Consider the following 55,786-nt stretch of genomic DNA (forward strand, 5'->3'; position numbering starts at 1 on the left):
CGGTCGAGGCGCACCCCCTGTAATCCCCCCGGGACGGCCCCCCGAACGCCCCCGCCCCGTGACCACCGTGGCGCCCCCCCCCGCCGGGGGGGGGCGCGGGGGCGCTTCGGTGTCGGCGGGCAGCGACGGCCCCGCGGGCCGTCCCGGCGCGCCGGGACGACGGGCTTCGGCCGTGGCCCGGAGCGACGGGCTTCGGCGGTGGCCCGGGGCGACGGGCTCGGCCGCGGCCCGGCGCGACGGGCTCGGCCGCGGCCCGGGGCGCGCCACCCAACCGGGCCGCGCACGGCACGGCCCCCAGCACGAGCGGGAGCACGAGCACGGCGCACCCCGCAGGCTCCCGACAGCACCGCCCGGCACCCGGGCAGCGCGAAGGCGCGCACCGGGCAGGTGCGCGCCTTCGAGGTGGAACCCGGTCGGGCGCGGCCCTCATGAGGCTCCCCGCCGCGCCCGACCGGGGGTCGGTGGGAGGGCCCGCGGACGGGCCCCCGGGCCGGAGCCGTACCGCCCTGCGTGGGGGAGACGGGGCGGTACGGCGGTCAAAGTGGCTAAGGCGTGTCGTCCCGGTGCTCCGGGAAGTGGCAGGCCGCCTCCCGGGCGCCCGGCCCGGCGATCCGCAGCAGCGGCCGCTCGGTCCGGCAGACGTCCTGGGCCTTCGGGCAGCGCGGGTGGAAGCTGCACCCGGACGGCGGGTTGGCCGGGCTCGGCGGGTCGCCGAGCAGCACGATCCGCTCGCGCGCCCGCTCGGCCGCCGGGTCCGGCAGCGGCACGGCGGAGAGCAGCGCCCGGGTGTACGGGTGGGCCGGGTTGCCGTACACCTCCTCCTTGGCGCCGATCTCGACGATCCGGCCGAGGTACATCACCGCGACCCGGTCGCAGACCCGCTTGACCACCGAGAGGTCGTGCGCGATGAAGATGTACGCCAGCCCCAGCTCGTCCTGGAGCCGCTCCATCAGGTTGACCACCTGGGCCTGGATCGAGACGTCCAGCGCCGAGACCGGTTCGTCGGCGACGACCAGCCGGGGCGAGGTGGCCAGCGAGCGGGCGATGCCGATCCGCTGCGCCTGGCCGCCCGAGAACTCGTGCGGGTAGCGGTCCAGGTGCTCGGGGATCAACCCGACCAGCTCCATCAGCTCGGCGGCCCGCTTCCGGGCCTCGGCCGCGCCGGTGCCCTGGACCAGCAGCGGTTCGGAGATGATCCGGGCCACCGTCTGGCGGGGGTTGAGCGAGGAGTACGGGTCCTGGAAGACCATCTGCAAGTGCCGTCGGTGCGGCCGCAGTTCGGCCTGGGAGAGGCCGCCGATCCCGGTGCCGTCGAAGGTGATGGTGCCCGAGGTCGGGTCGAGCAGGCGGACGATCATCCGCCCGGTGGTGGACTTGCCGCAGCCCGACTCGCCGACCAGCCCGAGCGTCTCGCCCCTGCCGACGTCGAAGCTCACCCCGTCCACCGCCCGGACCGGGGCGCCGGCCCGGCCGGTGCGGCCGCGCTTGCCGGGGAAGGTCTTCACCAGGTCCCGGACGGACAACAGCGGTTCGGACCGCTGCGGTCCGGCCGGCGAAGGTCCGGACGGCGACGGTTCGGACGGCGAAGGTTCGGACGGCGACGGTTCGGCGGCGGGCGGACGGGCGGTCATGAACGGGCTCCTTGCGGCACCAGCGGCAGGTGGCAGGCGGCCTGGTGGCCGGGGGCGAGCGGGCCGAACGCGGGGCGCTCGGCCAGGCAGCGGGCGTGCTCCTCGGCGGTTGCCGCGGTGGTGCGGGCGCAGCGCGGGGCGAAGGAGCAGCCGGGCGCCGGGGCGATCAGCGACGGCGGGCTGCCGGGGATGGCCCGCAGCGGCGTGTCGTCGGTGTCGTCCAGGCGGGGCAGCGAGTCGAGCAGCCCGCGGGTGTACGGGTGCGCGGGGGCACCGAACAGCCGGTCGACCGGGGCCTGTTCGGCGGCCCGGCCGCCGTACATCACCAGCACCTCGTGGGCGACCCGGGCGACCACGCCCAGGTCATGGGTGATCATGACGACGCCGAGGCCGCGGTCCTGCTGGATCCGGGCGATCAGGTCGAGGATCTGGGCCTGCACGGTGACGTCGAGCGCGGTGGTGGGCTCGTCGGCGATCAACAGGTCCGGTTCGCAGGCGAGCGCCATGGCGATCATCACGCGCTGGCGCATGCCGCCGGAGAACTGGTGCGGGTACTCGTCGACCCGGCGGGCCGGTTCGGGGATGCCGACCTCGCCGAGCATCTCGACCGCGCGTTGGCGGCCGGTCCTGCGGGAGGCCTTGAAGTGGACGCGGTAGTGCTCGGCGATCTGCTCGCCGACGGTGTAGAAGGGGTGCAGGCTGGAGAGCGGGTCCTGGAAGATCATGGCGATCCGCCGGCCCCGGACGGTGCCGAGTTCGCGTTCGCCGAGCCCGACCAGTTCCTGCCCGGCCAGCCGGATCGAGCCGGTGACGGCGGCGCCGCGGTGCAGGCCCATCACCGCCAGCGAGGTGACGGACTTGCCGCTGCCGGACTCGCCGACCAGCCCCAGCGTCTGCCCGGCCGCGACGGTGAAGGAGATGCCGTCGACGGCCCGGACGGTGCCGCGCGGGGTGTCGAAGGAGACCCTGAGGTCCTCGACCTCCAACAGAGCAGCCATCAGTACCTCACTCTCGGGTCGACGACCGCGTAGAGCAGGTCGACCAGCAGGTTCGCCGCGACGATGAAGAAGGCCGCGAGCAGGGTGACGCCGAGGATGACGGGCTGGTCGGAACGGCCCAGACCGTCGTAGAACAGCCGGCCGACGCCGGGCAGGCCGAAGATCGACTCGGTGATGACGGCGCCCGCGAGCAGGCCGCCGAGGTCCATGCCGAAGATGGTGAGGATGGGCGTCATCCCCGAGCGCAGCCCGTGCTTGACCGTGACGGTGCGGGCCGGCAGGCCCTTGGCGCGGGCGGTGCGGATGTACGGCTCGGCCATGGTCTCGATCATCGAGTTGCGGCTCTGCCGGGCGTACATGGCCGCGTACAGCAGGGCCAGCGCGGTCCAGGGCAGCAGCAGGTTGGACGCCCAGTCGAAGGGGCCGTCGGTGAACTTGTGGTACGCCGGGTAGGGCAGCAGGCCGGCGGTCCTGACGACCCCCCAGATCAGCATGATCGAGGTGAAGTAGACCGGCAGCGAGGCGGTGCCGACCGAGAGCACCATCAGCGTCCGGTCGGTGATGCCGCCCTTGCGCAGGGCGGAGGTGACGCCGGCGCCGAGGCCGAGGACCAGCCAGAGCGCCGCCGCGCCGAGGGCGAGGGAGACCGAGACCGGGAGCCGGTCCACCAGGAGGTCCCAGACCGGCAGCCCGTACTCGTAGGAGTAGCCGAGGCAGGGGAAGCCGCAGTGGGTGGCGGTCGGGCCGGTGCCGTAGTCGCGGCCGGCGAAGATGCCGGCCACGTAGCTGCCGAACTGCTCCCAGACCGGCTTGTCCAGGCCCATCGCCGCCTTGACGTCGGCGAGCCGCTCGGGGCTGCAGGTCTTGCCGCAGGCCGCCGCGGCCGGGTCGTTGGGCAGCAGGTAGAAGATGGTGAAGGTGATGGCGCAGATGGCGAGCAGGATGCCCGCCACGCCGGCCAGCCGGCGGCCGATGTAGAGGATCACGACCGGCCTCCCCGGGGGTCGAGGATGTCGCGCAGCGCGTCGCCGAGCAGGGTGAAGGCGAGCACGGCGAGGAACAGGAAGACCGTCGGGATCAGGAAGTACGTCGGGTCGGTCTCGTAGTGGACGATGCTCTCGGCGATCATCTGGCCCCAGGACGGGGTCGGCGGGCGGACGCCCACGCCGAGGTAGCTGAGCGCGGCCTCGGTGGCGATCATGCCGGGGATCAGCAGCGTGGTGTAGGCGATGACCGGGCCGGAGACGTTCGGCAGGATCTCCCGGGTGAGGATCCGCCAGGAACGGGCCCCGCCGACCTTGGCGGCCTCGACGTATTCGCGGTGTTTGAGTGAGAGGGTCTGGCCGCGGACCACGCGGGCGATGCCGGGCCAGGTGAACAGGCCGATGACCAGGGTGATCAGCAGGATCCGGTTGACGTCCTTGGCCACCGACATCATCGCGATCATGAAGATCAGCGAGGGGAAGGACATGGTGAGGTCCATCAGCCGGGACAGCAGGGTGTCGACCCGGCCGCCGAAGTAGCCGGCCGCGATCCCGGCCAGGGTGCCGGTGACGACGACCACCGCGGTGGCGGTGAACGCGATCAGCAGCGAGACCTGGCCGCCGTGCAGGACCCGGGCGAACAGGTCGCGGCCGGTGATCGGTTCGACGCCCAGCCAGTGGCGGGTGCTGATGCCGCCGAAGTCGCCCCTGGGCAGGCCGCCCAGGTACGGGTCGATGGCCCGCTTGTCGAACTCCTCGGGGGACCAGCCGCCGAGCGAGCTCAGCGGGTCGGCCAGGGCGGCCGCCAGGACCAGCACGGCGACCGTGACCAGCCCGAACCGGGCCGCGCCCCTGGACCAGAGCTGGTCCCAGACCAGCCGCCACGGACCGCGTCCGGCGGCCTTCGCGGGGCCCGCCGCCGTGGTGTCCACGGCGGCGGGTTCGGTGACTCCTCGCTCGCGTCCGGCGGCTCCCGATCCGGCGCCGACGCTCCTCGCTCCGGCACTCGCCGCGCTCTCTCGTCGCTCGTCGCTCTCGACACCGGCGCGGCCTTCGGCGCCCGAGGGCATGGTGCTACTCATCGCCGGTGATCCCTCAGCCCTGGCTCTTCGAGGGGTCCTTGAGGCCCACCACGGCGAGGTCGATCATGCCGGCGTAGCCGGAGTTGCCGAACGCGCCGGCCACGTTGGTGCCGGTCAGCAGCGGGCGGCGCTGCCACATCAGCGGGACGGCCGGGGCCTTCTTCATCAGGTCCTCGTCCAGCTGCTGCCAGGCCTTGTTGGCCGCGGCGACGTCCGTCATGGCCGCGATCTGGTCCATCCGGTCCATCGTGGCCTGGTCCTTGAACTGGCTGTAGTTGCCCTGGTTGCCCTTCTCCTTGATGGTCCGGCCGTCGAACAGGAACGGGAAGAAGGTCGCGGCGGACGGGTAGTCCGGGCACCAGCCCTGGATGGTCAGCTCGGGGGCGTTCTTGATGTCGCCGATGGTGTCGGCGAAGGCGGACGCGTCCACGGTGTTGACGGTGACCTGGACGCCGGCCTTGGCCAGCGACTGCTGGATCGCCTCGCCGCGGGTCTTGTCGCCGAGGGAGACGGTGAGCCCGACCTTGAGGTCGGTCTTGCCGGCCGCCTTCAGCAGCTCCTTGGCCTTCGCGGCGTCGCCGGCGGCCGGGATCTTCAGCGGGTCGGCCTTGGCTCCGGCGGTCAGCGACGGCGGCAGGTAGGAAATGGCGACGTCGGCCATCGCCGGACCGCCGAACGCGGTGACCTGGGCCTCGCGGTCGACGGCCCACATCATCGCCTCGCGGACCTTCGGGTCGTCGAAGGGCGCCTTGGCGGTGTTCAGGAAGAGCATGTCGGTACAGCCGGTCCGCTCGGCCGCCATCCGGGACTTGACGTCCGGCTTGGGCAGCACCTTGGAAACGGACTCGTGCTGCATCCAGGGCATCTCGATGGCGTTGGCGTCGGCGCCGTCGCTGGCGATGATCCGGTCGTCGGCCTGGCCGCCCTTGAGGCCCTGGGTGACCACGATCTTGTCCGGGTAGGCCTTGCGGACCGGGTCGGTGGCGGCGTCCCAGTTGGTGTTGCGGACCAGCACCAGTTGCTTGCCGCGGTCGTAGGTCTCGATCTTGTACGGGCCGGAGGCGAACGGCCGCGAGTCGTACTGGGTCCCCTTCTCCTGGGACTGCGGCACCGGGGAGAAGGTCGGCAGGGTGGTGGTGTAGGAGAACTCGGCGACCGGGCGCTTCAGGTGGAAGACGATGGTCCGGTCGTCCGGCGTCTCGATGCTGGGCAGGTGCTCGCCGGTGAGCGGGCCCTTGTACTTCTCGCCGCCCTCCAGGTACTGGATCGCGTAGTCGGGGCCGCCGGTGAGGTCCGGGGAGAAGGAGCGCTCGACGTTGTACTTGATGTCGGCCGCCTTGATCGGGGTGCCGTCCTCGTACTTGACGCCGTCCTTCAGGGTGAAGGTCCACACCTTGCCGCCGTCCGTGGACTTGCCGAGGTCGGTGGCGAGGTCCGGGACGATCTCGCTGCCCGCCGCGCCCGGCTCGGCCTTGAAGGTGACCAGCGTGCGGTAGAGCAGCCGGGTGCCGAAGTCCATGTGCGGCAGCACCCAGTTGCGCGCGGGGTCGAGGTGGGCGAAGTCCTGGTTGGTCAGCACGGTGAGGGTGCCGCCCTTGGCCGGCGTGCCGCCGATGATCGTGCCGGTCTCCGCGCCCGGGCCCTTGGTGGACGCGGCCGTGCTGTCGCCGCCGTTGTCGCCGTTGTCGCTCTTGTCGTTCTTGCAGGCCCCGAGGCCGAGGGTGAGGGTCGCCGCGAGGGCCGCCGCGAGGGCGGCGTGGGTGCGCCTGGTCATGTGCAACTCCGCAGTGGGGGGCCCGCCGTGAGGCCCGTGGTCCGGCCCCGGGGCTGATCCGGGGCCCGGCCGGGAGGGCGACCTCAGGGGGTCTAGCCGCTCCGCGGTGTGACCCGTAACATAGTAATGTGAAATTGCACTGCACAAGAGGTGACGCCGCCCGTTACCGAGCTGTGTCCGTGCAACCCCCCAGCCCCGCTTAGGAGTAGACCCGGTGACCCTCCGCCAGACCGGTCTCAACACCGGCAGCCACGACCTGCCCGTCTCCCCCGCCCTGGACGCCTTCATGGGCACCGACTGGGCCCCCACCCCGCTCCCCGCCGACCAGCGCGTGCCCGGGCACGCCGTGCTGCCCGGCCGTCACACGCGCCTCTCCGCCGCCTTCCCCGGCGAGCGGCTGATCGTCCCGGCCGGCCGGCTCAAGGTCCGCAGCAACGACGTCGACCACCGCTTCCGCCCGCACAGCGCCTACGCCTGGCTCACCGGCCTCACCGGCGAGGACCAGGTCGGCCACGTCCTCGTCCTCGAACCGGCCGGCCCCGACGGCCACGAGCCCGTCCTCTACCTGCGCCCCCGTTCCCCGCGCGGCGGCGACCCGGTCCGCGGCGCCGAGTTCTACCGCGACCGCCGCTACGGCGAGTTCTGGGTCGGCCGCCGCCCCGACCTCGCCGAGGCCGCCCGGCTCACCGGCATCCGCGCCGAGCACCTCGACGACCTGGAGAAGCTGCTCACCGGCCCGCAGCCGGCCACCCGGGTGCTCACCGGCGTCGACCCCGAACTCGACGCCGCCACCGGCCGCCCCGGCTCCGCCGCGCTCACCGGGGCCGACGGCCTGCTCGCCGCCGTCCTCTCCGAACTGCGCCTGGTCAAGGACGCCTGGGAGGTCGAGCAGCTCCAACTCTCCGTCGACCACACCGTGCTGGGCTTCCAGGACGTCGTCCGCGCCCTGCCGGCCGCGCTCCGCCACCACCGCGGCGAACGCTGGATCGAGGGCGTCTTCAACCTGCGCGCCCGCGCCGAGGGCAACGGCATCGGCTACGAGACCATCGCCGCCTCCGGCGCGCACGCCTGCGTCCTGCACTGGATCCGCAACGACGGCCCGCTCGACGCCTCGCAGCTGCTGCTGCTCGACGCCGGCGTCGAGACCGACACCCTCTACACCGCGGACATCACCCGCACCCTCCCGCTCTCCGGCACCTTCAGCCCCGTCCAGCGCCAGGCCTACGAACTGGTCCTCGCCGCCCAGCAGGCCGGCATCGACGCACTGCGCCCCGGCGCCCGGTTCCGCGACTTCCACCACGCCGCCGCGCGCGTCATCGCCGAGGGCCTCGCCGACTGGGGCGTCCTGCCGGTCTCCGCCGAGGAGGCCCTCGCCGAGGACTCCGGCCTCTACCGCCGCTACACCCTCTGCGGCACCGGCCACATGCTCGGCCTCGACGTCCACGACTGCGCCAGGGCCCGCGCCGAGACGTACCTCGACGGCGTCCTGGAGGAGGGCCACGTCCTCACCGTCGAGCCCGGCCTCTACCTCCAGCCCGACGACGAGACCCTCCCCCTCGAACTCCGCGGCCTCGGCATCCGGATCGAGGACGACCTCGTCATCACCTCCGACGGCGCCCGCCTCATGTCCGGCGCCCTGCCCCGCACCGTCCCCGCCCTCGAATCCTGGATGGCCGACCTGCTCTCCTGAACCGCCGGCCTCTCCCGAACCGCGCCCCCTCCCCAACCGCGCCCCCTTCCCAACCGCGCCCCTCTCCCGAACCGCCACCCGCGCGCCGACGGGCCCGGACGGCCCTGACCGTCCGGGCCCCCGCCGCAACACCCCGCGGGTGAACCGGAGGGGGGTGGGATGATCACCGTCATGAGTGCATCCGGCAGTGAGTTGCTGACGCCCGCGGAGGCGGTCGAGCGGTCCGGGTTCAGCCTGGACACGTTGCGGTACTACGAGAAGATCGGACTCCTGGACGCGGTGCAGCGCGACGGGTCCGGACGGCGGCGGTTCAGCGAGCACGACCTGGCCTGGCTCGGCATGCTGCGCGCCCTGCGGGACACCGGGATGCCGATCGCCGGCATGCTCCGCTTCACCGAGCTGGCGCGCGGCGGGAACGCCACCGTCGCCGACCGGCTCGCCGTGCTGGAGGAGCACGACGCGCGGGTGGAACAGCAGATCGCCCATCTGCGCCGCCAGCAGCGCCTGATGCGCGCGAAGATCGACTACTACCGGTCCGTGCTCAGCGACGCGCCTGCTCCCACAGCTCCTTGACGATCTCCGCGGCCGGTCCGGAGCGGGCCGCCCGGTGGCCGGTGCCGGCCCACAGGTGCATCGCCGAGGTGTCCGCGCGCGCCGTCGCCGCCGCCCGCAGCGGCTGGGTGAGGTGGTGCACCTCGGGATAGGCGGCCGGCGCGTGGGGCCCGTACCGGTCGATGAAGGCGTTGCGCAGCCCGCGCGCCGGGCGGCCGGTGAACGCCCGGGTCACCACCGTCTCCGGCAGTGCGGCCAGCGCCGCCCGGTGCGGCGCCGACGCGCCGGACTCGTCCGCCCGCAGCAGCGCCGTCCCCAGCTGGACGGCCACCGCACCGGCCCGCAGCGCCGCCGTGATCCCCGCCCCGTCGGCCAAGCCGCCCGCCGCGATCAGCGGCAGCCGCGTCACCTCCCGGACGGCGGCGAGCAGTTCGAGCAGCGGGACGTCCCCCGGACGGTCCGCCACCCGGTGGGTGGCCCGGTGCCCGCCCGCCTCCGGGCCCTGCACGCAGAGCGCGTCCATCCCGGCCGCCTCGGCGCGCCGTGCCTCCTCCGGCGTGGTGACGGTGCCGACCTGGTACGTGCCGGCCGCCCGCAGCGCCCGCACCTCCTCGGGCCCGGGCAGGCCGAAGGTGTACGACACCACCGGGACGGGCTCCGGCCCGGCCAGCAGCGCGGCGATCTTGGCGTCCCAGTCGTCGCTGTCCGGCGCGATCGTCTCCGGCAGCCGGACGCCGTGGCGTTCGGCCTCCGGCAGCAGGTGCGCCCGGTAGGCGGCGACGGCCCGCGGGTCGCCGGGCGCGGCGGGCACGAAGAGGTTCACGCCGAACGGGCGGTCCGTCAACTCCCGGACCCGCTCGATCTGTTCGACCATCGCGGTGGCACTGCGGTACCCCGCGGCGAGGAAGCCCAGCCCGCCGGTCCCGTTCACCGCGGCCACCAGCTCCGGCGTGGACGCCCCGCCCGCCATGGGCGCGGCGATGACGGGAACGGCGAGCCCGTCGAGGTGGACGGCGGCCATGCGGGTTCCTCCACTCCACGGAACGGCCCGGCCCCACCCACCCTACGCCCGCCCCTCCGCCACGAACCCCCGGACGCCGCCACCCCGTACGGCCCCGTACGACCCGCGAACGCCCCGCCCCCGTCACCCCGCCCCCGTCACCACCAACTCGCCAACACCCCGCCCCGCCGCCCGCAGGGCCCCCAGCCCCGCACGCCGCCGCCCGCAGGGCCCCCTCACACCCCCCGGCGGATCAACCCCCGCCCACGCGCCTCCCGCACCGCCGCCGTCCGCGAATCCACGCCCAGCTTCGTGTAGATGTGCACCAGGTGCGACTTCACCGTGGCCTGGCTCAGGTGCAGCCGCTGGCTGATCTGCTGGTTGGTGAGCCCGTCGGCCACCAGCCCCAGCACCTCCGTCTCCCGCGCGCTGAGCGCCGCCGCCGGCGTCCGCATCCGCTCCAGCAGCCGGTCCGCGACCGTGGCCGCCAGCGCCGTGCGCCCGGCCGCCGCCGAGCGGACGGCCCGGGCCAGCTCCTCCGGCGGCGCGTCCTTGAGCAGGTACCCGGTGGCCCCGGCCTCCAGCGCCGGGAGGGTGTCGGCGTCGGTGTCGTAGGTGGTGACGACGAGCACCCGCGGCGCCCCCGGCCGGGCGGTGATCGCCGCGGTGGCCTGGGCGCCGTTCATCACCGAGCCCGGCCCGAACTGGAGGTCCATCAGCACCACGTCGACCCCCACCTCCTCCGCCAGTTGCACCGCCCGTTCCGCGGTCGCGGCCTCGGCCACGATGGCGAAGTCCGGCTCGCTCTCCAGCACGGCCCGCAGCCCGGCCCGGACCACCGGGTGGTCGTCGGCCAGCAGCAGCCGGATCACTCCGTCGGTCACGAGGGCTCCTCATTCGCCGCGGCAACGGGCACCGGCAGCAGGACGGCCAGCGCCGTCCCCTCCCCCGGTGCGGACTCAACCGTGAAGGTACCGCCCAGCGCCCGCGCCCTGGCCCGCATGGACGGCAGCCCGAACCCGCCCTCCCCGGCGGTCGTGCCCGCGCCCGCGGCCACCGCCGCCGGGTCGAACCCGGTCCCGTCGTCGAAGACGTCCAGCGCCACCTCGCCCTCCATGTAGCTGAGCGTGACCTCGGCGTGCGAGGCCTCGGCGTGGCGCACCGCGTTGCCGAGCGCGGACTGCGCGATCCGCAGCAGCGCGACCTCCTGCGGCACCGGCAGCCGCACCGGGTCGCCGGAGACGTGCAGCCGGACGGGCAGGCCGCTGTGCGCCGTGGTGGTGGCGCACAGGCGTTCCAGGGCGACCGGCAGCGACGCCCCCTCCAGGTCCGCCGGGGCGAGCGCGCGGACGAAGCGCCGGGCCTCGGCCAGGTTGTCCTGGGCGGCCTGGCGCGCCTGTTCGACGTAGTCGGCGGCGGCCTCGGTCCGCTCGGGCAGGGCCCGTTGGGCGGCGCGCAGCAGCAGCTGGATGCTGGAGAGGCTCTGGGCGAGGGTGTCGTGGATCTCCCGGGCGAGCCGTTCGCGCTCGGCCAGCACACCGGCCGTGTGGTGGGCGGCGGCGAGGTCGGCGCGGGCGGCGGTCAGCTCGTCGATGAGCCGGCGCCGTTCCTCGCTCTCCCGGTAGAGCGCCTGGTAGCCGAGCACGGTGGCGGTGGCGACGGCCGCGCCGAGCGCGGGCCCGATGGCGGCGGCGAGGCTGACGGTGTGCTGGTGCCAGGACCAGCCGGCGATGGCCGCGGCGGCGGTGAGCCCGACGGCCACCGGCCCGCCCCGCCGGCCGAGCAGGTGCAGCTCCAGGAAGTACAGCGGGAAGGCCAGCCAGACCCCGTCCTGGGTGGCGACCAGCACGCCGGCCCAGGTGACGCCGAGCAGCGCCAGCCAGAGCCCCGCCGCCCGCCGGGACCGCCGGACGGCACCGACCAGCGGCCCGACGGCGTAGACGGCGGCCATCGCGGTGGCGGCGGCGGTCACGGCGGCCACCTCGCCGCCCCGCCCGACGGCGGCCCGGACGACGGCGAGCGCGAGCAGGCCCGCCACGAGCAGGTGCAGGCAGACCTGGAGTACGCGGGCGACGGGGGTGGTGCGGGATCGTTCGGTCGCCATCCGTCCAGCCTAGGGTCCGTCGCGCCCGCCAGGCATCAATCAAAAGGTTGAACTCCGCATCTGCCCTTTGATGCCGCGGATGCAATCCCCGGTGCGATGCGCCGACGGCCCCGTCTCCACGACCGTGGTGACCGTTGCCGCCGAGGAGCAGAAGGAGAGGCCGGTCGTGTTCGTCGCCTGGAGGGACCTGGGGTTCGCCAAGGGGCGGTTCGCCCTGATGGGAACCGTCATCGTGCTGATCACCGTGCTGGTCGGCCTGCTCTCCGGCCTGACCGCGGGGCTGGGCCGGCAGAACGTCTCGGCGATCACCGGGCTGCCCGCCGACCACCTGGTCTTCTCCGAGCCCGCCGACGGTCAGAAGCTCTCCTTCACCGACTCCCAGGTCACGCCCGAGCAGTGGCAGGGCTGGGCGCGGCAGCCGGGGGTCACGGCCGCGCAGCCGCTCGGCATCACCACCACCAAGGCGGCCGCCGGGCAGCGCACCGCCGCGCTCTCCGCGTTCGGCGTCCCGGACGACTCCGGGCTGGCCCCGCAGGGCTCGGCGGTCGCGCCCGGTCGGGCGGTGCTCTCGGAGACCGCCGCCGAGGACCTGGGCGGGCTGCGCCCCGGGGCGGCCTTCACCCTGGCGGGTCACCCGCTGCAGGTCGCCGCGGTGTCCGGCGACGCCTCGTACAGCCACACCCCGGTCGTCTGGACCAGCCTCGCCGACTGGCAGCGGATCGCCCCGGGCGGCGCCGGGCACGCCACCGTGATCGCCCTGACCACGGGCTCCGGCGCGGACCTCGCCGCCGGGGACGCCCGCTTCGGCACGGAGACCCGCGGTCGCGAGGACGCGCTCGCCGCGATCGGCTCCTACACCTCGGAGAACGGCTCGCTGCAGCTGATGCGCGGCTTCCTGTTCGCCATCTCGGCGCTGGTGATCGGCGCCTTCTTCACCGTCTGGACGATCCAGCGCAGCGGCGACATCGCCGTGCTGAAGGCGCTCGGCGCCTCCACCCGCTACCTGCTGCGGGACGCCCTCGGCCAGGCCGTGCTGCTGCTGGTCCTCGGCACCGCCGTGGGCACCGCGATCGCGGTCGGCGCCGGGGCGCTGATCGGCTCCGCGGTGCCGTTCGTCCTGGACGCGCCGACCGTCCTGCTGCCGGCCGCCGTGATGATCGCGCTCGGCGCGGTCGGCGCCGCCCTGTCCATCCGGCGGATCACCTCCGTCGACCCGCTGACCGCCCTGGGGAGCGCCCGATGAGCCTGCACCTGGACCGCATCACCCTCACCTACCCGGACGGCGACGGCCGGCTGACCGCGCTGGACGAGGTCTCGCTCACCGTCCCCAAGGGCTCGATCACGGCCGTGGTCGGCCCGTCCGGCTCCGGCAAGTCCAGCCTGCTGGCGGTCGCCGCGACGCTGATCGCCCCGGACTCCGGCCGGGTCGTGGTGGACGGCGTCGAGACCGGCGGCCTGAACCGCGCGGAGCTGACCGCGCTGCGCCGGGACCGGATCGGCATCGTCTTCCAGCAGGCCAACCTGCTGCCCTCGCTCACCGCCGTCGAACAGCTCCAGGTGATGGCCCACCTCGGCGGCGGTTCCCCGCGCGCCGCCCGCCCCCGGGCCCTGGAACTCCTGGACGCCGTCGGCCTGCGCGACCAGGCCGCCCGCCGCCCGCACCAGCTCTCCGGCGGTCAGCGCCAGCGCGTCAACATCGCCCGCGCCCTGATGAACGACCCCACGGTGCTGCTGGTCGACGAGCCCACCAGTGCCCTCGACCACGAACGCGGCGCCGCCGTCCTCGACCTCATCACCGACCTCACCCACCGCCGCGCCACCGCCACCGTCCTGGTCACCCACGACCGCACCCACCTCACCGCGGTCGACCAGGTGGCCGAGGTCCACGACGGAAGGCTGACGGTGCCGGCGGCAGCCTGACCTACTTCTTGGTCGCCAGCACGTCGTCCACCTTCAGCGTCACCGACGCCCCGATCGAGTCCGGAAGGGTGAAGGTCTGCCCGGGGTGGTGGACGGCGTGCACGCGGTACTCGCCGTCCTGCGGCTCGGTCAGCACCATCACCCGCTCGTTCGTCCGGTCCACGATGACGTAGACGGGCACGCCGGCGGAGGCGTAGGCGGCGGGCTTCTTCTTGAGGTCGTCGCTGTGATTGGAGGAGGTCACCTCCACCACGAGACGGAAAACAGCCGGGTCATAGCAGTTGTACTCGATCAGGTGGTCATCGCTGTTCGCGTCGAGGACTGCCAGGTCAGGGATGGCGTAGTCCGACGGCCCCTCCGGCAGCCAGATACCGACGTTCTGAATGACCTCGGTCTCATCATCGTCGAGACCTGCCTCGAACAACACACGCATGAGCTTGGTCAGCGACCGACCGTGTCGGACGTTCGGCGGCGGCGTCACGGTGATCTGGCTCCCGATGATCTCGACCCGGTGGCCGGGGAGCTGGTTGGAGATCAGCTCGGCGGCTTCGAGCAGCGTCGGCTGCTCCATGGGTTCTTCCACCGCTGCGGCGGACATGGATTTCCTCCTGGCTGCCGATGTCGAGAGCATCATCGTAGAACCCGGCCCCATTCTGGCGCCCGATCTTCAGTCTTCACCCGAACGAGTGGTTTGACCCTCTACCGGGCCCGCAGCTTCAGGGCCGGGCGGGGCTCCTCCGCCTCGCCCTGGCCCTCCGCCCACAGCGAGCGGACGTGGCCGAGGTGGCGGGCCATGCAGGCCTCGGCCGCGTCGGCGTCGCCGGAGAGCATCAGGTCGAGCAGCTCCAGGTGCTCCTCGGCGGAGGTGACGAGTTCGCCGGCCTGGTCGAGCCGGGTGAGGCCGTAGAGCCGGGAGCGCTTGCGCAGGTCGCCGACGACCTCGACCAGGTGGGCGTTGCCGGCCAGGCCGAGCAGGTCGAGGTGGAACTGGCGGTCGGCCTCCAGGTAGCCGATCAGGTCGTGCTTGCGGGCGGCGGCGACGATCGCCTCGGCCTGCGGGCGCAGCCGCTCCAGCTGTTCGGCGGTGGCGGTGCGGGTGACCCGGCCGACGGTGGGGATCTCGATCAGGGCGCGGATCTCGGTGTACTCGTCGAGGTCGCGCTCGGTCAGCTCGGTGACCCGGAAGCCCTTGTTGCGGACGGCCTCGACCAGGCCCTCGCGCGCGAGGTCGAGCATGGCCTCGCGGACGGGGGTGGCGGAGACGCCGAAGTCGGCGGCGAGGGCGGGCGCGGAGTAGACCACGCCGGGGCGCAGTTCACCGGAGATCAGGGCGGCGCGGAGCGCGTGGGCGACCTGGTCGCGCAGCCGCTCCTGGACGGAGATCAGGGTGCGGGGTTTCAGGTCGGACATGGTGTTCCTCCGGGTGGTTGCAGAACACCAGCGTACAATGTCACGTTACGTTGAGCATGCAACAGTCCGTGATTCGGATGATCCGTCAGCGGCTCCCGCCGATGTCGGAGCCCATCGTGGCAGCGGCCGCCGGCCGTGACAACGGCCGGCGGCCCACTTCCTGCGGGAGATCCCGTCACACCTGCCGGAACAGTCCGACCAGGCTGGTCACGCTGGCGTCGCCGTACCCCGCGGCCACCCCGCGCCGGAAGTGGTCGGCCAGCAGTCCGGGCAGCCCGCCGTCCACGCCGGAGGCCTCCGCGGTGTGCCGGACGTGCTCGACGCTGGCGAGGCCCATGGCGAGCCGGTCCACGTCCCCCTCGTGCCGCCCGGCCGCGATCCGGGGCGCGTAGAACTCCAGGAACCCGGGCATCGAGGCGGCCGTCGAGGAGGCGTACGGCAGGAACTCGTCGGCCGGGATGCCGTTCGCCTCGGCCACGGCGGTGGCGTGCAGGTAGCCGGCCAGCGAGGTCCAGAACAGGTCCATCTGGATCTGGTAGTACAGCTGGGCCAGGCCCGGGTCGTCGCCCCGGTAGTCGGCGCCGGTTAGCACCTCCAGGGTGACCCGGTGCCGCTGGAACAGCTCGACCGGGCCGCTGTAGAAGGTGGACGACTCGGGCTTGCCGATGCCCGAGGGTGGCGTCTGCACCCCGCCGGTGAGATGGCCCGCGCCCAGCGCGGCGAGCCGGCGGGCGGCCTCGCGGGCCCGTTCCGGGGTGTCCGAGCTGAGGTTGACGACGACCTTCCCGGCCAGTGCGCCCGCGGCCGCGTCGAGCACCGCGAACACCGCGTCGTAGTCGGTGAGGCTGAGCACCACCAGCTCGTTGGCGGCGACGGCGGCCTCGGCGCTCGGCGCCAGGACGGCGCCGCGGGCGACCAGCTCGTCGGCCCGGGCGGCGGTCCGGTTCCAGACCGTGACGGCGTGGCCGGCGTCCAGGTACGCGCCGGCCATCGCCCGCCCCATCGGCCCGAGGCCGATCACGGTGACGGGCGCCTTGTCGGAGTGCTGCTGCGCGACGGACATGGGGATCCCCCTCCACTAGAACGAACGCTCTATCCAGGAAGAAGCTAGCACGACTCTGGAACGAACGCTCTATTCAGTCCGTCGGCTAGACTCACCGCGTGAAGACGACGACCACCGGCACCCGCGAGCGGATCGTCCGGGCCACCTCGCGGCTGCTGCAGCGCCAGGGGTACGAGGGCACCGGAATCAAGCAGATCTCGCGCGAGGCGGAGGCCACCCTCGGCTCCGTCTACCACTTCTTCCCGGGCGGCAAGCAGGAGTTGGCCGCCGAGGCGATCCGGCACGGCGACCAGGAGTTCGCCGAACTGCTCCGCGAAGGGCTGGGCGCCTCCCCGGACCCGGCCGAGGCGATCACCGCCTGCACCCGGCTGCTCGCCGAGGCCCTGCGCGCCTCCGACTGGCAGGACGGCTGCCCGATCACCAGCACCGCGCTGGAGACGGTCGGCCGCGCCCCGGTGATCGAGCAGGCCGTCGTGGCGGCGTTCGCCAACTGGCGCGCCATCGTCGAGGAGAAGCTGCGCACGGCCGGCCTCGGGGCGGACGACGCCCGCGAACTCGCCGCCACCGTCATCAACACCCTCGAAGGCGCCGAACTGGCCGCCCAGGTCACCCGCAGCGAGGACCCGCTGCACCTCACCGGCAAGCACCTGGCCCGCCTGATCGACACCTACCGCTAGGCCAGCCCCGGGAACGCGGAAAGCGGCCGGTGCGGCGGGGGATCCCTTCCCGCCACACCGGCCGCGGCTTCCGGCCCGGCCCTGCGACACCACGCCCGACAGCAGCCGGAGGAGCCGCACGTGGGAATCGAACTCGCCCTCTACGACCGCCGCCCGCCCGGCAGCCGGAAGAAGCCGGCCACCCTGCTGCACCTGTCGACCGGCCACGGCGACGCGCTGGCCGCCGCGCTGGCCGCCCACGCCACCGACCACCGGCTCGGCCGGGTCGACCCGTACGGCGACACGCTCTTCAACGAGCAGGACGCCGGCGCCGCCCTCGCCGAGACGGCCGCCCTGCTCCCCCGGTGCGCCACCGAGCCGCCGCGGGCGGCCGTCCGCGACCTCGCCGAGCTGCTCGCCAAGTGCGCCCACACGCCCGGCAGTTGGCTGATGTTCCTCGGCGACTGAACCCTTCCGGAGCCCTCCTCAGAGCCCGCGCCGGTGCGCCTCGGCCGCGACGGCGAGGTCCTCCCAGGCCATCCCGACGCTCTTGAAGAACCGCGGCCGGCCGCTCGGCACCGGGACCTCGCCGCGCACCAACTCGGCGAGGTTCCACAGCACCTCGGCCCCCGTGACGCCCGCCATCAGCAGGTCCCCGGCCTCCCTCAGCGCGGCCGCCCGCGCCTCGACGTACAGCTCGGCCCGGCCGACCAGCACCCCGTCCACCTCGCGCGCGTCCGGCTCGTGCGAGCCGACCGCCGCCACGGCGGCGTGGTCGGGCACCAGCGCGCCGTCGAACAGCGGGGTGCGCGCGGTGGTGCAGCAGACCACCAGGTCGGCCTCCGCCACCGCGGCGGGCGTCCCCACCGCCGCCGCGAGGCCCAGCGCCCGCGCGTACCGGACGAGCGCCTCGGCGGGCGCCTCGCTGCGGGCCACCACGGTGACCCGGGTCAGCGGCCGGACGGCGAGCAGCGCGTCCAGGTGTCCGTACGCCTGCGGGCCGGTACCGAAGAGCACCAGGTGCGCGGCGTCCGGGGCCGCCAGCCGGGAGAGCGCGACGGCGGTGACCGCGGGCGTGCGCAGCGCCGTGAGCGCCGCGCCGTCGAGCAGCGCGACCGGCTGCAGCGTCGGACCGTCCATCAGCAGGTAGCTGCCGGTGATCCGGGGCAGTCCGGCGGCGGGGTTGGCCGGGGCCACCCCGGCGATCTTCACCCCGGCGTACGCGGCGGAGGCGGCCGGCATCAGCAGCAGCTCCCCCGCCGGCACCCGCACCGCCGACCGGGCGGGCGCCGCCTCCGGGTCCAGCCCCTCCAGCAGCACCCGCTCGATCGCCTCGGCCGCCTGCCCGGGCGTCAGCCCGAGGGCGCCCGGTGGGCGTACACCCGGCGCGGCGCACTGGAGCGGCTCAGCGGCCGCGCCGGGCAGTGTGGGTGCGGCACCGACGGCCGCGTCACCGGCGACCGCGTCACCCACGACCGCGTCACCGCCGGGTGCGCCCAAGGCAGGTACGCCCAGGGCAGGTGCGTCGAGGGCAGGTGCGCCCAGGGCAGGTGCGTCGAGGGCAGGCGGTTCAAAGGCGGGCGCGTCGAGGGCGGCACCCTCGCTCCGGCCGGTCACAGCAGGAACCCCGTGCCCAGCGCGTCGTCCGGCTCCAGCACGAAACCGTGCTCGCCGGTGCGGTGGGCGGTGCCGGTGACCTCGGTGACCACGCCGGCGCCGAGCGGGTCGCCGCCCTCGCGGATCCGGCCGGTGAAGACCGTGCCGATCACCGACTCGTGCCGCAGCTCCTCGCCGGGCCCGAGCCGGCCCTCGGCGGCCAGGACGGCGAGCCGGGCCGAGGTGCCGGAGCCGCACGGCGAACGGTCGATCTGGCCGTCGGCGAAGACGGTGACGTTGCGCTGGTTCACCCACCCGCCGGCGGACTCCAGTTCGTCGTACAGGATGACGCCGTAGACGCCGGAGAGCAGCGGGTCGGTCGGGTGCCGCACGGCCGGCGAGTCGGCCAGCGCGGCCCGGATCTCCCGCCCGGCGGCGGTGAGTTCGGGCAGCAGGCCGGGCTCGACCGCCAGGCCCAGCGCGGCGGCCGGCACCGAGACGTAGCAGGCGCCGGCGTGCGCGACGGCGACCTCCGCCACGCCCCGCGAGGTCTCCACCACCAGCTTGAGCGCGCTGACGACGGCCGGCACGTTGCGGAAGGTGACGCCGGTGGTCCGGCCGCCCGAGCGGTGGACCAGGGCGGTGACCCGCCCGGACGGGACGTCGATCCGCACCCGCGCCACCCCGTCGTCGGGGGCCGCGACCAGTCCGGAGTCCACGGCCCAGGCGCCGAGCGCGATGGTGCCGTGGCCGCAGGCGGTCGAGTAGCCGTCCTTGTGCCAGAACAGCACGCCGAGGTGCGCCTCGTCGTCGTCCGGCGGCACCAGGAACCCGCCGTACATCCCGGCGTGGCCGCGCGGCTCCCGGGTGAGCAGCTGCCGCACCCGGTCGAGCGCGCTCGGGCGGGGCGCGGTGGCCGTGCCGCCCGCGCCGAGGGCGATGGCCCGGCGCTCGGCGACGCCGTCCCCGGGGATGACCGGCACGCCGTCCAGGACGATCCGGAACGGTTCGCCGGCCGTGTGGTAGTCCACCGTCCGTACCAGCATCACGCGCCCCCGGCCGGCAGCACGCTGACGGTGCGGCTCGCGGTGTAGAAGTCCAGTGCGGCTTGGCCCTGCTCGCGGTCGCCGTGGCTCGCGCCCTTGGCACCGCCGAACGGCAGGTGGAAGTCGACGCCGCTGGACGGCGCGTTGATCCGGATCATGCCCGCGTCCAGCCGGTCGGCGGCGGCCAGCGCGACGTCCAGGCTGCGGGTGTGGACCGAGGCGGACAGCGTGTACGGGGTGTCGTTCGCGAGCGCGATCGCCTCGTCCAGGTCGGCCGCGGCGTGCAGCACGGCGATCGGGCCGAAGAACTCCTCGCGCCGCAGCGGGTGGTCGTCCGGCACGTCGGCGACCAGGGTCGGGTCGAGGTACCAGCCGGTGCGCTGCGGCACGCCGCCGCCGGCCAGCACCTCCGCCCCGGCCTCCCGGGCGGAGGCGACGGCGGCGGTGATGTCGTCCCGCGTGGCGGCGTTGATCAGCGGCCCGCACGCGTCGTCGCCGACCTGCGCCAGGGCCTTGACCAGGGCCGCGCGCAGCGGCTCGTGCGCCTCGCCGACCGCGATCACCCGGCTGGTGGCGGTGCACTTCTGCCCGGCGTACCCGGCGATCGCGGCGGCCAGGTGGGCGGCGGCCTGGTCCATGTCGGCGTCCGGGAGGACCAGCGCCGCGTTCAGCCCGCCGAGTTCGGCCTGGACCGGGATGCCCCGCTCGGTGGCGCTCCGGACGACCTGCCGCCCGACCCCGGTGGAGCCGGTGAACGAGACCACGTCCGCGGTGGCGACCAGCTCCCCGCCCTCCGCGCCGCCGCCCGGCAGCACGGTGAACACGTCCTCCGGCAGCCCGGCCGCGGCCACCAGCTCGGCCAGGCGCAGCGCGCAGCCGACCGCCTCCGACGAGGGCTTGAGCACCACGGCGTTGCCGACGGCCAGCGCCGGGGCGGCCTTCCAGGTGGGGATGGCCAGCGGGAAGTTCCACGGCGTGATCAGCCCGGCCACCCCGTACGGGCGGCGGCGGGTGAGCAGCAGCCCGGGCCCGGCCGCCGTCTCGTGCACGGCACCCGACGCCGCGTACGGCGCCTGGGCGTAGTAGCGCCAGATCGCGACCGTCCGGGCCACCTCGCCGCGCGCTTCGGCGAGCGGCTTGCCGACCTCGCGGACGACCAGGGCGGCCAGCTCCTCCGCGTGGGCCTCGACCGCCTCGGCGATCCGGGTGAGCGCGGCCGAGCGGGCGCCGGCGCCGGCGGCGAGCCACCCGGGCTGGGCGGCCCGGGCGCGGCCGACGGTGGCCCGGACGGCCTCGGCACCGGGCGCGGGCACCTCGGCGACGAGGTCCGCGGGGTCGGCGGGGTTGTACGAACGGATCGTCACAGCAGGGTGCCCTTCGGGTGGTTCGGCGGGGAGGCGGCGGGCTTCAGAGCAGGAAGCCGGCCGGGAACGGGTCGCTCGGGTCGAGGAAGTACTGGGCGGTGCCGGTGATCCAGGCCCGCCCGGTGACGGTGGGGACGACGGCGGGCCGGCCGGCCACCTCGGTCTCCTCGACCAGGCGGCCGGTGAAGGTCGTCCCGATGAAGGAGTCGTTGCGGAAGTCCCGCCCGAGCGGCAGTTCGCCGCGCGCGTGCAGCTGGGCCATCCGGGCGGAGGTGCCGGTGCCGCACGGGGAACGGTCGAACCAGCCCGGGTGGATGGCCATCGCGTGCCGGGAGTGCTCGGCGGTGGAGCCGGGGGCGAGCAGCTGGACGTGGTGGCAGCTGTGGATGGACGGGTCCTCCGGGTGCACCGGCCGGTCGGGGCTCGCGTTGATGGCGTCCATCAGGGCCAGCCCGGCGTCCAGGATCTCCTGCTTGCGCTCGCGCTCGAACGGCAGCCCGAACTCGGCGAGCGGCAGGATGGCGTAGAAGTTGCCGCCGTACGCCAGGTCGTAGCCGACCGTGCCGTACCCGGGCACCTCGATCTTGCGGTCCAGTGCCACCGAGTACGAGGGCACGTTGCGGATGGTCACGGCCTCGGCCGCGCCGTTCTCGACCCGCACCTCGGCGATCACCAGCCCGGCGGGGGTGTCCAGCCGCACGGTGGTGACGGGCTCGACCACCGGCACCATGCCGGTCTCGACGAGGACGGTGGCGACGCCGATGGTGCCGTGCCCGCACATCGGCAGCAGCCCGGAGACCTCGATGTAGAGCACGCCGAAGTCGGCGTCCGGCCGGGTCGGCGGCTGGAGGATGGCACCGCTCATCGCGGCGTGGCCGCGCGGCTCGTACATCAGCAGGGTGCGGAAGTGGTCCAGGTGCTCCTGGAAGTGGACCCGGCGCTCGGCCATGGTGGCACCGGGGATGACGCCGAATCCGCCGGTGATGACCCGGGTCGGCATGCCCTCGGTGTGCGAGTCGACGGCGTGGAACACGTGGCGGCTGCGCATGGGTGGTGGCTCCCGTCGGGTGGAGTGGATGGGTGGGTGGGCCGGGCCGGCTGCCCCCGCAGCCGGCCGTACCCGGGGGCGTTCGCTACGCCAGGCCCTCGGCCAGCGCCTTCTCGGTGGCCGCGCGGACGGCCGCCTCGATCTCCGGGCTGAGCGGGAAGCGCGGCGCCCGGGTCGGGCCGCCGGGGCGGCCGGCGATGTCCATGGAGAGCTTGATCGCCTGCACGAACTCGGTCTTGGAGTCCCAGCGCAGCAGCGAGTGGAGCGCCTTGTAGAGCGGCAGCGCGGTCTCCAGGTCGTGGGCGACGGCGGCCTGGTAGAGCGCCACGGAGGCTTCGGGCAGCGCGTTCGGGTAGCCGGCGATCCAGCCGACCGCGCCGGCCAGGGCGAGCTCCAGCAGCACGTCGTCGGCGCCGATCAGCAGGTCCAGCCCGGGGGCCAGCTCGGCGAGCTCGTAGGCCCGGCGGACGTCTCCGCTGAACTCCTTGACCGCCACGATGTGACCCGCGGCGTGCAGTTCGGCGAGCAGCGACGGGACGAGGTCGACCTTGGTGTCGATCGGGTTGTTGTACGCGACGATCGGCAGGCCCGCCTTCGCCACCTCCGCGTAGTGGGCGCGGACGGCGGCGTGGTCGGCGCGGTAGGCGTTCGGCGGCAGCAGCAGGACGGAGCCGGCGCCGGCCTCGGCGGCCTGCTCGGCCCAGCGGCGGGACTCGGCGCTGCCGTAGGCGGCGACGCCGGGCATCACCCGCGAGCCGTCGCCGGCCGCCTCGACGGCGACCTCGACGATCCGGGCGCGCTCCTCGGCGGTCAGGGTCTGGTACTCGCCCAGCGAGCCGTTGGGGACGACGCCGTCGCAGCCCGAGTCGATCAGCCAGCGGACGTGCTCGGCGTAGGCGTCGTAGTCGACGGAGAGGTCCGGGCGCAGCGGGATCGTGGTGGCGACCATGATGCCGCGCCAGGGCCGGGTGGTGTCGTGCGGGGTGTGGGACACAGGTGACTCCTTGGTGAGGTGTGACATTTTATTAGACGGCGCGCGGTGGAGACAAGAGTCCCCGCCGTGCGTTTCGGGCGCCCGGCCCCGGCCCTCCCGGCCCCGGGCGCCCCGGCTCAGACCTCCGGCCCGGCGTCCGCGGCCCGCTCGTCGGCGTCCGCCACGCCGACGTCCGCCGCGTCGGTGCCGGCACTCGCCGCGAGCTGCGCGAGCGGTACCGGGCAGGACAGCGGACGGCTGTCCGCCCGCGCCTCGCCGCCCCCCGCCAGGCAGGCCACCGCCGGGCCGCACATCCGGCCCTGGCACCAGCCCATCCCGGCCCGGGTGAGCAGCTTGACGGTCCGCGCGTCTCCGGCGCCGAGCTCGTCGACGGCCTCCCTGATCCGGGCGGCCGGGACCTCCTCGCAGCGGCAGACGTCGGTGTCCGGGCGCAGCCACTCCGGCCAGCCCGGGCCCGGCCGGTGCGCCGCGGCCATCAGTTCGGCGAAGGCCCGCAGCCGGGCGCGGCGGCGCAGCAGCGCGGTGGCCACCGGGGCCCCGGCCACCGCGTGCGCGGCCAGCTCGCCCTCGGCGATCGCCAGGTCCGCGCCGCCGACCCCGCAGGTCTCGCCGGCCGCCCAGAGCCCGGGGACGCTGGTCCGCAGCCGGGCGTCGACCGCGAGCGCGACCGCGCCGTCGGCGGTGGTCCGGGTCCGCGCGCCCAGCTCGGTGGCCAGCTCGATCTGCGGCAGCAGGCCGTGGCCGACGGCGAGCGCGTCGCACTCGATCCGCCGTTCCGTCCCGGGCACCGGCCGCCAGTCGGCGTCCAGCCGGGCCACCGTGACGGCGGTGACCCGGTCGGTGCCGTGCGCCTCGACGACGGCGCTGCGACGGCGCAGCCGGACGCCGTGGCGCAGCAGCGCCGCGCCGTGGCCGGCCCCCTCGACGAGCTTGGCCGGGACGGCGGCCAGCACGCCGGGGCGCCGGGCGTAGCCGAGGTAGTCGGTGGCCTCGACCACGGCGGGCACCGCGGCGCCTGCGGTGACCAGCGAGGACGCCGCCGCGAGCAGCAGCGGGCCGCTGCCGGCCACCACGATCCGCTTGCCGGGCAGCACCAGGCCGGCCTTGAGCATGGCCTGGGCGCCGCCGGCGGTGACCACCCCGGGCAGGGTCCAGCCCGGGAACGGCAGCTGCCGCTCGTACGCGCCGGTGGCCAGCAGCACGGCCCCGGCCCGGACGGTCGCCCGGTCGGCGCTCTCCGGCCCGAGGGTGGCGTGCAGCGCCCAGGCCCCGCCGGACGGCCCGCCGGCCACCCGCTCCAGCGCCCAGACCTGGTGCCCGGCCAGGAGGTCGACCCGGCCCGCCCGCCGGTGGGCGGCGAGCCGGTCGGCCAGGCCGGTGTAGACGGACCAGCCGTGGTGCAGCCGGTCCGGCCGGGTGGCGCCGAGGCCGGGCGCGGGGTGGCGGTAGTACTGCCCGCCGGTGCGCGGGCCGGCGTCCACCAGGGCGCAGCGCAGCCCGAGGTCGGCGGCCGCGACCGCGGCGGCGAGCCCGGCCGGTCCGGCCCCGACGACCGCGAGGTCGTAGGGCGCGGCCGGGGCCGTCGGAGCGGCGGACGGTTCAGACGGCGAGGTCGGCACGGCCGTTGCCCTCCTGGGTGGTGACGGTGGTGCCGGGCTCGGCCGGCAGCAGGCAGGTGCGCTGGTTGGGCCGTCCGTCGACGGTGGCCAGGCAGTCGAAGCAGACCCCGATCCCGCAGAACGCCCCGCGCGGGCGGCCGCCGACCCGGGTGGTGCGCCAGGCCAGCACGCCGTCGGCCCAGAGCGCGGCCGCGATCGACTGCCCGGGCAGCGCGGGCACGGCCCGGCCGTCGAACTCGATGGTGTGGGCGGGCTCCGGCTCCGCCCCGACCAGGTCGGCGGGGGTTCGGCGCATGAGGGGGTTCTCCGTTCCGGTGGTGGGCTTGGACGGGGGGCGCGCCGCGGCAGGCGGCCGGGCGGCCGGGTGCACCGCGCGCGCGGCCGGGTTCACGCCTCGCCGTCGGGCCCGAACCGGTCGGCGCGGAACGGCGCGAGGTCGAGCGCGGGCGCCTTGCCGGTGAGCTGCTCGCTGATCAGCAGGCCGGTCGCCGGGGCCAGGCCGATGCCCGCCCCCTCGTGCCCGCAGGCGTGGTACAGCCCGGGCACCCGGGGGTCGGCGCCGATCGCGGGCAGGTGGTCCGGCAGGTACGGCCGGAAGCCGCGGTACGCGCGCATCACGCTGACCGTGGCGAGGACCGGGAACAGCGCCGCCGCCTGGGCGGCCAGTCGGTGCAGCACCTCGACGGAGAGCGTGCGGTCGAAGCCGACCCGCTCCCGGCTGGCGCCGATCAGCACCGGCCCGCCCGGCGTGCCCTCGACCACCGCGGAGGTCTGCAGCGCGGCCGAGCCGCTGGCCACGTCCGCGACGTAGTCGGCGGCGTAGACCTTGCGCCGGACGATCCTCGGCAGCGGTTCGGTGACCAGGACGAAGCCGCGGCGCGGCAGCACCGGCAGGTGCACCCCGGCCAGCGCGGCCAGCTCGCCGCCCCAGGTGCCGGCCGCGTTGACCACGGCGGGCGCCGCCAGCCGGCGCCGGTCGGTCACCACCCCGCGCACGGCGCCGTCCGGCCCGGTGAGCACCTCGTGGACGGTCTCGCCGGTGTGGAGCACGGCGCCGTCGCGGCGGGCGGCGCGCAGCAGGTGGGCGGCGGCCAGGGCGGGCTGGACCTGGGCGTCCTGCGGGTACAGGAAGCCGCCGGCCAGCCCGGCGGCCAGGTGCGGTTCGAGCTCGCGCAGCCGTTCGCCGGGGATCTCCTCGGCGGTGACGCCGGCCTCCGCCTGCTCGGCGGCGAAGGCGCGCAGGGCGTCCTGCCGGGCGGGCGTGGCGGCGACCACCAGGCCGCCCTTGGGCTCGTACTCGACGGCCGTGCCGAACTCCTCGGCGAGCTCGCGCCAGAGCCGGGTGGAGAGGAGGGCGAGGTCGAGTTCGGGCCCCGGCTCCTTGTCGGAGACCAGCAGGTTGCCCTCGCCGGCCCCGGTGGTGCCGCCGGCGACCGGGCCGCGGTCGACCACGGCGACGGCCAGTCCGGCGCGGGCGGCGTAGTACGCGCAGGCGGCTCCGACGACGCCGGCCCCGACCACGACGACGTCCAGGGGAGGTCTCTGATGCTGGTCCACGCCAGTAATATGTCACATGCCATCACGGCTGCCAAGACCGCCCCGCGGAACGACCGGGCCCGCGACGACCGGTCCCGTGCGACGACCGGACCCGTGGGCGACCCGCCCCCACGCGAAAGCCCCGGCCCGCCGGGATGCGGCGGGCCGGGGCCTCGGGGCGGCGCGACGACTCAGGTGATGTCGTCCATCTGCTCGTGGCGCGCGGCCGGCACCGGGGCGCCGGCCAACGGCGCGCCGGACGCCTCCACGGCCTCCGTCCGCTCCACCGGCTGCACCGAGAGGTCCAGGTGCGAGGCCTCCTCGTCGTCCAGCGCGAGGTCCGGGTCGCGGCGGGCCCGGCGCTTGTCGTTGACCAGCGCGATGGCGACGGCGATGAAGTACAGCGCCCAGATCGGCGCGGCCAGCACCAGCATGCTGACCGGGTCGGCGCTCGGCGTGGCGAAGGCGGCGAACACGGTGATGGCCATCACCATGCCGCGCCACCAGCCCAGCAGCCGCTTGCCGGTGACCATGCCGACCATGTTCATCATCACCAGCAGCAGCGGGAACTCGAAGGCGAGGCCGAAGACCAGCACCATCCGGGTGGCGATGTCGAAGTAGTCGTCGGGCGGCAGGATCGGGGTGGTCTCGGTCGGGCTGAACGAGATCAGCACCTCGACCGTGGTCGGCATCACCAGGAACGCGCAGCCCACGCCGGCCAGGAACAGCGGCGCGCCGCAGGCCATGAAGATCATCGTGTACTTGCGCTCGTGCTTGTGCAGACCGGGCGCCACGAAGGCCCAGAGCTGGTACAGCCAGACCGGCACGGCGGCGACCACGCCGGCCGTCAGCGCGACCTTCAGCATCCAGTTGAAACCGGCGGTGAGGCCGACGGTCGACACCTGCGCACAGCGGCCGTGGAACTCCGCCGCGTTCGACTTGTCGCACTGCGGAATCGGCTTCAGGAGGAGCGATTCGAGGTGCTTGTGGTAGATCAGCGCGACGATCGTGAACAGCACGATCGCCAGGACCGACTTGACCACGCGGTTCCGCAGTTCCCGCAGGTGGTCGGCGAGGGCCATCCGCCCCTCAGGATCCTTGGGCGCCTTCGACGCCTTGGAGAGCTTGCTCAACCCCGGTCCTCAACTCGTGCGTCGAGGCCCGCCGGTCGGCGGGCCTCCAGTGGTCGCGTGCGTCGCCATGCGTCGCGTGCGTCGCGGGCTTCGCGTGCCCCCGCGCGACGCGGGTGCGCCGGGCCGCTCAGCGCGGTCCGCCGTCCGTCCCCGTCGGCGCGGACTGCTCCGCCACCGGCCGGGCGGTCGCGGACGCCCCCGGCGCGGACTGGATGGTCTTCACCGGGGCGGATTCGGTGACCGCGGTCCGCGGGGCCGGCTCGGCGGCACCGTCCGCGCCGTCCGACTTCATCGCCTTGGCCTCGCTCTTCAGGATCCGCAGCGACTGGCCGAGCGAGCGCGCCAGGTCCGGCAGTCGCTTGGCACCGAAGAGCACAATGGCAAAAACCACGATCACCATGATCGCGGTCCCCGAGACCCGCATACTCGCCCACCTTCAGTCACGGCGGCACCGGCGGGCCGCCCGCTGCGGGGATGGTAACCGCGGCGGGTAACGCCCTGACGACGGCCGCCCGAACAGGACAGCGGCCCCCGGCCGCAAGGTGCAGGAGCCATCTGAGAGCGTAACGCGCCCGACGCCGCACGCAGCAGCCCCCGTACCCGCCGGCGGCCCGATGTGCCGGGCGACACGTCAGCGCCCGGGCACCGCCGCCGCGAGGTCGCCGGCCGCCTCCGCCAGCGCGCGCGAGGCGGCGTCCACCCCCTTCGCCAGCGCCCGCACGTCCAGCCAGACCCGGATCGCGAGGACACCGAGGACCAGCAGACCGGCGGTGACGAGCAGGACGGCGGCGACGAGCATCCAGGACATGCCCACCACCCTATCGACCGCCCCGGCCGTCACTCCCCCGCGGCCCGCCTCAGCCCTCGGCCGGCACCAGCCGCATGGTCCGCACCCCGGCGCCGGTCAGCGCCGTGACGATCTTCTCCCCGGCCGGCTTGCGCACCGAGGCCCCGCAAAGCGGGCAGCCGAAGCTGTAGTGCGCCTGCGTCGGCGTCCTGCCGAAGGTGAGCCGGAACTCCTCGGCGGGCAGCTCCACCTTCTCCCGGCACTCCGAGCAGTACACCTTGAACCTGGTACCGGGCTCCACGGCTCAGACCAGCCCCTCCCCGTAGGCGGCCAGCGCCTCCAGCGCCGCCGAACGCGCCTGCTCGGCGAGCTCCGGCGGCGAGACGATCCGGCCGTCCCGGCCCAGCCGCAGCGCCAACGGGCGCAGCTGGGACGGGTCGGCGCTGCGCAGGGTGATCCGCAGGCCGCCGTCGGGCAGCTCCTCGGCGCGGTCGTGGGTGTAGTACTCGGCGACCCAGCGCCCGCCGGAGGTCACCTCGACCACCACCTCGGGGTCGTCGGCGGACGGGTTGACCAGCCCGCCGGACAGGTCGCGCGGCTCCCGCCTCGGCGGGTCGGAGGGGACGTCCAGCACCCTGATCTCGGCGACCCGGTCGAGCCGGAACATCCGGTGGTCCTCGGAGGTGCGGCACCAGGCCTCGAGGTAGGTGTGGCCCTCGGTGAGCAGCCGGATCGGATCGACCTCGCGCTCGGTCATGCCGCCGCGGCCGTGCGAGTAGTAGCGCAGCCAGAGCCGGCGGCCCTCGCTGAGCGCGCGGTCGATGTCGGCGAAGACGTGGCTCTCGGCCTCGAAGGTGACGCCGACCCGGGCGCTGCCCTCGGCACTGTCCCCGGCGGCGTTCTCGATCTTGGCGACGGCCCGGGTCAGCGCCTCCCGGTCACCGGCCCGCAGGCCCGGCAGGCCGGCCACCGCGCGGGCGGCGACCAGCAGCGCGGTGGCCTCGTCGGCGGCCAGCCGCAGCGGCTGCGCGACGTCGTCCACGTTGTGCCACCAGATCCGCTCGCCGTCGGTGTCGATGTCGAGCAGGTCGCCGCCGCGGAAGCTGGTGCCGCACATCGGCAGCACGTTGAGGTCGCCGATCAGCTCGCGCTCGGTGATCCCGAAGGCGCGGGCCACCTCGGCCACCTCGGCGCCCGGGCGCTCGCGCAGGTAGGTGACCAGCGAGAGCATCCGCCGGGTCTGGTCGATCGCGTTGCTCATGCCCGCACTCCCTCGATTCCCTCAACAGCGCCGGCCACCGCGCGCAGCCGCTCGATCACGTCCGCACGCAGCTCCTCCGGCCCGAGCACCAGCACGTCCGGCCCGAACTCGGCCAGGTCGGCGCCCAGCCCGTTGCCGTACGGGATCTCCAGCTCGTCCCAGCCGTCGTCGGCCCGCCGGGTGTCCAGCGCCTTGGTGCGCAGCGGGAAGCCGGCCCCGCGGCGGACCCGCACCGTGGCGGTCGCGGTCGCGCCCTCGCCGGCGAACTTGGCCACGGTGGCGCGGACGTCGACGTGCTCGGGGACGGTGCCCAGGAAGGCACCGGCGCGCGCCTTGACCCGGCCGGTGATCCGGCTGAGCCGGAACACCCGGGCGTCGCCGCGGTCGCGGTCCCAGCCGGCCAGGTACCAGTGGCCGCGCCAGCACTCCAGCGCCCACGGCTCGACGGTGCGCTGCTCGACGGCGGCGGCGCCGGCCTTGCGGTACTCGAAGGTGACCGGACGGCGGTCCCGGGCGGCGGTGAGCAGCGGCTCGAACGCGGCCTCGCGGGCGGGGATGCGCGGTTCGAGGGCGGTGCGGCCCTCGGTCTCGGTGAACGGGACGCCGGCCGCGCGCAGCTTCTGCAGGGCGCCGCTGGCCGCACCGGACATCTTGGCCTGCTGCCAGACCCGGGCGGCGAGGGTGAGCGCGGCGGCCTCCTCGGCGTCGAGGGCGATCTCCGGCAGGCGGTTGCGGTCGGCGCGGGCGAGGTAGCCGAGCTCGCCGTCGAGGGCGTTCTCGTCCACGTCGATGACCAGACCGAGTTCGCGCAGGTCGTCCTTGTCCCGCTCGAACATCCGGTTGAAGGCGTCCTCGCTGCTGTTCTGCCAGGCCTCGCGGTACGCCTCGATGGACTCCCGCAGTTCCTTCTTGGAGAGCGGACGTCTGGTGTTCATCAGGCACAGGGCGAGATTCATCAGCCGCTCTGCCTTGGCGATCGCCATCGCTGACCCTTCCGGTGTGCCGCGCCGCGCGCGGGGTGCGCCCGCCGGGCGCTCTCGGCCCGGCGGGACCGACCGTACCGGTAGCGGTACGCAGTGCAAAAGCCGAGTCCGGAAACGCGCGGGGCCGCACCCCCGGGGCGGGGGTGCGGCCCTCGGTCACGACCGGCCGGGAGCGGCTCAGACGCTCAGCAGGTCGACCACGAAGATCAGGGTCGAGCCCGCCGGGATGGCCGGGGTCGGCGACTGGTTGCCGTAGGCCAGGTGCGCCGGGATGGTCAGCTCGCGGCGGCCGCCGACCTTCATGCCGACGACGCCCTGGTCCCAGCCCTTGATGACGCGGCCGGCGCCCAGCGGGAACTTGAAGCTGGAGCCGCGGTTCCAGCTGGCGTCGAACTCCTCGCCGGTCGAGAAGGTGACGCCGACGTAGTGCACCTCGACGACCTGACCCGGCTTGGCCTCCTCGCCGGTGCCGACCTCGATGTCGCGGATCTTCAGCTCGGCCGGCGGGTCACCGATCGGGAAGTCGATCTCCGGCTTCGTCTTGTTGCTCACAACTGCCTCTTCTCGGATTGGTTCCATCCATGACCAAGCGGCGGGCGCCCGCACCGGTCCGTTCCCGGACCACGGTACGGGCGCCCGCCGCCCGTCCGGGCTCGGGCCACGCGGCCCGCCCGAAGGTCACACGCACACCATTGTCACCCGAAAGTGGATCAGCCCTGACCGGCGTCCAGGATGTCGACCACGAACACCAGGGTGGCGTTGGCCGGGATGTCGCCCTGGCCCTTGTCCCCGTAACCGAGCGAGGCCGGGATGACCAGCTCGACCCGGCTGCCGACCGTCTGGCCCTCCAGGCCCTGGTCCCAGCCCGCGATGACCTGACCGCCGCCGACCGGGAAGGAGAACGCCTGGCCCTTGCTCAGCGAGGAGTCGAAGACCTTGCCGTCCTTGAACAGCGCGCCGGTGTACTGGACGACGACCTTCTCGCCCTTCTCGACCTTCGGGCCGGTGCCCTTGATCAGGACGTGGGTCTTCAGCTCGGTCGGGTCGGCCGCGCCCTTCACCGGGGTGATCTCGGCCGGCTTCTTGCCGTTGTCCTTCACCTGCGGGAAGTCCGCGGGCGGCGGGGTCACGGTACCGCTGACCACCGCGTCGGGCGCGTTGGTGTTGCGGATGTCGATGACGAACACCAGGTTGTCCTTGGCGCCGATCGACATGTTCGGGTTGCCCTGGGCGCCGAACGCGGCGGCCGGCGGGGCCACCACCATGATCCGGCTGCCGGCCTTCTTGCCGACCACGGCCTGGTCGAGCGCCGGGATCAGCGCGTCGGTGCCGGCCTGGAAGATCTGCGGCTTGCCCTTGTCGTCGTACGAGCTGGGGATGTCCTTGCCGGTGGTCCAGTCCTTGGCGGTGTAGTCGACCGAGGTCCAGGAGTTCTTCTCGACCTTGGCGCCGCTGCCCTCGGAGAGCACCTTGACCACGAAGGAGCCGTCGGCCTGCTCGGCGGGCACCTCGATGCCGGCCTTCTTGCCGAACTCGCCGGTGATCGTCGGCAGCACCTTGGCGGTGTCCTTGATCGGCGGCACCGGCTCGGCGGACGGCGCGGGCGGCGCGCTCTTGGTCGCCTCCGGCTTCGCGGCGGCGCTGTCGCTCTTCGAGCCGTCCTTGTTCACCATGTACAGCGTGACGCCGCTGCCGACCAGCAGCACGGCGAGCACCGTGCCGAGGATCACACCGAGCTTGCCGACCCCGGGCGGGTTCTCGTCGTACCCGGCCTCCGAGGTGTCCTGCCGGCGCACGGTGGACGCGAAGATCTGCGGGGTCTCGTCGGTCTTCGTCCCGCCGGTCCGCCGCGGGGCCTCACCGGGCTGGGCCCAGCCGGCCTGCTGCTTCAGGATCGACGGCGGTACGACGATCGACTCGCCGTCGCCCGGCAGCGGGCCGCCGGGCCGCGAGTCGGCCGGGTCGCCGCCGGAGTTCCCGCTCGCAGTGCCGGCACCGCCCGGGCTCGACGCTTTCTCAGACATGACTCCCCATCCATCTCGCCACGAGGTCTTCGAGGTCTACGGCCGGCGTGGTGAGCGCCGGGGTGCTGTCGCACTACCGCCCGTTACCCGGACGCCGGCGGCGCCTACCACAGTGCGAGGGCAGTATGACAGGTCAGGATGAGGGCGGACGCTTCCATGTGCGAGCGCCCGCCCAAGCGTACGGAATCCCACCCGTACCTTCCTAGACCCCGTCCCCCGTCCCGCGCCCCGTGTCCGGCTGGACGCCTAGACCGCCTCGAGGATGTCGATCACGAACACCAGGGTCGAGTTCGCCGGTACCGCACCCTGCGCCTGGTCCTTGTAGCCGAGGGCCGGCGGCACCACCAGCTCGACCCGGCTGCCGATGGTCTGGCCGACCAGCCCCTTGTCCCAGCCCTCGATGACGCTGCCGGTGCCGATCTGCAGCGCCTGCGCGCCCCCGTGGCTCCACGAGGAGTCGAACTGCTGGCCGTTGCTCCACAGCACACCGGTGTACTGGACGACCAGGGTCTGCCCGGCCTTCACCTGCTTGCCCTCCCCCTTGATCAGCACCGCCTGCTGGAGGTCGGCGGGCGGCGCCTGCCCGGCCGGGATGGTGATCGTGACGGGGGCCTTGCCGTTGTCCTTGACCTGCGGCATCGTCGCCGGCGGCTGCGTCATGGCGCCGGAGAGGGTGGAGTCCTGCGGCAGGCTCTCCATGATGTCCAGCACGAACACCACGGTGTCCCCGGGCGCCACCCCGAGCTGGGTGTTGCCCTGGTTGCCGAACGCGGCGGCCGGCGGGGCCACCACCAGCAGCCGGCTGCCCACCTTCTTGCCGATCACGCTCTGGTCGAACGCCGGCACCAGCTGGCCGCTGCCCGCCTGGTAGAGCTGCGGCTTGCCGCCCGCGTCGTACGAGCTGGGCAGGTCCTTGCCGGTGGTCCAGTCCTTGGCGGTGTAGTTCACCGTCACCCAGTCGCCCTTGTTCACCGTCGAGCGGTCACCCTCGCTCACGGTGTTGACGACGAACTGGCCGCTCGGCGCGGCGTCGGGAATGGTGATGGTGGCCTTGCTCCCGAACCCGCCGCCCGACAGCGTCGGCATCGGCGCGGCCTCCGAGACCGGTGCCGGCACCGTGGGGGCCGCGCTGGACGCCGAGGGCGTCGCCGGGCTGGTCGCCTTGGTGGAACTGCTGCAGGCGACCACCAGCAGCAGGGGCAGGGTGAGAAGCAAACCCGCGGTGCGGCGCACGGCGTTCCTAACTGTCGGTCAAAGTCGGCTCTCCGGACTCGACGGACAGCGTATGCCCCGACCGCGTCCGGCCCCGGTAGACACCACCGGGGCCGGACACCGCGAAGATCACGACGGGGCTCACATCCCCGCGATCAGCTTCTCCACCCGCTCGTCGACCGAGCGGAACGGGTCCTTGCAGAGCACCGTCCGCTGGGCCTGGTCGTTCAGCTTCAGGTGCACCCAGTCCACCGTGAAGTCCCGGCGCTGCTCCTGCGCCCGGCGGATGAAGTCGCCGCGCAGCCGGGCCCGGGTGGTCTGCGGCGGGATCGACTTGGCCTCGAAGGTCTTGAGGTCGGTGGTCACCCGCTGCGCCTGCCCCTTGCCCTGGAGCAGGTAGAACAGGCCGCGCCGGCGGTGGATGTCGTGGTACGCGAGGTCGATCTGGGCGACCCGCGGGTTGGACATGCTCATCTGGTGCTTCTCGCGGTAGCGCTCGATGAGCTTGTACTTCATGATCCAGTCGATCTCGGTGGCCACCCCGTCGAGCCGCTCGGTGCGCACCGCCTCCAGGGTGCGGCCCCAGAGGTCCAGGACCCGGGCGATGGTGCCGGTGTTGATGCCCTTGCGGTCGGCGAACTCCAGCGCCTTGGTGTAGTACTCCTCCTGGATGTCCAGCGCGCTGGCCTCCCGGCCGTTGGCGAGCCGCACCTGGTGGGTGCCGGTGAGGTCGTGGCTGACCTCGCGGATCGCCCGGATCGGGTTCTCCAGGGTGAGGTCGCGCATCACCACGCCGGCCTCGATCAGCCGCAGCACCAGGTCGGTGGCGCCGACCTTGAGCAGCGTCGTGGTCTCCGACATGTTGGAGTCGCCGACGATGACGTGCAGCCGGCGGTAGCGCTCGGCGTCGGCGTGCGGCTCGTCCCGGGTGTTGATGATCGGGCGCGACCGGGTGGTCGCCGAGCTGACGCCCTCCCAGATGTGCTCGGCCCGCTGGCTGACGCAGTACACCGCGCCGCGCGGGGTCTGCAGCACCTTGCCCGCCCCGCAGATCAGCTGGCGGGTCACCAGGAACGGGATCAGCACGTCCGCCAGCCGGGAGAACTCGCCGTGCCGGGCCACCAGGTAGTTCTCGTGGCAGCCGTAGGAGTTGCCGGCCGAGTCGGTGTTGTTCTTGAAGAGGTAGACGTCCCCCGCGATGCCCTCCTCGTGCAGCCGCCGCTCGGCGTCCACCAGGAGCCCTTCGAGGATGCGCTCGCCCGCCTTGTCGTGCGTCACCAGCTCGACCACGTCGTCGCACTCGGGGGTGGCGTACTCGGGGTGGGAGCCGACGTCGAGGTAGAGGCGGGCACCGTTGCGCAGGAACACGTTGCTGCTGCGGCCCCAGGAGACAACGCGGCGGAAGAGGTACCGGGCCACCTCGTCCGGTGACAGCCGTCGCTGCCCCCGGAACGTGCAGGTGACGCCGTACTCGTTCTCCAGCCCGAAAATTCGGCGGTCCATGCGGCATCCATTCTCTGCTTGGAGCTTTCCGAAACCGCCTCCGCGACGCCGACCGGGCCGCCGCAGGGGCACCGGAGTCCCGCACGACGGCGGATGACCGCCGCACGGGACTCCCCGGGTACTGCTAGTCGCCCGGCGGGTTCACCGCCGGCTTCTCGTCCTCGTCCGTCTCGGCGGACTGGTCGCCGTCGAGCAGCCGGGCGAGCTGGCCGCCCAGGATCCGCTTGAACTTGCGCTGCTGGAAGCGCTGGCGGTCCAGCACCGCCACCTCCAGCTGCTCCGGGGTCAGGGTGCGCGGGCTGCCGCCGTTCGGGTCCCGGGCGAGCGAGTCCACGGCGACCTTGACCGCCTCGGTGAGCGAGAGCCCGCCGCGGTGGCGCTGGCCCAGGTAGTTGCCGATCGAGTCGGCGTTGCCGCCCACCACCACGTAGTTCTTCTCGTCGACGACCGAGCCGTCCGGAGTGAGCCGGTAGATCTGGTCCTCGTCCGTGGTGCGGCCGACCTCGGCCACGATCAGCTCCACCTCGTACGGCTTCTCGCCGACCGAGGAGAAGATGGTGCCGAGCGTCTGGGCGTAGACGTTGGCCAGGCCGCGGGCGGTGACGTCGGCCCGGTCGTAGGAGTAGCCGCGCAGGTCGGCGTAGCGGACGCCGCCGATGCGCAGGTTCTCGAACTCGTTGTAGCGGCCGACCGCCGCGAAGGCGATCTTGTCGTAGATCTCGGAGACCTTGTGGAGCGCCCGGGAGGTGTTCTCCGCGACGAAGACGATGCCGTCGGCGTAGGTGAGCACGACCACGCTGCGACCGCGCGCGATGCCCTTGCGGGCGTACTCCGCGCGGTCCGCCATGGCCTGCTGGGGCGAGACGTAGAACGGTGTCGACACCGGCGGTCGTCCCTTCCTTGGTCGGTGTGGCTAGAGCAGCGGGGCCTGCGGGCCGTTGGGGTGGATGAGGCGCTCGTCGGTGATCGAGACGGCGATCTCGGACACCTCGGCCTCGGTGAGCCGGCGGAAGCCGTCCTCGGTGATCAGCGAGACGATCGGGAAGATCTTGCGGGCGAGGTCCGGACCGCCGGTGGCGGAGTCGTCGTCGGCCGCGTCGTAGAGGGCCTGGACGACCAGGGTGGACGCCTGCTGGGCCGTCAGGTCCGAGCGGTAGAGCTTCTTCATCGAGCCCCGGGCGAAGACCGAGCCGGAGCCGGTGGCGGCGAACCCGCGCTCCTCGGAGCGGCCGCCGGTGACGTCGTAGGTGAAGATCCGGCCGCGGCCGAGGTCGAGGTCGTAGCCGGCGAAGAGCGGGACGACCGCCAGGCCCTGCATCGCCATGCCGAGGTTGCCCCGGATCATGGTGGTCAGGCGGTTGGCCTTGCCCTCCAGCGAGAGCACGGTGCCCTCGATCTTCTCGTAGTGCTCCAGCTCCAGCTGGAACAGCCGGACCATCTCGACCGCGAGGCCGGCGGTGCCGGCGATGCCGACCGCGCTGTACTCGTCGGCCGGGAACACCTTCTCGATGTCGCGCTGGGCGATCACGTTGCCCATGGTCGCGCGGCGGTCACCGGCGATGACCACACCGCCGTCGAACACCGCGGAGACGATGGTCGTCCCGTGCGGGGCCTCGACCACCGCCCCCTCGGGCAGTCCGCGCCGGCCGGGGATCAGCTCCGGCTGGTGGTCCGCCAGGAAGTCGAGGAACGACGAGGACCCCGGGGTCAGGAAGGCAGCCGGTAGACGCCCGGTGCCACGAGTGTTGGCTTCCACACGATTCCTTCCAGGTAGCTTTGAAGCTCGCTGCCCGGCACCCTACCCGCCCGACGATCATCGTCCACGCGTGGAGGGCCGGACCGGGGCGGACGGGCGGCCATTGCCGTCCGTCCGCCCTCGGCGGTCGCGACCGTGAATTCCCTGAATGCCCGGACGGGGTTACTGGCCGCCCTTTTGCACGAACTGCCGGACAAAATCCTCGGCGTTCGACTCGAGCACTTCGTCGATTTCGTCCAGAACCGCGTCGACGTCGTCGCTCAGCTTTTCCTGGCGCTCCTTGAGCTCCTCGGAATTCTGCGCTTCCGCGGCCTGCTCCTCGACCTCCTCGGAGGAGCGGTTCGCCCGCTGCTGGCCGCCGCCGGTGTCCTTGCTCGCCATTTCCCTCACCCCGCTCGATCGGTCTGGCACGGTTTGGTCGTTGCTTGCTGCACCGACCCTATACACAAGGTGCGACTACCCGCTTCCGGTTTGCCGGTGGCGCTTCCTGTCCAACACCCGCTGCCACCCCGGATGATTCCCATTCGGCGGGCGTTCACCCGTGGTGATCGAAAAGTTACCCGCCGGAGAGCACCCGGAGCAGGTCCTCCGCCGTGCGGCAGCGGTCCAGCAGCTCCTTCACGTGGTTGCGGGTGCCGCGCAGCGGCTCCAGGGTCGGGACGCGCTGGAGCGAGTCCCGGCCCGGCAGGTCGAAGATCACCGAGTCCCAGGAGGCCGCGGCGACGTGCTCGGCGTACTGTTCGAGGCAGCGGCCGCGGAAGTACGCCCTGGTGTCCTCCGGGGGCTTGGAGACGGCCCGCTCGACCTCGTCCTCGGTGAGCAGCCGCTCGAACCTCCCGCGGGCCACCAGGCGGTTGTACAGGCCCTTCTCGGCCCGCACGTCGCTGTACTGGAGGTCGACCAGGTGCAGCCGGGAGTTGTCCCACTCCAGGGCGTCGCGGCTGCGGTAGCCCTCCAGGATCTCCCGCTTGGCGATCCAGTCCAGTTGCCGGGAGAGCGACATCGGGTCGCGCTCCAGCCGGCCGAGCACGTCCTCCCAGCGGGCCAGCACGTCCACGGTCTGCTCGTCCGCGTCGTTGCCGAAGCGGTCCTCGACGTACTTGCGGGCCAGCTCGAAGTACTCCAGCTGCAGCTGGACGGCGGTGAGCTTGCGCCCGTTGCGCAGCGTGATCAGGTGCTTGAGCGACGGGTCGTGGGAGACCCGGTGCAGGGTGCGCACCGGCTGGTCGACGGCGAGGTCGGAGGCGATGAAGGAGTCCTCGATCATCGCCAGGACCAGCGAGGTGGTGCCCAGCTTGAGGTACGTGGAGATCTCGGAGAGGTTGGCGTCCCCGATGATCACGTGCAGCCGGCGGTACTTCTCGGCGTCGGCGTGCGGTTCGTCCCGGGTGTTGATGATCGGCCGCTTGAGGGTGGTCTCCAGACCGACCTCGACCTCGAAGTAGTCGGCCCGCTGGCTGATCTGGAAGCCGTTGGCGGAGCCGTCCTGGCCGATGCCGACCCGGCCGGCGCCGGTGACCACCTGGCGGGAGACGAAGAACGGGGTGAGGTGGCGGACGATGTCGGCGAACGGCGTCGCCCGCTTCATCAGGTAGTTCTCGTGGGTGCCGTAGGAGGCGCCCTTGTTGTCGGTGTTGTTCTTGTAGAGGTGGATGTTCTGCCCGTTGGGCAGCTCCAGGGCGCGCTGGGCCGCGGCCGCCATGATCCGCTCGCCGGCCTTGTCCCAGAGCACGGCGTCGCGCGGGTTGGTCACCTCGGGCGAGCTGTACTCGGGGTGCGCGTGGTCGACGTAGAACCGCGCGCCGTTGGTCAGGATGACGTTGGCGAGGCCGATGTCCTCGTCGGTCAGCTGGCTGGCGTCCGCGACGTCGCGCGCGAGGTCGAAGCCCCGGGCGTCGCGCAGCGGATTCTCCTCCTCGAAGTCCCAACGGGCCCGCCGTGCCCGGTGCATCGCCGCCGCGTACGCGTTGACGATCTGGGACGAGGTGAGCATGGCGTTGGCGTTGGGGTGTCCGGGCACGGAGATCCCGTACTCGGTCTCGATGCCCATCACGCGCCGTACGGTCATGCGGCCCTCCTTGCCCGGTGCGCCGCCCCCCACGGGCGGAACACGCTGACGTACCGCTGAACAACACCGGGGCGGGCGGTGTGCCCGCACACGGTGGGTCGAGCCTAGAACGCGGCACCGACGGGCGGGCCCCGAGACGCGCCGTCCGGCTGCGGGGCCGCGAGGCGCCACAGCCGGACGGGGTGCGTGCTGGTCCGGGGACCGCTGGCGGCCCGGAGTCGTGCGGTTACAGGTACTGCCCGGTGTTGGCGACAGTGTCGATGGAGCGGCCGGACTCGGCGCCCTGCTTCCCGGTGACCAGCGTGCGGATGAAGACGATCCGCTCGCCCTTCTTGCCGGAGATCCGGGCCCAGTCGTCCGGGTTGGTGGTGTTCGGGAGGTCCTCGTTCTCCTTGAACTCGTCCACGCAGGCGGCGAGCAGGTGGGAGACGCGCAGTCCGCGCTGGCCGTGGTCGAGGAAGTCCTTGATGGCCATCTTCTTCGCCCGGTCGACGATGTTCTGGATCATCGCGCCGGAGTTGAAGTCCTTGAAGTACAGGACCTCCTTGTCACCGTTGGCGTAGGTGACCTCCAGGAAGCGGTTCTCCTCGGTCTCGGAGTACATCCGCTCCACCACCGACTGGATCATCGCCGCCACCGTGGCCTCGACGGAGCCGTCGTGCTCCTTGAGGTCGTCCGGGTGGAACGGCAGCGAGTCCTTGAGGTACTTGGAGAAGATGTCCTTCGCGGCCTCGGCGTCCGGGCGCTCGATCTTGATCTTCACGTCCAGCCGGCCGGGCCGCAGGATCGCCGGGTCGATCATGTCCTCACGGTTCGAGGCGCCGATCACGATGACGTTCTCCAGGCCCTCCACGCCGTCGATCTCGGCGAGCAGCTGCGGGACGATGGTGTTCTCCACGTCCGAGCTGACGCCGGAGCCGCGGGTGCGGAACAGCGACTCCATCTCGTCGAAGAAGACGATGACGGGCGTGCCCTCGCTCGCCTTCTCCCGGGCCCGCTGGAAGACCAGGCGGATCTGCCGCTCGGTCTCGCCCACGTACTTGTTGAGCAGCTCGGGGCCCTTGATGTTGAGGAAGTAGCTCTTGCCCTGGGGCCGGCCGGTGACCTCGGCGACCTTCTTGGCCAGCGAGTTCGCCACGGCCTTGGCGATCAGCGTCTTGCCGCACCCGGGCGGGCCGTAGAGCAGCACGCCCTTGGGCGGGCGCAGCTCGTACTCCTTGAAGAGGTCGGCGTGCAGGTAGGGCAGCTCGACCGCGTCGCGGATCTGCTCGATCTGGTTGCTCAGGCCGCCGATCTGGCGGTAGTCGATGTCCGGGACCTCCTCGAGGACCAGTTCCTCGACCTCGGCCTTGGGCACCACCTCGTACACGTAGCCGGAGCGGGGCTCCAGCAGCAGGGCGTCCCCCGCCCGGATGGTGATCTCGCGCAGCGGTTCGGCGAGGCGCACCACCCGCTCCTCGTCGGTGTGGCCGATGACCAGGGCGCGCTCGCCGTCCTCCAGGACCTCCTTGAGGGTGACGATGTCGCCGATGCGCTCGAAGGCCATCGCGTCCACGATGTTGAGGGCCTCGTTCAGCATCACTTCCTGGCCGCGCCGCAGCTCGTCGAGGTCGACGTTGGGGCTGACGTTCACGCGGAGCTTGCGCCCGCCGGTGAAGATGTCGGCGGTGCCGTCCTCGTTCTGGTCGAGGAAGGTGCCGAATCCGGCCGGGGGCTGTGCCAGCCGGTCCACTTCCTCCTTGAGGGCCACGATCTGGTCGCGGGCCTCGCGCAGGGTGGAGGCGAGCCGTTCGTTCTGGGCGGTCACGCCGGCCAGGTTGGTCTGGAGCTCGACGATCCGCTCTTCGAGGATTCTCGAATTGCGCGGCGAGTCGGCGAGCTTGCGGCGCAGCACGGCGATTTCCTGCTCAAGGTACGAGACCTGAGCGGCCTCGTCGGAACCACGAGCGGGCCTGCCGGTGCTGCGGTTGTAGTCGTCATCGTGGGCTGCCACGGTCCTCACCTCCTCCGGGGAGCTGGACGCTTCCAGACCCTACCTGGGACCAGGGGTCCGTAAACCCCTAGATCAAGAAAGATGGAACGGGCGTGTCCGATCTTCGCCCCAGCGTGCTTCCCCTCTGCTAAGGAGATACCCACCGCGCACCACCCAAAGCGGACCAGATGTATCGTCGAGCGAGTCGATATCCGATCGCGACCGAGACTTCCGGTCCGATCGTTGTACGAATGGCGGGATTGCCCCGATAACGGGCGACCCGGGACAGAAACGGCAGGGGACCATGGCGGTGACCGAGGATGCGGCGGCGGCCGAGCCGCTCGAGGTGTGGATCGACCAGGATCTGTGCACCGGCGACGGCATCTGCGCGCAGTACGCGCCCGAGGTCTTCGAGCTCGACATCGACGGGCTGGCCTACGTGAAGGGCCCGGACGACGAGCTGCGCCAGCAGCCCGGCGACACCGCGCCGGTGCCGCTGACGCTGCTTCAGGACGTGGTGGACTCCGCGAAGGAGTGCCCCGGCGACTGCATCCACGTGCGCCGGGTCGCCGACCGGGTCGAGGTGTACGGGCCGGACGCGGAGTAACCCCGCACCGGGTCGGGGGCGCGCCCGGAGGCGAGCGGGCGGATCACGTCACGTCAGGGTCAGCGGGGCGGCGGTCTGGGCACGGCCCCAGCCGCCGCCCCTGCGCGTCCAGGTGAGGTCCAGTGAGATGTCCGGGCTGAACCGCGGCACGTCGTCGCTCGAATACCCCTGCGCGTGGCCGGTGATGACGCCGTCGCTGCGCAGGCCGAGCCGGCTGACGGTGAGGTTCTCGGTCTCCGAGACCAGGGTGGCCAGGACCACCGGCCTGCCGCCGTCGCCGGCGCCGAGCAGGTAGACGGCGTCCGGCGGGGTGCCGTTCTCGGCCGCGCAGTGGGCGGCGACGACGGTGCCGGGGCGGCCGTCGCCGAGGTCGGCGGCGAAGCTGACGGATATCTTCACCGGGAACGGGCCGCACTCCAGCGGGAGTTCGGCCTCGGCCGGGTCGGGCGCGGTGGCCGCGGGGAGGGCCTTGACGGTGCCGCGGGCGGGCGTCGGGGTGCCGGTGGCCGGGTTGGCGGCGAGCGCGGTGGCGACCACGGCGGCGCTGCCCGCGACCACGAGGGCCCAGTGCCAGGGGGCGGAGCGGGCGTGTCCCGGCCCGCCGCGGTCCTGCGGTGTCTGCTGCTCGGCCGTCGCCTTGACCGCGGTCTCCACCAGGCGTCCCCTCCAGCGGGTCTGTGTACGCGTGGGTCGGTGCTGAGCGAGCATCGTCCCACACGGGGGCGGCCGCCGGGTGTCCCGGGTGCGCGGGTAACGCGAAGGGGTGGTACGCGGGCGGGAAAGCCCGTCGTACCACCCCCGGCAGGGCGTACGGTCAGCCGAGGTCGGTCTGCCCGCTCCCGGCGGCGCGGGCGGCGGCCCGGGCCGCGGCGCGCTCCTGGAGCGTCGGCTCCGGGGCGCCGCTGTCGTAGTCCTCGCCGTACGCGCCCTTGGCCGGGCGGCGGCGGCGCAGCGGCGGCTCGACGCCGTCGGCGAGGCGCCGGGCGGTGAGCAGGAAGCCGGTGTGGCCGATCATCCGGTGGTCCGGGCGGACGGCCAGGCCCTCCAGGTGCCAGGTGCGGACCATGGTCTCCCAGGCCTGCGGCTCGGTGAAGGTGCCGTGCTCGCGCAGCGCCTCGACGGTCTTGGACATCTGCGTGGTGGTGGCCACGTAGCAGCAGATGAGGCCGCCGGGGACGAGCGCCTTGGAGGCGACGTCCAGGCACTCCCAGGGGGCGAGCATGTCGAGGATGACGCGGTCGACGTCGGTCTCGACCAGGTTGTCCTGGAGGTCGCCGACGGTGAGCTTCCACGCCGGGTGCGGTCCGCCGAAGTAGCGCTCGACGTTGCCCTTGGCGATGTCGGCGAAGTCCTGCCGGCGCTCGTAGGAGGCCAGCATGCCGGTGTCGCCGACGGCGCGCAGCAGGTAGGTGGAGAGCGCGCCGGAGCCGACGCCGGCCTCGACCACGCGGGCGCCGGCGAAGATGTCGGCCATCGCCAGGATCTGCCCCGCGTCCTTGGGGTAGATCACGGCGGCGCCGCGCGGCATGGACAGGACGTAGTCGGGGAGCAGGGGGCGCAGCGCGAGGTACGGGACGTTCCCCGTGGTGCGCACGACCGTGCCCTCCGGGGCGCCGATCAGCTCGTCGTGCGGGAACGCACCCTTGTGGGTGTGGAACTGGTTCCCGGCCTGGAGCGTGAACGTGTAGTGGCGGCCCTTCGGGTCGGTCAGCTGGACCTGGTCCCCGACCTGGAAGGGCCCGCGTCGGCGGGTGGCACCGGTCGGTTCGGACATGCGGACAATCCTAAGGGAAGCCGACCGCCCGGCTTACCAGGTGATCCTTTCAGCGGCCGGTGACGGCGGCGGTCAGGCGCCGCTCGATGTCGGTGAGCGCGGCGACGCCGTACACCCGGCCGTCCGCCTCGACCACCAGGTACTCGCCGGCCGGCGTGGCGCGGACGGCGCGCAGCAGGTCCTCGCCGCCCAGGTCGGCGGAGAGCCGCAGGCCCGGTTCGAGGTCGCGGGCGAGCGCCCCGACGGCGATCCACGGGCGGCGGTGCTCGGGCACGGCCCGCACCTGGGACTCGCGGACGATGGCGATCGGCTCGCCGCGTCCGTCGACCACCACGACCGCGCCGGCCTGGTCCTCGCGGGCGCGGCGCATGGCCTCGCCGAGCGGGGTGTCGGCGGTGACCTCGACGGCCCGGCGGGCGAGGTCGCGCAGCCGCAGGCCGGGCAGCGCCTCCTTGAGCCGGGCGTTGCGCACGGCGCCGCCGGCGCCGTTCCAGATGATCGCGGCGAGGACGGCCGCCAGCACCGCGTCGACCAGGGTGTCGGTGGTGCTGCGCTCGGTCCCGCGGGCGGCGCTGGCCAGCGGCAGGCCGATCAGGACGGCGACGGCCAGGGCCCGGCCGACCCAGGCGGCGGCGACGGTGCCGGCCATCGGCCGGCCGGTGAGCGCCCAGACCACGGCGCGCAGCATCCGCCCGCCGTCCAGCGGCAGGCCGGGCAGCAGGTTGAACGCGGCGACGACGAGGTTGGAGACCATCAGGCCGGTGAGCAGCACGCCGGGGACGGTGGAGAGGTCGACGGCGCGCATGGCGAGGTAGAAGGCGCCGCCGAGCACCAGCGACAGCAGCGGTCCGACGAAGGCCAGCCAGAACTCGCGCCAGGGGCTCTCGGCCTCGTTCTCGATCTCCGAGACGCCGCCGAAGAACTGGAGCTGGATCCGGCGCACCCCGAGCCGGTAACGGAGTGCGACCACGGTGTGGGCGAGCTCGTGGACCAGCACCGAGCCGTAGAAGGCGACGGCGAAGGAGAACGCGACCAGGTAGCGGGTGGCGCCGAGCTCCGGCAGGACGCGGTCGAGCTGGCCGCCGAACACCCAGGTGATCAGGGCGGCGATGACGAACCAGGAGGGGGTGACGTAGACCGGCACGCCGAAGGGGCGGCCCATCAGGATGCCGCTGCGGCGTTCCGGCTCCTCGGGCGGCGCGCCCGCCGGGCCGCCGTCCTGCGGTGGCTGGTCGGAGGTCTGCCGCCCCCTGCTGTCGCTCACCGTGATCCCTTCGGTCGGTTCCCCGTCGTGCGCCGAGCGCCGGTGCGCCCACGCTACGTGATCGCGGGCACCGGGCGGCGCGCGCCCCTCTCTCAGGCTTCATACCCACTGGAAAGGCCGTGTGGCAGCACCGTGGCAGCGGGATGACAGCACGGGGCAATAGGGTCGGGGCATGCAGCAGACCGACACCAGCGGTGCCCCCGCGGCCCCGGCCCGTCCGGCGGCACCCCCGACCGGCCTGTCCCCGTCCCGCGCGGGGGACTTCCTGACCTGCCCGCTGCTCTACCGGCTGCGGGTGATCGACCGGCTGCCGGAGCCGCCGAGCGCGGCGGCGACCCGCGGCACCCTGGTGCACGCGGTGCTGGAGCGGCTGTTCGACAGCCCGGCGGCCGAGCGGACGCCGGAGCGGGCGCTCGGCCTGCTGCGCCCGCAGTGGGAGCGGCTGCTCGGCGAGCGCCCGGAGCTGGTCTCGCTGTTCCCGGAGGACCCGGACGGTGCGGCGCTGACCCGCTGGCTGGCGGACGCCGAGAAGCTGGTCGCCCAGTGGTTCCGGCTGGAGGACCCGACCCGGCTGCACCCGGTGGAGCGGGAGCTGTACGTGGAGACGGCCCTGGAGTCGGGGCTGCTGCTGCGCGGCTACATCGACCGGGTGGACGTCGCCCCGACCGGTGAGGTCCGGCTGGTCGACTACAAGACCGGCCGGGCGCCCTCGCGGGACTTCGAGGGCAAGGCGATGTTCCAGATGAAGTTCTACGCGCTGGTGGTGTGGCGCTGGAAGGGCGTGATCCCCAAGCGGCTGCAGCTGGTCTACCTCGGCGGGGGCGGGGACGTGGTCAGCTACGACCCGGACGAGGCGGACCTGCTGGCGGTGGAGCGCAAGCTGCAGGCGCTCTGGGAGCGGATCACCGCCGCCGTGGCCACCGGGGACTTCCCGGCCACCCGCAACCGGCTCTGCGACTGGTGCGACCACCGGGCCAGCTGCCCGGAGTTCGGCGGCACCCCGCCGCCGTACCCGCTGCCGCTGAGCCGTACGTCTGACGAAGACGATCCCACGGGGGATCCGATGAGCAAGGAGTCCTAGGTGACGATCCGAGTGCTGCTGGTCGACGACCAGCCGCTGCTGCGCACCGGTTTCCGGATGATCCTGGAGGCCGAGTCCGACCTGGTGGTGGTCGGCGAGGCCGGCGACGGTCAGCAGGCGCTGGACCAGGTGCGGGCCCTGCAGCCCGACGTGGTGCTGATGGACATCCGGATGCCCAGGATGGACGGCGTGGAGGCGACCCGCCGGATCGCCGGCCCGGGGCGGGACGGTCCGGCCAAGGTGCTGGTGCTGACCACCTTCGACCTGGACGAGTACGTGGTGGAGGCGCTGCGGGCCGGGGCCAGCGGCTTCCTGCTGAAGGACGTGCCGGCCGAGGAGCTGGTGCAGGCGATCCGGGTGGTCGCGGACGGCGCGGCGATGCTGGCGCCGAGCATCACCCGGCGGCTGCTGGACATGTACGCCACCAAGCTGCCGTCGGGCGACGAGGCGCCGCCGCAGGCGCTGAACGCGCTGACGGAGCGCGAGCTGGAGGTGCTGAAGCTGGTGGCGCGCGGCCTGTCGAACGCGGAGATCGCGGCGGAGCTGTTCGTCAGCGAGACCACGGTGAAGACGCACGTCGGCCACGTGCTGACCAAACTCCAGCTGCGCGACCGCGTCCAGGCGGCGGTGTACGCGTACGAGAGCGGGCTGGTGCGCCCCGGCACGCTGTAGCCGGACGTGACGGCGGCCCGTCCGCTCCCCTTGCACCCTGGGGGAGCGGGACGGGCCGCCGTGCTGAGGGTCCCGGTCGCCCGGGTACGGCCCGCGCCGGTTACTTGCCGGCCCGGCCGATCTCCCAGAACCGGAACACGCCGGTGGTGTCGACGGTCGCCTCCACGCCGGTGATGTACGACTTCGAGGCGTAGAACGACTTGTTCTGGTAGAGCGGGATGAGCGGCACGTTCTCGGCGACGATGGTCTGCACCTGGTTGTAGGTGCCGGAGGCGGCCCCGCGGTCGGCCTGCTTGAGGCCCTCGGGCACCAGCTTCTGGCTGATCCGGGCGTCGTCCCAGCCGTGGTGGTAGGCGCCGCCCTCGACGATCAGCGGCGCGATGTAGTTGTCGGCGTCCGGGTAGTCGGCGAACCAGCCGACGGTGTACGCCTGGTACTTGCCCTCGGTCCAGGCCTTCTTGTACGCGTTCCAGTCCGGCTCGTGCTGGACGGTCACCTGGAAGAGGCCGCCGTTCTCCAGCTGCTTCTTCAGCGCCTCGGCCTCGGCGCTCTCGGTCCGCGAGCGGGACCAGGTGAGGGTCAGCTTGACCGGGACGGAGACCTTGGCCGCGGACAGGATCGCCTTGGCCTTGGCCGGGTCCTGGTCGCCGTACTTGTCGAAGAAGGACGTGCCGTGGCCGCTGACGCCGGCCGGGACCATCGAGTACAGCGGCTGGACGGTGCGGGCGAAGACGTCGCGGGCGAGCGTCTTGCGGTCGATCAGCTGGGCCGCGGCCTGGCGGACGGCGACGTTGCCGGCGGTGGCGTCCTTGGTGTTGAAGACCAGGCTGCGGGTGTCGTTGCTGTCGCCCTCGACGACCTGCAGGTCGGTCTTGCCGCCCTGCTGCTCGGACCGGACCTGGGCCGCGGTGTTGGGCTCCAGGCTGTTGTCGGTCAGGTCGACGTCGCCCTTGTCCAGCGCGGCCTTCAGGCTGTCGGCCTTGTCGAAGTACCGCACGGTGAACTTCTTGTTCCGCAGCTTGGCGTCGCCGGTGTAGCTGCCGTTGGCCGACAGGACGATCTTGCCGGGGACCTTGCCGCCGCCCGCGGCGTCCATCGTCTCGACCGAGTCGATCTTGTACGGGCCGGAGCCGACCAGCTTGTCGTTGGCGAGCACCTTGTCGGCCGGGAAGACCTGGTGGTCGACGATGGCGCCGGCCGGGGTGGCCAGCTTCGCCGGGAGCGTCGCGTCGGGCGCCGAGAGGTGGAAGATCACCTCGGTGTCGCCCTTGGCCTCGACCGACTTGATCGTGTCCAGCAGGCCGACCGGGCCGTTGGTGTCGTTGATCTTCTTGGTGCGCTCGATGGAGTAGACCACGTCCGCGGCGGTCAGCGGGTGACCGTTGGAGAACTTCAGGCCGGACTTGAGCGTGCAGTGGTAGAGCGTGGCCTCGCCGCCGGTGAACTCACAGGACTGCGCCGCGTCCGGGGAGGGCGCGCTGGAGGCGGCCGGGTAGGCCAGCAGCGACTGGAACGAGTTGCGCAGGACCAGCCAGGCGCCGGAGTCATAGGCGGCGGCCGGGTCCAGCACGCTGGTGAGCGAGGTGGTGCCCATGGTGATCGACCGGTCGCCGTCCCCCTTGACCGCGTCGGTGACCGAGCCACAGCCGGCCACCGAAACGGCCACCAGGCCGGCGCAGCCGAGCGCTGCGAGTCGTTCAGCGGAAGTCTTCACGGATCGCGTCCTTCTGGGTGCGGTCCGGCCGGGGGGCCGGTGGTCCGCGCTTCGCTGCGCCTGCGGGGTGAGCGAGGCGCGCACGGACCGGTTGCCGTGCGACCGCGGGCAGGACGGGGTTGCCCGTCCGCGACGGTGGCAGGCGCGGGGGTGTGGGGAACGAACTGGAGTAGCGTGCCATATCGAACACGCACCACCGATACCGCACAGGTGACAGTTGGGACACAAGGGGGCGGTGGGGAACCGGCCGTTCCACGAGTTGTCAGGCAATGCCCGATTTCTCCCCGACCGGGTGCCGACAGCGGACGGGCGCGGTCACTTACCGGGCGGTAGCGCCCGGCCGCAATGAGACGACAATCACACGCGCGAGGTCACGAGCGAGCGGAGCAGTTCAAGATCGACCTGCTCCAGCGAGGGCAGCACCAGCCGCCCGGGGGCCGGCTCGATCGCCGCGACCGACGGCACCGCGATCACCGGGCAGCCGGCCGCCTCGGCCGAACGGACGCCGGTCGGCGCGTCCTCCACCACCACGCAGCGGCCCGGCTCGGCGCCCAGCCGGCGCGCCGCCTCCAGGTACGGGTCCGGGTGCGGCTTGGTGCGCGGCACCTCGTCGCCGGCGACCGTGAAGGCGAAGTGGTGGGCGCCCAGCGACTGCAGCACGATGTCGATCACGTGCCGGTGCGAGGCGGACACCAACGCGGCCGGAACGCCGTGCGCGGCAAGGGTGTTGAGGAGCCGTTCGGCACCCGGCATGAGCGGCACGCCGCCGGCCAGCAGGTCCACGAAGCGCTGGTTGATCAACACCGTCAGGTCGGCCGGCGCGAGGTCCACCCCGGTGCTGGTGAGCAGGTAGTCGATCACCCGGCTCATCGGGCCGCCGACCACGTGGGCGCGGTCCTTCTCGTCCAGCGCGTAGCCCAGCTCGGCGAAGAGCGAGGCCTCGGCCTGCCACCAGAACTCCTCGGTGTCCACCAGGGTCCCGTCCATGTCCAGCAGCACCGCCTGCAGGCCCCGGCCGTCGCCGTGGTCGAGGACGCGGGTGGCGGTGGAGATGGTGGTCATGGCGGGATCCTTCCGTCGGTACCCCCGGGCGCGACCTGCGCCATGCCCCTGGGGATGGCACAGGCCGGCCCGCTGGTGAGCGGACCGGCCCGTTCAGGATGATCCAGGATACGCCCGGACCGCCCGAAAAGGGCGAACGGTGCGCGTCGTGAGGACTACCGGGCGTTGAAGTACTTGGCCTCCGGGTGGTGGATCACGATCGCGTCGGTGGACTGCTCCGGGTGGAGCTGGAACTCCTCGGAGAGCACCACGCCGATCCGCTCGGGCCGCAGCAGCTCGGCGATCTTGGCGCGGTCCTCCAGCTCCGGGCAGGCCCCGTAGCCGAGCGAGAACCGGGCGCCCCGGTACTTCAGCGCGAACATGTCCTTGACGTCCTGCGGGTCCTCGTCGCCGAAGCCCAGCTCGTAGCGGACCCGGGCGTGCCAGAACTCGGCCAGCGCCTCGGCCAGCTGCACCGAGAGGCCGTGCAGCTCCAGGTAGTCGCGGTAGGAGTTGTTGGCGAACAGCTCGTTGGCCGCCTCGGAGATCCGGTTGCCCATGGTGACCACCTGCAGGCCCAGCACGTCCTGCACGCCCGACTCCTCCGGGCGGAAGAAGTCCGCCAGGCAGAGCCGGCGGCCGCGCCGCTGGCGCGGGAAGGTGAAGCGGGTCCGCTCGGTGCCGTCCTCGTTGAAGACGATCAGATCGTCGCCCTTGGAGTTGGCCGGGTAGTAGCCGTAGACCACGGCCGCCTCCAGCCAGCCCTCGGTCTGCAGCCGGTCCAGCCACATCCGCAGCCGCGGCCGGCCCTCGGTCTCCACCAGCTCCTCGTACGAGGGGCCCTCGCCGGTGCGGGCCGCCTTGAGGCCCCACTGGCCCTTGAACAGCGCGTCCTCGTCCAGCCAGGACGCGTAGTCGGCGAACGGCACGCCCTTGACGATCCGGTCGCCCCAGAACGGCGGGGCGGGCACCCGGTTGTCGACGGCCACGTCCGAGCGGATCTGGCCGAGGTTGACCTCCTCCGGCTCCGCCACCTCGACCCGGGCGTGCCGGCGCTGCTTGAGCTCCGGCAGGGCGGCACCGGGCACGCCGCGCTTGACCGCGATCAGCGCGTCCATCAGCCGCAGGCCCTCGAAGGCGTCCCGCGCGTAGCGGACCTCGCCCTCGTAGATCTCGTGCAGGTCCTGCTCGACGTAGGCGCGGGTGAGCGCGGCACCGCCGAGGATCACCGGGAAGTCCGCCGCCAGCTTGCGCTGGTTCAGCTCCTCCAGGTTCTCCTTCATGATCACGGTGGACTTGACGAGCAGGCCGGACATCCCGATCACGTCCGCCCCGTGCTCCTGCGCGGCGTCCAGGATCGCCGAGACCGGCTGCTTGATGCCCAGGTTGACCACGTTGTAGCCGTTGTTGGACAGGATGATGTCGACCAGGTTCTTGCCGATGTCGTGGACGTCGCCCTTGACGGTGGCCAGCACGATGGTGCCCTTGCCCTCGCTGTCGGACTTCTCCATGTGCGGCTCCAGGTGGGCCACCGCGGTCTTCATCACCTCGGCGGACTGGAGCACGAACGGCAGCTGCATCTGGCCGGAGCCGAACAGCTCGCCGACCACCTTCATGCCGGCCAGCAGCGTGTCGTTGATGATCTCCAGGGCCGGGCGCCCGGTCAGCGCCTCGTCCAGGTCGGCCTCCAGGCCGTTGCGTTCGCCGTCGATGATCCGGCGCTGCAGGCGCTCCTCCAGCGGCAGCGCGGCCAGCTCCTCCGCCTTGGACGCCTTGACCGAGGCCGAGGAGACGCCCTCGAACAGCTCCAGCAGGCGCTGCAGCGGGTCGTAGCCGTCCCGGCGCCGGTCGTAGACCAGGTCGAGCGCGGCCTCGCGCTGGTCCTCGGGGATCCGGGCGATCGGGAGGATCTTGGAGGCGTGCACGATCGCCGAGTCCAGGCCGGCCTCGACGCACTCGTGCAGGAAGACCGAGTTCAGCACCACGCGGGCGGCCGGGTTGAGGCCGAAGGAGATGTTGGACAGGCCGAGCGTGGTCTGCACGTCCGGGTGGCGGCGCTTGAGCTCGCGGATCGCCTCGATGGTCTCGATGCCGTCCCGGCGGGACTCCTCCTGGCCGGTGGCCAGGGTGAAGGTCAGGCAGTCGACCAGGATCGAGCCCTCCTCGATCCCGTAGACCGTGGTCAGCTCCTCGATCAGCCGTTCGGCGATCGCCACCTTGGTGTCGGCGGTGCGGGCCTGGCCCTCCTCGTCGATGGTCAGCGCGATCAGGCCGGCGCCGTGCTCGCGGGCCAGCGAGGCGATCCTGCCGAAACGGGAGTCGGGGGCGTTGCCGTCCTCGTAGTTGACGGAGTTGAGCACCGCGCGGCCGCCGAGCGACTCCAGGCCGGCCCGCAGCACGTCCGGCTCGGTGGAGTCCAGCACGATCGGCAGGGTGGAGGCGGTGGCCAGCCGGCCGGCGATCTCCTTCATGTCGGCGACGCCGTCCCGGCCGACGTAGTCGACGCAGAGGTCCAGCAGGTGGGAGCCGTCCCGGATCTGCTCGCGGGCGATCTCCACGCAGGCCTGCCAGTCGCCGGCCAGCATCGACTCGCGGAACTTCTTCGAGCCGTTGGCGTTGGTGCGCTCGCCGATCGCCAGGTACGAGGTGTCCTGGCGGAACGGCACCGCCTGGTACAGCGAGGCCGCCGACGGCTCCGGCCGCGGGCTGCGCGGGGCGATCTCGCGGCCCTGGACGCGCTCGACCACCTGGCGCAGGTGCTCGGGCGTGGTGCCGCAGCAGCCGCCGACCAGCGACAGGCCGTACTCGCGGGTGAAGACGTCGTGCGCGTCGGCCAGCTCGGCCGGGGACAGCGGGTAGTGGGCGCCGTCCTTGCCGAGCACCGGCAGGCCCGCGTTCGGCATGCAGGACAGGCCGATCTTCGCGTTCTTGGCCAGGTAGCGCAGGTGCTCGCTCATCTCGGCCGGGCCGGTGGCGCAGTTCAGGCCGATGTAGTCGACGCCGAGCGGCTCCAGCGCGGTGAGCGCGGCGCCGATCTCCGAGCCGAGCAGCATGGTGCCGGTGGTCTCCACCGTCACCTGGACCAGCACCGGCAGGTCCAGGCCGGCCTCGGCGAGCGCGCGCTTGCTGCCCAGGATGGCCGCCTTGGTCTGCAGCAGGTCCTGGCTGGTCTCCACCAGCAGGGCGTCCGCGCCGCCGGCGATCAGGCCGGCCGCGTTCTGCTGGAAGCCGTCGCGCAGCGTCTCGTACGGGGCGTGGCCGAGGGTGGGCAGCTTGGTGCCGGGCCCGATCGAGCCGAGCACCCAGCGGGTCCGGCCGTCGGCGTGCGAGTCGGCCGCCTCGCGGGCGATCCGGGCGCCGGCCTCGGAGAGTTCGAAGATGCGGTCGGAGATCTCGTACTCGCCGAGCGCCGAGAAGTTGGCGCCGAAGGTGTTGGTCTCCACGCAGTCCACGCCCACCGCGAAGTACGCGTCGTGGACGGAGCGGACGATGTCGGGTCGGGTCAGGTTGAGGACCTCGTTGCAGCCCTCGAGGTTCTGGAAGTCCTCCAGCGTCGGGTCCTGCGCCTGGAGCATGGTGCCCATCGCCCCGTCGGCCACCACCACGCGGGTGGCGAGTGCTTCACGCAGCGCGTTCGCGCGGCTCTGCTGGGTGACGGACGGTTCGGCTGCAGTGGCCATGGGGCTTCTCCCTGGTGCGACGGCTGTCGGCTTTGCGGTCCCGCTGATTCGGGGCCGCACGTCGCCAGGGTATCCGGCCGACGGCGGGAGCCGGTGGTGTGTTCCGTATCCTGAGCGCTCGGCCGCGAGGGGAGAGCGACTGCATGGCGGGGACCGGCGCACGGGCACGACGGATCACGGGGGCTCCGGGGAGGGCGCTGCGGGCGCTGCGGGCCCGCTGGCGGGGGTGGTCCCGCCGACGGAAATCGCTGGTCGCGGTGGGGGTGGTACTGGCCGTGCTGGTCACCCCGGTCGGGGCGGGGGCGCTCGCGCTGCGGCTCCAGTACGCGGGGGAACCCTCCCCCGAGGCCCGCACCCGGGGCAAGGACGCGGCCTGGCTGGGCCACGCGTGGGTGGACGGCCGGAAGAGTGACGCCGACGTCGCCGCGCTCGCCCGGCGGCTGTCCGGCACCGGCGTCCGCGACCTCTACGTGCACACCGGACCGCTGGAGCACGACGGCACGCTGCCGCCGTCCGTCCACCCGGAGGCCCGCTGGTTCACCGAGGCCGCCCACCGGGCGATGCCCGGCATCCGGCTGCAGGGCTGGCTGGGCGACGAGGTCAAGCCCGAGAAGGACGCGCTGGACCTGGAGGACGCGCCCACCCGGGAGCGGATCACCGCCTCCGCCCGGCAGGTGCTGGACCTCGGCTTCGACGGGGTGCACTTCGACATGGAGCCGATCCGCCCGGGTTCGAAGGGCTGGCTGGCCCTGCTCGACCAGGTGCGCCCGGTGACCGCCGGCCGCGGCGCCAAGCTGTCGGTGGCCGCCCCGCAGATCGACCCGCTGCCCCACCAGCACGACCTGGGCATCCTGTTCACCGGCCACGGCAAGTGGTGGGACCAGGCCTACTTCGGCGAGACCGCCCGCCGGGTCGACCAGATCGCGGTGATGACCTACGACTCCAGCATGCCCACCGAGTCGCTCTACGGCGGCTACAACGCCTACCAGACCGAGCTGGCCCTGGAGGCCACCCCGGAGGACGTCGACCTGCTGATGGGCCTGCCGTTCTACTGGGACGACAAGTGGGGCCACCGGGGCGACGCCGAGACGGTCGACGCGGGCATCCGCGGCATCCGGCTCGGCCTCGGCCGCTACGACCTCGGGCGGCGGAACTTCGGCGTCGGCCTGTACGTCGACTTCGCCGCCACCGAGCAGAACTGGGCCGACTACCGCAGCGGCTGGGTGCGCTGAGCCCGAGCCCCGGCACGGGTCGGAACACCTAGGCCATCCGGTGGGCCAGCGCGCCCAGGTAGCGGTGGATGGCGGCGTCCTCGCCCGTCACGTAGTGCCCGATCGCGCGGTGGAGCGGCTTGTACACCTCGCCGCGCTCGGTGACGGTCAGGGTGCAGCCCGCGCCGGCCGGCGTCAGCACGTACGTCCAGGTGCCGCCGTAGGGCAGGTCCGGGTCGGCGATGCCGGTCACCAGGCGGTGCGGGGCCTCCTCCTCCACCACCTCGTACGTGGTGTGCCCGTGCTTGTCGTACTCGCGCCAGCGCGTCCGGCCGCCGGCCGTCGCCGGCAGCCGCTCGACGTGCGAGAGGCCCGGGCGCCAGGCCGGGAAGAGGTCGATGTCGGTCAGGACGTCCCAGACCGCGCCCGGCGGCTGGTCGAGGTCCAGGCCGCCCTCGCTCACGTGTTCCACCGGGAGCCGCCGCCCGGCCGCCCGGGCCGCGAGCAGCGCCCCGGCCCCGGCGGCCACCACGATTCCGGCCCCGGTCCACAGCCATCCGTTCATCCGCCGGCTCCTCACGCCCGCCGCCCGGCCCCCGCCCTCCATCATCGCGCCGCCCGGCCCGCGCCGCCCGGCCCGCGCGGAGCCGGGGGCGGCCGCGCGGGCCGGGCACCCGGACGTGGGCGCCGAGCCGCCGTCACGCCCGTCCCGGACCGTTCCGCACGGGCCCGGACGCCCGCCGGGAGCGGTGTCCGGATAACCGCTGGATCGCGGCGCCCCGCTCCCCCAGACTGTCCCGGTGCCCGGCCGTGGAGCGCTTCAAAGCCCGTAGGCTGGGCAGGTAGGGACCATGGAGCGAGGCGTTCCATGGGTGACGAGAGGTTCGACAGTCGGCAGCCGGACCGCCGGCGCCCCGGCGACCCAGCCGGGACGGGGTGCGGCCCGCCGCCGACCGGAGGGAGACGCTGGGTGATCGAGCTGGAAGATGTTCCCGAGTTGATCGACCCGGTGATGGTCTGCGCCTTCGAGGGCTGGAACGACGCGGGCGACGCCGCCTCGGCGGCCCTCGCGCATCTGGACGAGACCTGGGGCGGCAAGGTGTTCGCCGCCCTGGACGCGGAGGACTACTACGACTTCCAGGTCAACCGGCCCACGGTCTGGCTGGACGGCGGCGTCCGCCGGATCACCTGGCCGACCACCCGGCTCTCGGTGGTCCGGGTGACCGAGCCGACGACCCGGGACCTCGTCCTGGTGCGCGGGATCGAGCCCAGCATGCGCTGGCGCTCGTTCTGCAACGAGCTGCTCGGCTTCGCGCACGAGCTGGGCGTCGAACTGGTGGTGATCCTGGGCGCGCTGCTCGGCGACACCCCGCACAGCCGCCCGGTGCCGGTCAGCGGCGTCACCTCCGACCCCGAGCTGGCCCGCCGGCTGGACCTGGAGGAGAGCCGCTACGAGGGCCCGACCGGGATCGTCGGCGTCCTCCAGGAGGCCTGCACGCACGCCGGGGTGCCGGCCGTGACGCTCTGGGCGGCGGTGCCGCACTACGTCGCGCAGCCGCCGAACCCGAAGGCCACGCTGGCGCTGGTCAACAAGCTGGAGGACCTGCTGGACCTGCGCATCCCGCCGGGCGAGCTGGGCGAGGACGCCCGGGCCTGGCAGCTCGGCGTGGACCAGCTGGCCTCCGAGGACAGCGAGGTCGCCGAGTACGTGCAGCAGCTGGAGGAGGCGCAGGACACCGCCGAGCTGCCGGAGGCCTCGGGCGACGCGATCGCCCGGGAGTTCGAGCGCTACCTGCGCCGCCGGGAGAACGTCGGGCCGACGGGCGAGAAGCCGGTCGCCGGGCACGCCACGGCGGAGCGGCCGAGCGAGCCCGAGCCGCCGGCCGCGCGGGAGAGCCAGGACGGCGCCGAGGACGAGTGACCGCCGCTCGGCGGCACCGCGCGGAAGGGGCGTCAGGACGGTTGTCCTGACACCCC

General features: G+C 73.3%; 52 protein-coding genes. 11 read left to right on the plus strand and 41 right to left on the minus strand.

Annotation, left to right across the window (positions count from 1 at the left end; genetic code table 11):
• Window positions 1–545: 545 nt before the first annotated feature.
• From ACFVHB_RS25770 to ACFVHB_RS25790, 5 genes are read right to left on the minus strand one after another with little or no spacing between them, the layout of a single operon-like run.
• Window positions 546–1,631 carry an ABC transporter ATP-binding protein gene (locus ACFVHB_RS25770; RefSeq protein ID WP_380326813.1) on the minus strand — a complete coding sequence of 362 codons (1,086 nt, stop codon included), beginning with the start codon at window positions 1,629–1,631 and terminating at the stop codon, window positions 546–548.
• Window positions 1,628–2,629: an ABC transporter ATP-binding protein gene (locus ACFVHB_RS25775; RefSeq protein WP_380326816.1), complete on the minus strand. Its 1,002-nt coding sequence runs from the start codon at window positions 2,627–2,629 to the stop codon at window positions 1,628–1,630. Before ACFVHB_RS25775 ends, ACFVHB_RS25770 begins: the two co-directional genes overlap by 4 nt.
• Window positions 2,629–3,615, minus strand: a complete 987-nt coding sequence (locus tag ACFVHB_RS25780) for an ABC transporter permease (protein ID WP_380326819.1) — start codon at window positions 3,613–3,615, stop codon at window positions 2,629–2,631. Before ACFVHB_RS25780 ends, ACFVHB_RS25775 begins: the two co-directional genes overlap by 1 nt.
• Window positions 3,612–4,694 carry an ABC transporter permease gene (locus tag ACFVHB_RS25785; RefSeq protein WP_380326822.1) on the minus strand — a complete coding sequence of 361 codons (1,083 nt, stop codon included), beginning with the start codon at window positions 4,692–4,694 and terminating at the stop codon, window positions 3,612–3,614. The genes ACFVHB_RS25780 and ACFVHB_RS25785 overlap by 4 nt, the downstream gene beginning before the upstream one ends.
• Window positions 4,695–4,707: 13 nt before the next feature.
• Window positions 4,708–6,468, minus strand: a complete 1,761-nt coding sequence (locus ACFVHB_RS25790; RefSeq protein ID WP_380326825.1) for an ABC transporter substrate-binding protein — start codon at window positions 6,466–6,468, stop codon at window positions 4,708–4,710.
• Between the two features lie 214 nt (window positions 6,469–6,682).
• Between ACFVHB_RS25790 and ACFVHB_RS25795 the strand changes: the two genes are divergently transcribed.
• A complete protein-coding gene (locus ACFVHB_RS25795) occupies window positions 6,683–8,158 on the plus strand; it encodes an aminopeptidase P family protein (RefSeq protein ID WP_380326828.1) in 1,476 nt (491 codons plus the stop codon).
• 171 nt (window positions 8,159–8,329) lie between these two features.
• The gene (locus ACFVHB_RS25800; protein WP_380326831.1) at window positions 8,330–8,731 is read left to right on the plus strand and encodes a MerR family transcriptional regulator; all 402 of its coding nucleotides are present in this window, start codon (window positions 8,330–8,332) and stop codon (window positions 8,729–8,731) included.
• Here ACFVHB_RS25800 and ACFVHB_RS25805 read toward each other — a convergent pair.
• From ACFVHB_RS25805 to ACFVHB_RS25815, 3 genes are all read right to left on the minus strand, one after another.
• Complete coding sequence (locus tag ACFVHB_RS25805; protein ID WP_380326834.1) at window positions 8,700–9,731, minus strand: NAD(P)H-dependent flavin oxidoreductase; 1,032 nt, start codon at window positions 9,729–9,731, stop codon at window positions 8,700–8,702. The two genes, ACFVHB_RS25800 and ACFVHB_RS25805, sit on opposite strands and share 32 nt — an antisense overlap.
• A 215-nt stretch (window positions 9,732–9,946) precedes the next feature.
• Window positions 9,947–10,594: a response regulator gene (locus ACFVHB_RS25810; protein WP_380326837.1), complete on the minus strand. Its 648-nt coding sequence runs from the start codon at window positions 10,592–10,594 to the stop codon at window positions 9,947–9,949.
• A complete protein-coding gene (locus ACFVHB_RS25815) occupies window positions 10,591–11,814 on the minus strand; it encodes a sensor histidine kinase (protein WP_380326840.1) in 1,224 nt (407 codons plus the stop codon). Before ACFVHB_RS25815 ends, ACFVHB_RS25810 begins: the two co-directional genes overlap by 4 nt.
• A gap of 166 nt (window positions 11,815–11,980) precedes the next feature.
• On the opposite strand from ACFVHB_RS25815, the gene ACFVHB_RS25820 reads away from it, so the two are divergent.
• Together ACFVHB_RS25820 and ACFVHB_RS25825 are read left to right on the plus strand one after the other, a co-directional pair.
• Complete coding sequence (locus tag ACFVHB_RS25820) at window positions 11,981–13,057, plus strand: ABC transporter permease (RefSeq protein WP_380326983.1); 1,077 nt, start codon at window positions 11,981–11,983, stop codon at window positions 13,055–13,057.
• The gene (locus ACFVHB_RS25825; protein ID WP_380326843.1) at window positions 13,054–13,734 is read left to right on the plus strand and encodes an ABC transporter ATP-binding protein; all 681 of its coding nucleotides are present in this window, start codon (window positions 13,054–13,056) and stop codon (window positions 13,732–13,734) included. Before ACFVHB_RS25820 ends, ACFVHB_RS25825 begins: the two co-directional genes overlap by 4 nt.
• 1 nt (window position 13,735) lies before the next feature.
• Here ACFVHB_RS25825 and ACFVHB_RS25830 read toward each other — a convergent pair whose 3' ends face one another.
• The 3 genes from ACFVHB_RS25830 to ACFVHB_RS25840 all read right to left on the minus strand — a co-directional run bounded on the left by ACFVHB_RS25830 (window position 13,736) and on the right by ACFVHB_RS25840 (window position 16,207).
• Window positions 13,736–14,332 carry a Uma2 family endonuclease gene (locus tag ACFVHB_RS25830; RefSeq protein ID WP_380326846.1) on the minus strand — a complete coding sequence of 199 codons (597 nt, stop codon included), beginning with the start codon at window positions 14,330–14,332 and terminating at the stop codon, window positions 13,736–13,738.
• A 101-nt stretch (window positions 14,333–14,433) separates the two neighbouring features.
• Window positions 14,434–15,144 (minus strand): GntR family transcriptional regulator, encoded by a 711-nt coding sequence (locus ACFVHB_RS25835; protein WP_380326849.1) that lies wholly within the window; start codon window positions 15,142–15,144, stop codon window positions 14,434–14,436.
• Between the two features lie 175 nt (window positions 15,145–15,319).
• Window positions 15,320–16,207: an NAD(P)-dependent oxidoreductase gene (locus ACFVHB_RS25840; RefSeq protein WP_380326852.1), complete on the minus strand. Its 888-nt coding sequence runs from the start codon at window positions 16,205–16,207 to the stop codon at window positions 15,320–15,322.
• A gap of 98 nt (window positions 16,208–16,305) precedes the next feature.
• Between ACFVHB_RS25840 and ACFVHB_RS25845 the strand changes: the two genes are divergently transcribed.
• Window positions 16,306–16,884, plus strand: a complete 579-nt coding sequence (locus ACFVHB_RS25845; RefSeq protein ID WP_380326855.1) for a TetR/AcrR family transcriptional regulator — start codon at window positions 16,306–16,308, stop codon at window positions 16,882–16,884.
• Between the two features lie 120 nt (window positions 16,885–17,004).
• Window positions 17,005–17,331 (plus strand): hypothetical protein, encoded by a 327-nt coding sequence (locus ACFVHB_RS25850; RefSeq protein WP_380326858.1) that lies wholly within the window; start codon window positions 17,005–17,007, stop codon window positions 17,329–17,331.
• Window positions 17,332–17,349: 18 nt separating this feature from the next.
• Here the strand turns inward: ACFVHB_RS25850 and ACFVHB_RS25855 are convergent, their stop codons facing one another.
• The 23 genes from ACFVHB_RS25855 to arc all read right to left on the minus strand — a co-directional run bounded on the left by ACFVHB_RS25855 (window position 17,350) and on the right by arc (window position 40,786).
• A complete protein-coding gene (locus ACFVHB_RS25855; RefSeq protein ID WP_380326986.1) occupies window positions 17,350–18,219 on the minus strand; it encodes an ornithine cyclodeaminase family protein in 870 nt (289 codons plus the stop codon).
• A gap of 257 nt (window positions 18,220–18,476) precedes the next feature.
• Window positions 18,477–19,505: a proline racemase family protein gene (locus ACFVHB_RS25860; RefSeq protein WP_380326861.1), complete on the minus strand. Its 1,029-nt coding sequence runs from the start codon at window positions 19,503–19,505 to the stop codon at window positions 18,477–18,479.
• Window positions 19,505–20,869: an aldehyde dehydrogenase family protein gene (locus ACFVHB_RS25865; RefSeq protein WP_380326864.1), complete on the minus strand. Its 1,365-nt coding sequence runs from the start codon at window positions 20,867–20,869 to the stop codon at window positions 19,505–19,507. The genes ACFVHB_RS25860 and ACFVHB_RS25865 overlap by 1 nt, the downstream gene beginning before the upstream one ends.
• 43 nt (window positions 20,870–20,912) lie before the next feature.
• Complete coding sequence (locus ACFVHB_RS25870) at window positions 20,913–21,917, minus strand: proline racemase family protein (RefSeq protein WP_380326866.1); 1,005 nt, start codon at window positions 21,915–21,917, stop codon at window positions 20,913–20,915.
• An 85-nt stretch (window positions 21,918–22,002) separates the two neighbouring features.
• A complete protein-coding gene (locus ACFVHB_RS25875; protein WP_380326989.1) occupies window positions 22,003–22,866 on the minus strand; it encodes a dihydrodipicolinate synthase family protein in 864 nt (287 codons plus the stop codon).
• A gap of 161 nt (window positions 22,867–23,027) precedes the next feature.
• Window positions 23,028–24,530: an NAD(P)/FAD-dependent oxidoreductase gene (locus ACFVHB_RS25880; protein WP_380326869.1), complete on the minus strand. Its 1,503-nt coding sequence runs from the start codon at window positions 24,528–24,530 to the stop codon at window positions 23,028–23,030.
• Window positions 24,511–24,825 (minus strand): (2Fe-2S)-binding protein, encoded by a 315-nt coding sequence (locus ACFVHB_RS25885; protein ID WP_360197601.1) that lies wholly within the window; start codon window positions 24,823–24,825, stop codon window positions 24,511–24,513. The genes ACFVHB_RS25880 and ACFVHB_RS25885 overlap by 20 nt, the downstream gene beginning before the upstream one ends.
• A gap of 92 nt (window positions 24,826–24,917) precedes the next feature.
• Window positions 24,918–26,087, minus strand: a complete 1,170-nt coding sequence (locus ACFVHB_RS25890) for an NAD(P)/FAD-dependent oxidoreductase (RefSeq protein WP_380326872.1) — start codon at window positions 26,085–26,087, stop codon at window positions 24,918–24,920.
• Between the two features lie 170 nt (window positions 26,088–26,257).
• Window positions 26,258–27,148 (minus strand): twin-arginine translocase subunit TatC, encoded by an 891-nt coding sequence (tatC, locus tag ACFVHB_RS25895; protein WP_380326992.1) that lies wholly within the window; start codon window positions 27,146–27,148, stop codon window positions 26,258–26,260.
• A 178-nt stretch (window positions 27,149–27,326) separates the two neighbouring features.
• On the minus strand, window positions 27,327–27,623 hold the full coding sequence (tatA, locus tag ACFVHB_RS25900; protein WP_380326875.1) for a Sec-independent protein translocase subunit TatA: 297 nt from the start codon (window positions 27,621–27,623) through the stop codon (window positions 27,327–27,329).
• Between the two features lie 207 nt (window positions 27,624–27,830).
• Complete coding sequence (locus tag ACFVHB_RS25905; RefSeq protein WP_380326878.1) at window positions 27,831–28,007, minus strand: hypothetical protein; 177 nt, start codon at window positions 28,005–28,007, stop codon at window positions 27,831–27,833.
• A gap of 49 nt (window positions 28,008–28,056) precedes the next feature.
• Window positions 28,057–28,287, minus strand: coding sequence for a hypothetical protein (locus tag ACFVHB_RS25910; RefSeq protein ID WP_380326881.1), 231 nt, complete (start codon window positions 28,285–28,287; stop codon window positions 28,057–28,059).
• Window positions 28,288–28,290: 3 nt separating this feature from the next.
• The gene (locus tag ACFVHB_RS25915) at window positions 28,291–29,247 is read right to left on the minus strand and encodes a helix-turn-helix transcriptional regulator (protein ID WP_380326884.1); all 957 of its coding nucleotides are present in this window, start codon (window positions 29,245–29,247) and stop codon (window positions 28,291–28,293) included.
• A complete protein-coding gene (locus tag ACFVHB_RS25920; protein WP_380326887.1) occupies window positions 29,244–30,230 on the minus strand; it encodes a helix-turn-helix transcriptional regulator in 987 nt (328 codons plus the stop codon). The genes ACFVHB_RS25915 and ACFVHB_RS25920 overlap by 4 nt, the downstream gene beginning before the upstream one ends.
• 177 nt (window positions 30,231–30,407) lie before the next feature.
• Window positions 30,408–30,809, minus strand: a complete 402-nt coding sequence (locus tag ACFVHB_RS25925) for an FKBP-type peptidyl-prolyl cis-trans isomerase (protein WP_380326890.1) — start codon at window positions 30,807–30,809, stop codon at window positions 30,408–30,410.
• Between the two features lie 131 nt (window positions 30,810–30,940).
• Window positions 30,941–32,254 (minus strand): FKBP-type peptidyl-prolyl cis-trans isomerase, encoded by a 1,314-nt coding sequence (locus tag ACFVHB_RS25930; protein WP_380326893.1) that lies wholly within the window; start codon window positions 32,252–32,254, stop codon window positions 30,941–30,943.
• Between the two features lie 246 nt (window positions 32,255–32,500).
• Window positions 32,501–33,487 carry an FKBP-type peptidyl-prolyl cis-trans isomerase gene (locus ACFVHB_RS25935; RefSeq protein ID WP_380326896.1) on the minus strand — a complete coding sequence of 329 codons (987 nt, stop codon included), beginning with the start codon at window positions 33,485–33,487 and terminating at the stop codon, window positions 32,501–32,503.
• Between the two features lie 120 nt (window positions 33,488–33,607).
• Window positions 33,608–34,969 (minus strand): Pup--protein ligase, encoded by a 1,362-nt coding sequence (gene pafA, locus ACFVHB_RS25940; protein WP_363651948.1) that lies wholly within the window; start codon window positions 34,967–34,969, stop codon window positions 33,608–33,610.
• 124 nt (window positions 34,970–35,093) lie between these two features.
• The gene (gene prcA / locus ACFVHB_RS25945; protein WP_380326899.1) at window positions 35,094–35,852 is read right to left on the minus strand and encodes a proteasome subunit alpha; all 759 of its coding nucleotides are present in this window, start codon (window positions 35,850–35,852) and stop codon (window positions 35,094–35,096) included.
• Between the two features lie 30 nt (window positions 35,853–35,882).
• Window positions 35,883–36,725, minus strand: coding sequence for a proteasome subunit beta (gene prcB / locus ACFVHB_RS25950; protein WP_380326902.1), 843 nt, complete (start codon window positions 36,723–36,725; stop codon window positions 35,883–35,885).
• A 162-nt stretch (window positions 36,726–36,887) separates the two neighbouring features.
• Entirely contained in the window at window positions 36,888–37,106 is a 219-nt protein-coding gene (locus tag ACFVHB_RS25955) for a ubiquitin-like protein Pup (RefSeq protein WP_148647695.1), read from the minus strand.
• A gap of 175 nt (window positions 37,107–37,281) precedes the next feature.
• Window positions 37,282–38,793 (minus strand): depupylase/deamidase Dop, encoded by a 1,512-nt coding sequence (gene dop, locus ACFVHB_RS25960; protein ID WP_380326905.1) that lies wholly within the window; start codon window positions 38,791–38,793, stop codon window positions 37,282–37,284.
• 226 nt (window positions 38,794–39,019) lie between these two features.
• Window positions 39,020–40,786 carry a proteasome ATPase gene (gene arc / locus ACFVHB_RS25965; RefSeq protein WP_380326908.1) on the minus strand — a complete coding sequence of 589 codons (1,767 nt, stop codon included), beginning with the start codon at window positions 40,784–40,786 and terminating at the stop codon, window positions 39,020–39,022.
• A gap of 283 nt (window positions 40,787–41,069) precedes the next feature.
• On the opposite strand from arc, the gene ACFVHB_RS25970 reads away from it, so the two are divergent.
• On the plus strand, window positions 41,070–41,372 hold the full coding sequence (locus tag ACFVHB_RS25970) for a ferredoxin (protein ID WP_380326911.1): 303 nt from the start codon (window positions 41,070–41,072) through the stop codon (window positions 41,370–41,372).
• Between the two features lie 48 nt (window positions 41,373–41,420).
• Here ACFVHB_RS25970 and ACFVHB_RS25975 read toward each other — a convergent pair whose 3' ends face one another.
• From ACFVHB_RS25975 to ACFVHB_RS25985, 3 genes are all read right to left on the minus strand, one after another.
• Complete coding sequence (locus tag ACFVHB_RS25975; protein WP_380326914.1) at window positions 41,421–42,026, minus strand: hypothetical protein; 606 nt, start codon at window positions 42,024–42,026, stop codon at window positions 41,421–41,423.
• Window positions 42,027–42,186: 160 nt separating this feature from the next.
• Window positions 42,187–43,146, minus strand: coding sequence for a tRNA (adenine-N1)-methyltransferase (locus tag ACFVHB_RS25980; protein ID WP_380326917.1), 960 nt, complete (start codon window positions 43,144–43,146; stop codon window positions 42,187–42,189).
• A 49-nt stretch (window positions 43,147–43,195) separates the two neighbouring features.
• Window positions 43,196–44,410 carry a site-2 protease family protein gene (locus tag ACFVHB_RS25985; protein ID WP_380326920.1) on the minus strand — a complete coding sequence of 405 codons (1,215 nt, stop codon included), beginning with the start codon at window positions 44,408–44,410 and terminating at the stop codon, window positions 43,196–43,198.
• Window positions 44,411–44,582: 172 nt separating this feature from the next.
• Here ACFVHB_RS25985 and ACFVHB_RS25990 point away from each other — a divergent pair, with 172 nt between their 5' ends.
• Window positions 44,583–45,491, plus strand: a complete 909-nt coding sequence (locus ACFVHB_RS25990; RefSeq protein WP_380326923.1) for a RecB family exonuclease — start codon at window positions 44,583–44,585, stop codon at window positions 45,489–45,491.
• Entirely contained in the window at window positions 45,492–46,163 is a 672-nt protein-coding gene (locus ACFVHB_RS25995; RefSeq protein ID WP_238739925.1) for a response regulator transcription factor, read from the plus strand. It begins immediately after the preceding gene.
• A gap of 100 nt (window positions 46,164–46,263) precedes the next feature.
• Here ACFVHB_RS25995 and ACFVHB_RS26000 read toward each other — a convergent pair whose 3' ends face one another.
• From ACFVHB_RS26000 to metH, 3 genes are all read right to left on the minus strand, one after another.
• Window positions 46,264–47,877, minus strand: coding sequence for an ABC transporter substrate-binding protein (locus tag ACFVHB_RS26000; protein ID WP_380326926.1), 1,614 nt, complete (start codon window positions 47,875–47,877; stop codon window positions 46,264–46,266).
• 357 nt (window positions 47,878–48,234) lie between these two features.
• Complete coding sequence (locus ACFVHB_RS26005; RefSeq protein ID WP_380326929.1) at window positions 48,235–48,939, minus strand: HAD family hydrolase; 705 nt, start codon at window positions 48,937–48,939, stop codon at window positions 48,235–48,237.
• A 155-nt stretch (window positions 48,940–49,094) separates the two neighbouring features.
• Window positions 49,095–52,598 carry a methionine synthase gene (gene metH / locus ACFVHB_RS26010; protein WP_380326932.1) on the minus strand — a complete coding sequence of 1,168 codons (3,504 nt, stop codon included), beginning with the start codon at window positions 52,596–52,598 and terminating at the stop codon, window positions 49,095–49,097.
• A 257-nt stretch (window positions 52,599–52,855) separates the two neighbouring features.
• Here metH and ACFVHB_RS26015 point away from each other — a divergent pair, with 257 nt between their 5' ends.
• A complete protein-coding gene (locus tag ACFVHB_RS26015; RefSeq protein ID WP_380326935.1) occupies window positions 52,856–53,830 on the plus strand; it encodes a hypothetical protein in 975 nt (324 codons plus the stop codon).
• Between the two features lie 28 nt (window positions 53,831–53,858).
• Here the strand turns inward: ACFVHB_RS26015 and ACFVHB_RS26020 are convergent, their stop codons facing one another.
• Window positions 53,859–54,374 (minus strand): SRPBCC domain-containing protein, encoded by a 516-nt coding sequence (locus tag ACFVHB_RS26020; RefSeq protein ID WP_380326938.1) that lies wholly within the window; start codon window positions 54,372–54,374, stop codon window positions 53,859–53,861.
• A 405-nt stretch (window positions 54,375–54,779) separates the two neighbouring features.
• Between ACFVHB_RS26020 and ACFVHB_RS26025 the strand changes: the two genes are divergently transcribed.
• Window positions 54,780–55,730, plus strand: a complete 951-nt coding sequence (locus ACFVHB_RS26025) for a PAC2 family protein (RefSeq protein ID WP_380326941.1) — start codon at window positions 54,780–54,782, stop codon at window positions 55,728–55,730.
• Window positions 55,731–55,786: the final 56 nt, after the last annotated feature.

This window comes from Kitasatospora sp. NPDC127111 (assembly GCF_042677465.1).
Classification (GTDB): domain Bacteria; phylum Actinomycetota; class Actinomycetes; order Streptomycetales; family Streptomycetaceae; genus Kitasatospora.

Bases quoted from the DNA above. Each gene is read 5' to 3' on its own strand.
- ACFVHB_RS25770 (WP_380326813.1), bottom strand. From the start codon at position 1,631: ATGACCGCCCGTCCGCCCGCCGCCGAACCGTCGCCGTCCGAACCTTCG.
- ACFVHB_RS25775 (WP_380326816.1), bottom strand. From the start codon at position 2,629: ATGGCTGCTCTGTTGGAGGTCGAGGACCTCAGGGTCTCCTTCGACACC.
- ACFVHB_RS25785 (WP_380326822.1), bottom strand. From the start codon at position 4,694: ATGAGTAGCACCATGCCCTCGGGCGCCGAAGGCCGCGCCGGTGTCGAG.
- ACFVHB_RS25790 (WP_380326825.1), bottom strand. From the start codon at position 6,468: ATGACCAGGCGCACCCACGCCGCCCTCGCGGCGGCCCTCGCGGCGACC.
- ACFVHB_RS25800 (WP_380326831.1), top strand. From the start codon at position 8,330: ATGAGTGCATCCGGCAGTGAGTTGCTGACGCCCGCGGAGGCGGTCGAG.
- ACFVHB_RS25805 (WP_380326834.1), bottom strand. From the start codon at position 9,731: ATGGCCGCCGTCCACCTCGACGGGCTCGCCGTTCCCGTCATCGCCGCG.
- ACFVHB_RS25815 (WP_380326840.1), bottom strand. From the start codon at position 11,814: ATGGCGACCGAACGATCCCGCACCACCCCCGTCGCCCGCGTACTCCAG.
- ACFVHB_RS25825 (WP_380326843.1), top strand. From the start codon at position 13,054: ATGAGCCTGCACCTGGACCGCATCACCCTCACCTACCCGGACGGCGAC.
- ACFVHB_RS25830 (WP_380326846.1), bottom strand. From the start codon at position 14,332: ATGTCCGCCGCAGCGGTGGAAGAACCCATGGAGCAGCCGACGCTGCTC.
- ACFVHB_RS25835 (WP_380326849.1), bottom strand. From the start codon at position 15,144: ATGTCCGACCTGAAACCCCGCACCCTGATCTCCGTCCAGGAGCGGCTG.
- ACFVHB_RS25840 (WP_380326852.1), bottom strand. From the start codon at position 16,207: ATGTCCGTCGCGCAGCAGCACTCCGACAAGGCGCCCGTCACCGTGATC.
- ACFVHB_RS25860 (WP_380326861.1), bottom strand. From the start codon at position 19,505: ATGCTGGTACGGACGGTGGACTACCACACGGCCGGCGAACCGTTCCGG.
- ACFVHB_RS25870 (WP_380326866.1), bottom strand. From the start codon at position 21,917: ATGCGCAGCCGCCACGTGTTCCACGCCGTCGACTCGCACACCGAGGGC.
- ACFVHB_RS25875 (WP_380326989.1), bottom strand. From the start codon at position 22,866: ATGGTCGCCACCACGATCCCGCTGCGCCCGGACCTCTCCGTCGACTAC.
- ACFVHB_RS25885 (WP_360197601.1), bottom strand. From the start codon at position 24,825: ATGCGCCGAACCCCCGCCGACCTGGTCGGGGCGGAGCCGGAGCCCGCC.
- tatC (WP_380326992.1), bottom strand. From the start codon at position 27,148: ATGGCCCTCGCCGACCACCTGCGGGAACTGCGGAACCGCGTGGTCAAG.
- tatA (WP_380326875.1), bottom strand. From the start codon at position 27,623: ATGCGGGTCTCGGGGACCGCGATCATGGTGATCGTGGTTTTTGCCATT.
- ACFVHB_RS25905 (WP_380326878.1), bottom strand. From the start codon at position 28,007: ATGTCCTGGATGCTCGTCGCCGCCGTCCTGCTCGTCACCGCCGGTCTG.
- ACFVHB_RS25915 (WP_380326884.1), bottom strand. From the start codon at position 29,247: ATGAGCAACGCGATCGACCAGACCCGGCGGATGCTCTCGCTGGTCACC.
- ACFVHB_RS25920 (WP_380326887.1), bottom strand. From the start codon at position 30,230: ATGGCGATCGCCAAGGCAGAGCGGCTGATGAATCTCGCCCTGTGCCTG.
- ACFVHB_RS25925 (WP_380326890.1), bottom strand. From the start codon at position 30,809: ATGGAACCAATCCGAGAAGAGGCAGTTGTGAGCAACAAGACGAAGCCG.
- ACFVHB_RS25930 (WP_380326893.1), bottom strand. From the start codon at position 32,254: ATGTCTGAGAAAGCGTCGAGCCCGGGCGGTGCCGGCACTGCGAGCGGG.
- pafA (WP_363651948.1), bottom strand. From the start codon at position 34,969: ATGGACCGCCGAATTTTCGGGCTGGAGAACGAGTACGGCGTCACCTGC.
- ACFVHB_RS25955 (WP_148647695.1), bottom strand. From the start codon at position 37,106: ATGGCGAGCAAGGACACCGGCGGCGGCCAGCAGCGGGCGAACCGCTCC.
- dop (WP_380326905.1), bottom strand. From the start codon at position 38,793: ATGACCGTACGGCGCGTGATGGGCATCGAGACCGAGTACGGGATCTCC.
- ACFVHB_RS25970 (WP_380326911.1), top strand. From the start codon at position 41,070: ATGGCGGTGACCGAGGATGCGGCGGCGGCCGAGCCGCTCGAGGTGTGG.
- ACFVHB_RS25980 (WP_380326917.1), bottom strand. From the start codon at position 43,146: ATGTCCGAACCGACCGGTGCCACCCGCCGACGCGGGCCCTTCCAGGTC.
- ACFVHB_RS25990 (WP_380326923.1), top strand. From the start codon at position 44,583: ATGCAGCAGACCGACACCAGCGGTGCCCCCGCGGCCCCGGCCCGTCCG.
- ACFVHB_RS26005 (WP_380326929.1), bottom strand. From the start codon at position 48,939: ATGACCACCATCTCCACCGCCACCCGCGTCCTCGACCACGGCGACGGC.
- metH (WP_380326932.1), bottom strand. From the start codon at position 52,598: ATGGCCACTGCAGCCGAACCGTCCGTCACCCAGCAGAGCCGCGCGAAC.
- ACFVHB_RS26020 (WP_380326938.1), bottom strand. From the start codon at position 54,374: ATGAACGGATGGCTGTGGACCGGGGCCGGAATCGTGGTGGCCGCCGGG.